The sequence below is a fragment of the Variovorax sp. dw_308 genome, assembly GCF_019207085.1.
Lineage (GTDB): Bacteria > Pseudomonadota > Gammaproteobacteria > Burkholderiales > Burkholderiaceae_C > Variovorax.
The window spans coordinates 1-55,092 of the sequence record NZ_JAATOM010000031.1; the positions used below are offsets into that span (position 1 = coordinate 1).

Annotated in this window: 48 protein-coding genes; 17 read left to right on the forward strand and 31 right to left on the reverse strand. The window is 65.4% G+C overall.

Annotated features, from left to right (window positions below; genetic code table 11):
- The 10 genes from HCU76_RS32630 to madL all read right to left on the reverse strand — a co-directional run.
- On the reverse strand, nucleotides 1-814 hold an 814-nt coding region (locus HCU76_RS32630), incomplete at its 3' end, for a zinc ribbon domain-containing protein (protein ID WP_218511577.1).
- A 206-nt stretch (nucleotides 815-1,020) separates the two neighbouring features.
- Entirely contained in the window at nucleotides 1,021-1,926 is a 906-nt protein-coding gene (locus tag HCU76_RS32635) for an acyltransferase domain-containing protein (protein WP_218511578.1), read from the reverse strand.
- The gene (locus HCU76_RS32640) at nucleotides 1,923-2,786 is read right to left on the reverse strand and encodes a triphosphoribosyl-dephospho-CoA synthase (RefSeq protein WP_218511579.1); all 864 of its coding nucleotides are present in this window, start codon (nucleotides 2,784-2,786) and stop codon (nucleotides 1,923-1,925) included. Before HCU76_RS32640 ends, HCU76_RS32635 begins: the two co-directional genes overlap by 4 nt.
- On the reverse strand, nucleotides 2,783-3,463 hold the full coding sequence (gene mdcG / locus HCU76_RS32645) for a malonate decarboxylase holo-[acyl-carrier-protein] synthase (RefSeq protein WP_218511580.1): 681 nt from the start codon (nucleotides 3,461-3,463) through the stop codon (nucleotides 2,783-2,785). Before mdcG ends, HCU76_RS32640 begins: the two co-directional genes overlap by 4 nt.
- 18 nt (nucleotides 3,464-3,481) lie before the next feature.
- Complete coding sequence (locus tag HCU76_RS32650; RefSeq protein ID WP_218511581.1) at nucleotides 3,482-4,183, reverse strand: biotin-independent malonate decarboxylase subunit gamma; 702 nt, start codon at nucleotides 4,181-4,183, stop codon at nucleotides 3,482-3,484.
- Nucleotides 4,184-4,197: 14 nt separating this feature from the next.
- Nucleotides 4,198-5,076 carry a biotin-independent malonate decarboxylase subunit beta gene (locus HCU76_RS32655; RefSeq protein ID WP_218511582.1) on the reverse strand — a complete coding sequence of 293 codons (879 nt, stop codon included), beginning with the start codon at nucleotides 5,074-5,076 and terminating at the stop codon, nucleotides 4,198-4,200.
- Complete coding sequence (gene mdcC, locus HCU76_RS32660) at nucleotides 5,073-5,408, reverse strand: malonate decarboxylase acyl carrier protein (RefSeq protein WP_218511583.1); 336 nt, start codon at nucleotides 5,406-5,408, stop codon at nucleotides 5,073-5,075. The genes HCU76_RS32655 and mdcC overlap by 4 nt, the downstream gene beginning before the upstream one ends.
- A 10-nt stretch (nucleotides 5,409-5,418) precedes the next feature.
- Nucleotides 5,419-7,101, reverse strand: a complete 1,683-nt coding sequence (gene mdcA / locus HCU76_RS32665; protein ID WP_218511584.1) for a malonate decarboxylase subunit alpha — start codon at nucleotides 7,099-7,101, stop codon at nucleotides 5,419-5,421.
- Between the two features lie 10 nt (nucleotides 7,102-7,111).
- Nucleotides 7,112-7,876, reverse strand: a complete 765-nt coding sequence (gene madM, locus HCU76_RS32670; protein ID WP_218511585.1) for a malonate transporter subunit MadM — start codon at nucleotides 7,874-7,876, stop codon at nucleotides 7,112-7,114.
- A gap of 5 nt (nucleotides 7,877-7,881) precedes the next feature.
- The gene (madL, locus tag HCU76_RS32675; protein ID WP_218511586.1) at nucleotides 7,882-8,298 is read right to left on the reverse strand and encodes a malonate transporter subunit MadL; all 417 of its coding nucleotides are present in this window, start codon (nucleotides 8,296-8,298) and stop codon (nucleotides 7,882-7,884) included.
- Nucleotides 8,299-8,674: 376 nt separating this feature from the next.
- On the opposite strand from madL, the gene HCU76_RS32680 reads away from it, so the two are divergent.
- Complete coding sequence (locus HCU76_RS32680; protein ID WP_218511587.1) at nucleotides 8,675-9,580, forward strand: hypothetical protein; 906 nt, start codon at nucleotides 8,675-8,677, stop codon at nucleotides 9,578-9,580.
- 292 nt (nucleotides 9,581-9,872) lie between these two features.
- Here the strand turns inward: HCU76_RS32680 and HCU76_RS32685 are convergent, their stop codons facing one another.
- Nucleotides 9,873-10,784, reverse strand: coding sequence for a LysR family transcriptional regulator (locus tag HCU76_RS32685; RefSeq protein WP_218511610.1), 912 nt, complete (start codon nucleotides 10,782-10,784; stop codon nucleotides 9,873-9,875).
- 135 nt (nucleotides 10,785-10,919) lie between these two features.
- Between HCU76_RS32685 and HCU76_RS32690 the strand changes: the two genes are divergently transcribed.
- On the forward strand, nucleotides 10,920-12,155 hold the full coding sequence (locus HCU76_RS32690) for an FAD-binding oxidoreductase (protein WP_218511588.1): 1,236 nt from the start codon (nucleotides 10,920-10,922) through the stop codon (nucleotides 12,153-12,155).
- Between the two features lie 136 nt (nucleotides 12,156-12,291).
- On the forward strand, nucleotides 12,292-13,392 hold the full coding sequence (locus tag HCU76_RS32695; RefSeq protein ID WP_256354644.1) for a zinc-binding dehydrogenase: 1,101 nt from the start codon (nucleotides 12,292-12,294) through the stop codon (nucleotides 13,390-13,392).
- A 3-nt stretch (nucleotides 13,393-13,395) separates the two neighbouring features.
- Here the strand turns inward: HCU76_RS32695 and ydiK are convergent, their stop codons facing one another.
- Nucleotides 13,396-14,535, reverse strand: a complete 1,140-nt coding sequence (gene ydiK / locus HCU76_RS32700) for an AI-2E family transporter YdiK (protein WP_213953850.1) — start codon at nucleotides 14,533-14,535, stop codon at nucleotides 13,396-13,398.
- Between the two features lie 119 nt (nucleotides 14,536-14,654).
- Nucleotides 14,655-15,137, reverse strand: coding sequence for a hemerythrin domain-containing protein (locus HCU76_RS32705; protein ID WP_213953849.1), 483 nt, complete (start codon nucleotides 15,135-15,137; stop codon nucleotides 14,655-14,657).
- Between the two features lie 326 nt (nucleotides 15,138-15,463).
- Between HCU76_RS32705 and HCU76_RS32710 the strand changes: the two genes are divergently transcribed.
- Nucleotides 15,464-16,096 carry a response regulator transcription factor gene (locus HCU76_RS32710; protein WP_213953848.1) on the forward strand — a complete coding sequence of 211 codons (633 nt, stop codon included), beginning with the start codon at nucleotides 15,464-15,466 and terminating at the stop codon, nucleotides 16,094-16,096.
- An 18-nt stretch (nucleotides 16,097-16,114) separates the two neighbouring features.
- Here the strand turns inward: HCU76_RS32710 and HCU76_RS32715 are convergent, their stop codons facing one another.
- Nucleotides 16,115-16,318: a hypothetical protein gene (locus HCU76_RS32715; protein ID WP_213953847.1), complete on the reverse strand. Its 204-nt coding sequence runs from the start codon at nucleotides 16,316-16,318 to the stop codon at nucleotides 16,115-16,117.
- Between the two features lie 208 nt (nucleotides 16,319-16,526).
- On the opposite strand from HCU76_RS32715, the gene HCU76_RS32720 reads away from it, so the two are divergent.
- Nucleotides 16,527-17,873 carry a 2-hydroxycarboxylate transporter family protein gene (locus HCU76_RS32720; protein ID WP_213953846.1) on the forward strand — a complete coding sequence of 449 codons (1,347 nt, stop codon included), beginning with the start codon at nucleotides 16,527-16,529 and terminating at the stop codon, nucleotides 17,871-17,873.
- Nucleotides 17,874-18,048: 175 nt separating this feature from the next.
- On the opposite strand, the gene HCU76_RS32725 is transcribed toward HCU76_RS32720, so the two are convergent.
- From HCU76_RS32725 to HCU76_RS32740, 4 genes are read right to left on the reverse strand one after another with little or no spacing between them, the layout of a single operon-like run.
- A complete protein-coding gene (locus HCU76_RS32725; RefSeq protein WP_218511590.1) occupies nucleotides 18,049-19,275 on the reverse strand; it encodes a Glu/Leu/Phe/Val dehydrogenase dimerization domain-containing protein in 1,227 nt (408 codons plus the stop codon).
- A gap of 29 nt (nucleotides 19,276-19,304) precedes the next feature.
- A complete protein-coding gene (locus HCU76_RS32730; RefSeq protein ID WP_218511591.1) occupies nucleotides 19,305-20,099 on the reverse strand; it encodes an ABC transporter ATP-binding protein in 795 nt (264 codons plus the stop codon).
- Nucleotides 20,099-21,028 (reverse strand): ABC transporter permease, encoded by a 930-nt coding sequence (locus tag HCU76_RS32735; protein WP_213953843.1) that lies wholly within the window; start codon nucleotides 21,026-21,028, stop codon nucleotides 20,099-20,101. Before HCU76_RS32735 ends, HCU76_RS32730 begins: the two co-directional genes overlap by 1 nt.
- Nucleotides 21,029-21,043: 15 nt before the next feature.
- On the reverse strand, nucleotides 21,044-22,018 hold the full coding sequence (locus HCU76_RS32740) for an ABC transporter substrate-binding protein (protein WP_218511592.1): 975 nt from the start codon (nucleotides 22,016-22,018) through the stop codon (nucleotides 21,044-21,046).
- 204 nt (nucleotides 22,019-22,222) lie between these two features.
- Between HCU76_RS32740 and HCU76_RS32745 the strand changes: the two genes are divergently transcribed.
- The 7 genes from HCU76_RS32745 (at nucleotide 22,223) to HCU76_RS32775 (ending at nucleotide 28,392) form a co-directional block, all read left to right on the forward strand.
- Nucleotides 22,223-22,696, forward strand: a complete 474-nt coding sequence (locus tag HCU76_RS32745) for an Lrp/AsnC family transcriptional regulator (RefSeq protein ID WP_213953841.1) — start codon at nucleotides 22,223-22,225, stop codon at nucleotides 22,694-22,696.
- Nucleotides 22,697-22,912: 216 nt separating this feature from the next.
- Nucleotides 22,913-23,152 carry a hypothetical protein gene (locus HCU76_RS32750; RefSeq protein WP_213953840.1) on the forward strand — a complete coding sequence of 80 codons (240 nt, stop codon included), beginning with the start codon at nucleotides 22,913-22,915 and terminating at the stop codon, nucleotides 23,150-23,152.
- Between the two features lie 31 nt (nucleotides 23,153-23,183).
- Entirely contained in the window at nucleotides 23,184-23,801 is a 618-nt protein-coding gene (locus tag HCU76_RS32755) for a cysteine hydrolase family protein (RefSeq protein WP_218511611.1), read from the forward strand.
- Between the two features lie 184 nt (nucleotides 23,802-23,985).
- Complete coding sequence (locus HCU76_RS32760) at nucleotides 23,986-24,477, forward strand: YidB family protein (protein WP_213953838.1); 492 nt, start codon at nucleotides 23,986-23,988, stop codon at nucleotides 24,475-24,477.
- A 21-nt stretch (nucleotides 24,478-24,498) separates the two neighbouring features.
- Nucleotides 24,499-25,167 (forward strand): glutathione S-transferase family protein, encoded by a 669-nt coding sequence (locus tag HCU76_RS32765; RefSeq protein ID WP_218511593.1) that lies wholly within the window; start codon nucleotides 24,499-24,501, stop codon nucleotides 25,165-25,167.
- Nucleotides 25,168-25,171: 4 nt separating this feature from the next.
- Nucleotides 25,172-27,229 carry an AsmA family protein gene (locus HCU76_RS32770; RefSeq protein ID WP_218511594.1) on the forward strand — a complete coding sequence of 686 codons (2,058 nt, stop codon included), beginning with the start codon at nucleotides 25,172-25,174 and terminating at the stop codon, nucleotides 27,227-27,229.
- Nucleotides 27,226-28,392, forward strand: a complete 1,167-nt coding sequence (locus HCU76_RS32775) for a YihY/virulence factor BrkB family protein (RefSeq protein ID WP_371319943.1) — start codon at nucleotides 27,226-27,228, stop codon at nucleotides 28,390-28,392. The genes HCU76_RS32770 and HCU76_RS32775 overlap by 4 nt, the downstream gene beginning before the upstream one ends.
- A gap of 33 nt (nucleotides 28,393-28,425) precedes the next feature.
- Here the strand turns inward: HCU76_RS32775 and HCU76_RS32780 are convergent, their stop codons facing one another.
- A complete protein-coding gene (locus HCU76_RS32780; RefSeq protein WP_218511595.1) occupies nucleotides 28,426-28,686 on the reverse strand; it encodes an ATP-binding protein in 261 nt (86 codons plus the stop codon).
- Nucleotides 28,687-28,833: 147 nt separating this feature from the next.
- Between HCU76_RS32780 and HCU76_RS32785 the strand changes: the two genes are divergently transcribed.
- Complete coding sequence (locus HCU76_RS32785) at nucleotides 28,834-29,472, forward strand: FABP family protein (protein WP_218511596.1); 639 nt, start codon at nucleotides 28,834-28,836, stop codon at nucleotides 29,470-29,472.
- Between the two features lie 60 nt (nucleotides 29,473-29,532).
- Here HCU76_RS32785 and HCU76_RS32790 read toward each other — a convergent pair whose 3' ends face one another.
- The 7 genes from HCU76_RS32790 to HCU76_RS32820 all read right to left on the reverse strand — a co-directional run bounded on the left by HCU76_RS32790 (nucleotide 29,533) and on the right by HCU76_RS32820 (nucleotide 39,178).
- A complete protein-coding gene (locus HCU76_RS32790) occupies nucleotides 29,533-30,438 on the reverse strand; it encodes an ornithine cyclodeaminase family protein (protein ID WP_218511597.1) in 906 nt (301 codons plus the stop codon).
- 93 nt (nucleotides 30,439-30,531) lie between these two features.
- Nucleotides 30,532-32,079, reverse strand: a complete 1,548-nt coding sequence (locus HCU76_RS32795) for a sugar ABC transporter ATP-binding protein (RefSeq protein ID WP_218511598.1) — start codon at nucleotides 32,077-32,079, stop codon at nucleotides 30,532-30,534.
- Nucleotides 32,076-33,176: a strictosidine synthase gene (locus tag HCU76_RS32800; protein ID WP_218511599.1), complete on the reverse strand. Its 1,101-nt coding sequence runs from the start codon at nucleotides 33,174-33,176 to the stop codon at nucleotides 32,076-32,078. Before HCU76_RS32800 ends, HCU76_RS32795 begins: the two co-directional genes overlap by 4 nt.
- The gene (locus HCU76_RS32805) at nucleotides 33,176-35,290 is read right to left on the reverse strand and encodes an SMP-30/gluconolactonase/LRE family protein (protein ID WP_218511600.1); all 2,115 of its coding nucleotides are present in this window, start codon (nucleotides 35,288-35,290) and stop codon (nucleotides 33,176-33,178) included. The genes HCU76_RS32800 and HCU76_RS32805 overlap by 1 nt, the downstream gene beginning before the upstream one ends.
- 7 nt (nucleotides 35,291-35,297) lie before the next feature.
- A complete protein-coding gene (locus HCU76_RS32810) occupies nucleotides 35,298-36,311 on the reverse strand; it encodes a sugar ABC transporter substrate-binding protein (protein ID WP_213953829.1) in 1,014 nt (337 codons plus the stop codon).
- Nucleotides 36,312-36,485: 174 nt separating this feature from the next.
- Nucleotides 36,486-37,457, reverse strand: coding sequence for an ABC transporter permease (locus HCU76_RS32815; protein WP_213953828.1), 972 nt, complete (start codon nucleotides 37,455-37,457; stop codon nucleotides 36,486-36,488).
- A gap of 164 nt (nucleotides 37,458-37,621) precedes the next feature.
- Complete coding sequence (locus HCU76_RS32820) at nucleotides 37,622-39,178, reverse strand: long-chain-fatty-acid--CoA ligase (protein ID WP_218511601.1); 1,557 nt, start codon at nucleotides 39,176-39,178, stop codon at nucleotides 37,622-37,624.
- 315 nt (nucleotides 39,179-39,493) lie between these two features.
- On the opposite strand from HCU76_RS32820, the gene HCU76_RS32825 reads away from it, so the two are divergent.
- The gene (locus tag HCU76_RS32825) at nucleotides 39,494-39,781 is read left to right on the forward strand and encodes a hypothetical protein (protein ID WP_218511602.1); all 288 of its coding nucleotides are present in this window, start codon (nucleotides 39,494-39,496) and stop codon (nucleotides 39,779-39,781) included.
- A 198-nt stretch (nucleotides 39,782-39,979) separates the two neighbouring features.
- Here HCU76_RS32825 and HCU76_RS32830 read toward each other — a convergent pair whose 3' ends face one another.
- Nucleotides 39,980-41,206 (reverse strand): PQQ-dependent sugar dehydrogenase, encoded by a 1,227-nt coding sequence (locus HCU76_RS32830; RefSeq protein ID WP_218511603.1) that lies wholly within the window; start codon nucleotides 41,204-41,206, stop codon nucleotides 39,980-39,982.
- A gap of 392 nt (nucleotides 41,207-41,598) precedes the next feature.
- On the opposite strand from HCU76_RS32830, the gene HCU76_RS32835 reads away from it, so the two are divergent.
- Complete coding sequence (locus HCU76_RS32835) at nucleotides 41,599-43,086, forward strand: DUF1254 domain-containing protein (protein ID WP_218511604.1); 1,488 nt, start codon at nucleotides 41,599-41,601, stop codon at nucleotides 43,084-43,086.
- 96 nt (nucleotides 43,087-43,182) lie between these two features.
- Here the strand turns inward: HCU76_RS32835 and HCU76_RS32840 are convergent, their stop codons facing one another.
- From HCU76_RS32840 to HCU76_RS32855, 4 genes are all read right to left on the reverse strand, one after another.
- Complete coding sequence (locus tag HCU76_RS32840; protein WP_218511605.1) at nucleotides 43,183-45,867, reverse strand: DUF1214 domain-containing protein; 2,685 nt, start codon at nucleotides 45,865-45,867, stop codon at nucleotides 43,183-43,185.
- Nucleotides 45,868-46,425: 558 nt separating this feature from the next.
- Nucleotides 46,426-49,437, reverse strand: coding sequence for an AAA family ATPase (locus tag HCU76_RS32845; protein ID WP_218511606.1), 3,012 nt, complete (start codon nucleotides 49,435-49,437; stop codon nucleotides 46,426-46,428).
- A gap of 210 nt (nucleotides 49,438-49,647) precedes the next feature.
- On the reverse strand, nucleotides 49,648-49,998 hold the full coding sequence (locus HCU76_RS32850) for a VOC family protein (RefSeq protein WP_213953820.1): 351 nt from the start codon (nucleotides 49,996-49,998) through the stop codon (nucleotides 49,648-49,650).
- A gap of 289 nt (nucleotides 49,999-50,287) precedes the next feature.
- Complete coding sequence (locus tag HCU76_RS32855; RefSeq protein WP_218511607.1) at nucleotides 50,288-50,443, reverse strand: hypothetical protein; 156 nt, start codon at nucleotides 50,441-50,443, stop codon at nucleotides 50,288-50,290.
- A gap of 271 nt (nucleotides 50,444-50,714) precedes the next feature.
- Between HCU76_RS32855 and HCU76_RS32860 the strand changes: the two genes are divergently transcribed.
- Both HCU76_RS32860 and HCU76_RS32865 read left to right on the forward strand, forming a co-directional pair.
- A complete protein-coding gene (locus HCU76_RS32860; protein WP_218511608.1) occupies nucleotides 50,715-53,423 on the forward strand; it encodes a type VI secretion system Vgr family protein in 2,709 nt (902 codons plus the stop codon).
- 14 nt (nucleotides 53,424-53,437) lie between these two features.
- The coding region (locus HCU76_RS32865) for a triacylglycerol lipase (protein ID WP_218511609.1) at nucleotides 53,438-55,092 on the forward strand (1,655 nt) is incomplete at its 3' end.

Here is a 55,092-nt window from a genome sequence, read left to right on the forward strand (position 1 = left end):
GCGGACGGGCGACAGTGGCCGCAGCCGGCGAGGCGGGCGCCACGTCAACGGGCGCTGGGGCCGGCTTCGGCGCCGGGGCCGCTTTCGGCGCTGCCGCTGTCCTTGCCGGCGCGGGCGCCGGCGCATCCGGCACCGCGTCCGGGGCGAGTTCGCGCCCGCCGGCCTGTCGTTGTTCCTGCAACTGGCGATCGAGCGCCTGCTGGAGGGCCTGCACTGTCGGGTTGTTGGCGTAGTCGACGTCCATCAGATCGAGCTTGCGTTCCGCGGCCACGAGGTCACCCTCCTTCAGGGCGCCGCGCACGGCTTCGACATTCGCCTTGAACTCGCGCAACTTGGCGGCATCCCGTTGCTTGTCGAGATAGAAATGGTCGTATGCGAAGGCGAATCCGAGCAAGGCCACCAGTGCGGCCCCGATGCCGAGGATCAGGCGATTGGGTGTGACGGGGCTGTCGGCCCAATCCACCCTGCCCTCGTCTGCCGGCGTGCCCTGCCGCCAGGGCACGCCGGGGCGCACGAAGCCCACGCTGGAGCCGACCTCCTCCATGATCGCGGTCGACGGGACGGGGTGGCTGCCGACCTCGTGCGGGTCCTGCGGGTCCATGAGCGGATAGTCGATCTCGTAGGGCGCCAGCGCCCGGCCGGTGCCGTGCTCGATGGCCACCTCGACATCGAACCTCGGATCGCGCGCGCCCTCTTCGCCGGTTCGATCGGTTCCGCAGAACGGGCAGAAGCGCTCCCGCTCCTGCAGCAGCTCTCCACAATGTTTGCAGGGCTCCAGAAACGATGTGTCGGAAAAATCGGCCAGATTCACCATGACTCGGATCGAAGGTCGTGCGCGGGTCGGGGCATGCTGGTTTCATTTTGGCTCTGAATTTGCATTTGCACCAACTCTGCCGGGCGGCTGACTTGACAGCCGGATCGGGCGTTTTCCCAATGAAGAAGCGCTGATCGGGAGTGCCTCGCGCAACGGGCCGGCCATGCAACCTATGGCGTTCGGCCAATGGCGCTGCACGAGCCTTTTCAGTCTTCGTGCGCCTGCAGCCAGGCTGCGATGGCGGCGGCGCTGCGGAAGTCGTCGCAGGCCCGCGCGGGGACGTCGGGATAGCGTTGATTCCACATGCGGGTGAGAGCCTGGCCCGGGCCGACCTCCAGCACGCAGCGCACCTGGCGCTCGGCGATGTTCTGCATGCATTCGTCCCAGCGAACGGTCCGCGCGATCTGGGCCGCAAGCGCCGTCCTTGCCGCCCCGGCATCGAGGATGCGATCGGCGGCATTGCTGGCCAGCACGATGCGTGGGGAGCGGAACGGCACATCGGCCAACACCTGCGAGAAGCGCTCCGCCGCCTCCTGCATCCACGGCGTGTGGGAGGCGACGTTGACGCGCAGGCGCGTGCACTGCGCGCCCTGCCCCGTCGCGATGTGTTGCGCCTGCTCGAGGGCTGCACCGGGGCCGCCGAGCACGACGCTCTCGATACCGTTGCGGATGGCCAGCGCGAGCCCCGTGACCGCGCGCAGTTGCACCAGCGCGGGTTCCGCCAGGCCGGTGACGGCGAGCAGCCCACCGGGATGGCGCGCGGCACTCTCGTCCATGGCCGCGGCGCGCAATGGCGCAAGGGAAGCCGCGACCTCGCTGTCGATCACGCCCGCCGCGCTGAAGGCCGCCAGTTCGCCGACGCTGTAGCCCGCGACGACCGAGGGCGACGAAACGTGCGGGGCCAACTGGCCCCACGCCGCGAGCGCGAGCGCCGTCAGCAGCGTCTGCGCATGCGCATTGTTCGCAGCCCAGTCCGGGTCTGCGAGGGCGGCGCGCCAATCGTCCACGCCGAGCCGGGTGCGCATCTGCTGGACCCGCCCATCATCTGCCAGCCAGGGCAGCATGGCAGGGTGCTGGTTGCCCTGGCCGGAGAAGATCAGCGCGAAGCTCATGGAGCGGCACAGATGCGCATGACCCAGCACGCGGCAGCCAGCGTGTCGGCCGCACCGCCGGGCGACAGGCGGCGTGCGACGAAGTCATCGGCGATGGCCTCGGCCTTCGCGAGCGCCCCGGGCCTGGCGCTGCCGCCTTGTTCGATGAATCCTTGCGCGGCGGCCTGTGCGTAGCGCAAGCCGGCGAAGCCGCCGCGATGCGCGAGGTTGCTGTCGTCCAGCACGGCCATCACGTGGAACAGCGTGTCGAGCCGTGCCAGCCGAGGCGACAGGCCCTTGGCGAGGCCTCGTAACAGCGTTGGCACCGCCGTCTCAAATAGCACCGGAAAGCCCATCGCCGCCTCCTGCGACGCACCGCGCAGGCCGAGCTTGCGCGCGGCGATGCCGCCGGGCAGTGTCGACGCGCGCAGGCTGCGTGCGGCGAGCGCATCGCCCCAGTGCAATTGCAGTGCGTCGCGCAGCGTCGTCGGTGTCATCACCGTGGCGCCGTCGCGCACAACGGCGCCGGCCGCTGCGCACAGCAGGCCCAGCATGAAGATCGCGCCGCGATGCGTGTTGATGCCCCTCGTCGCGGCCAGCATGCGCGCCTCGGCCTCGATGCCGCAGCGCTCGAGTTCGGGGAACGCCGCGCCGCAGCGGCCCGCGTCGGCGATCTGCACGAAGTAGCGGCGCAGCGCGAACAGGCTGCGCATGAAGGTGTGGGCATCCATGTCGTCGTGGCTGCCGTTGTCGACCAGCGTGACCAGGCCCGGCTTGGGCGCCAGCGCGAGTTCATCGTGCAGGGCCAGCGTGGCCGCATGGCCGATGGCCGTGGAGGTGAGCGGCCTGTCGGCGCGCAGTGGCAGGGTCGCGCGGTTCATGTCGCCAGCGCCGCATCGCGCGCGCCCTCGCACCAGTCGGCGTCGTAACGCAGCGCCGCGCCCGTGAGGCGCTTGACCATCACGCCGCGCGCGCGGCCTGCGCGCCAGTCGGACCATTCGCGCCAAGCCACCGCCGTGCCGTCGGCGAACATGAGTTCGCCATCGAGCCGCAGGCGCGACGAGGCGAAACGATCCAGGTGCCGGGCCACGTCGTCGGCGTGCGCCCTGCTGCGCACCGCCACCCACAGATCGAGGTCGGAACCGGGTCGCACGTGATCGAGCCCGCTCAACGCCTGCCAGCCATAGCTGCCATAGACGTGCGCCGTGGCACCGGATGACGCGAGCCCGGCCTGCAGGTCGCCGGCCGTGCGCTCCGAGAGCGGCAGCAAGTCCACGACCTCGGCCAGTTCGGGAAACTCCTCGAAGCGCGACACCGACGCCGGCGGTACATGCACCGCGAGCCGCCGTCGCGCCCAGCGGCCCGGTGCAGGCAGGCCCAGCGCGATCAGCTCGCAGTCTCCGGCATCGGCCGTCTGCCGCGTCACGACCAGCGGCAATCCATGTCGTGCCCAATGCGCCAGGCATTCGTGCGCCTGCGCATCCCACGGTCGGGCCAGCACACCCTGCCAGCCTTCGCTGGAGAGTCGGGCCAGTCGATGTCTGCGAAGCGTTTCCATGGCCGGGGCCCTCGCGCGTCAGGCCGCAGCCAGCACGCGCTCCACGACGGACGCAGAGAGCTTTCGCCCGCCGCGCGCCGCGCCGTCCTGCGCGCGTGTGTCCTTGACCGGCGTGTCCGCCAGGGCATCGCGCAACGCGGCCTGCAGGTCGCCCTGCCAGAGCGCGCGGACGCCACCCATCGCCACGTAGTTGCCCACGCCCGGCGCGAACACGGGGTTCGACTCCGACAGCGCCGTGAGCGTTTCCTCGGACAGCTTGGTGACCCGGGCCATCGCCGGTATGCGCATCACGCGGATCTCGGCTTCGGGCAGCGCGTAGCAGCCGTCCGCGATCAGGCCGGAGGTGATGAAGCCGCCCGACAGCGCCTGGTCGTACACCAGCCCGATCACCTGGTGGCCGCGTCGGCGCGCCAGGTCAATGCACATGCCCAGGTGCGCCATGGCGCGGTTGATGCCGAGGGTCTCATCGCGGCGGCGCAACTGCTGGCCCTGCGTGTCGATGAACAGCAGGATGGGCCGCGCGGGGTGCCGCGCGATGGTGTCGAGGATCACGCGGGCCTGCGCCAGCGCGAGCGCCACACCGATCGGCGCGTGGTTCGTGGTGCCGACGACCGTGATCGGCCGGCCGTAGAACACCACGTCGCCGTGCAGGAAGTCATCGTCGGCGTGGATGCCGTGGGAGGACCCGAAGAGCTGGGTCGCGAGCTGGTTCCATTGCATGCTGGTTCTCCTGTTCATGCCACGCGCAGTGCGCGCACATCGTCCACATCCAGGTCGGGCACGCGCTCGGCCTTGTCGATACCGAGTTCGCGCCACAGGCGCGTGGCCTGGTCGCTTCCATCGTTTTCCAGCGGCAGCATCGCCAGCCGCGCACCGAGCATCGTGTGCTCCGCCTCCAGGGCTTCCAGCGTCACTGGCCGCGACACCTTCATCGCCGCGATGGCAGCGGCGCGGAACGCCGACACGTCGTCCTCCACCAGCGCGTCGCAATCGCCGGTCAGCCAGCGATGCTTGCCGCCACTCGTGCGCCACACCAGCGCCCGGTCGCGCGAGTCGTATTCCTCCACGCCGTGCGAGGCTTCGATGACCTCGGGGCCCGACATCGCCAGCCGGCCGACATCGCTCATCACGATGAAGTCCGCGCAGCGCGCGACGATGCCCATGCCGCCGAAGCAACCATTGGCTCCGCCGATGAGAAAGACCACCGGAATGCCGGCCGCGCGCACGTCGAGCACGGCGCGCATCACCTCCGACACGGCGATGAGCCCGGCGTTGGCTTCATGCAGCCGCACGCCGCCGGATTCGGCCAGCACCACCACCGCGGCAGGCTTGTCGCGCAGGGCACGTTGCAGCATGCCGACCAGCTTGGCGCCGTGCACCTCACCGACGCCGCCACCCATGAACTCGCCTTCCTGTGCGGCAACGAACACCGTGTGCCCGTCGAGCTTCGCGCGCCCGATGGCCACGCCGTCATCGAAGGCCGAGGGCACGCCGAGCTGTGCAAGGTGCGGACTGGTCAGGCGCTCGGCCGGCGGAATCCATTCATGAAAACTGCCCTTGTCGAACAACAGGGCGATGCGCTCGCGAGCGGAGCATTCGGCGAAGCTGATCATGCGCGGCCTCCTTGGGGCAGTTCGGCCACGGCCTGGTCCAGGCGCAGGCTCACCACGGCGGGCGTCGCCCCCATGTCGTTGATGGAAACGCGCAAGCCGCCGATCGGATGGCGCGCGAAGAAGTCGTCCGCAACGGCCTGCCAGATCGGCCCGAAGCCGCGCGCCGAAGTCTCCACGCGCACGGCGCAGCCGTCACCGGCGGCAGCCTCGAGCATCACTTCGAGATTGCCCGAGCCGACCACGCCGACCAGCACCGGTGCGAAGCCGCCGACGGGCCGGCCGCCAGCGAAAGAAAAGTCCAGGGTCTCGATGCCCACGGGGATGTCGCTCATGTCCATTCCTTCACCAGTTGCGGAAGCGCTTGGGCGGCTGATACAGCCCACCGGATGCGCGCACCAGGTCGCGCATGCTGCGCGCGGCCAGCAGGTTGCGGGTGGCGTCGCGCGGGTCGATGCCGAGGTCCTGGGGACGCCTGATCACGCCGCGGTCGCGCAGGTTCTCCACCGCGCGCTTGTCGCGGCCCAGCCCCACCGCCGTGTAGCCGGCCACGCCACGGATCGCCTGCTCGCGCTCTTCGTCGCTGCGGCACAGCAGCAGGTTGGCAATGCCCTCCTCGGTGAGCACATGCGTCACATCGTCGCCATAGATCATGATTGGCGGCAGTTCCATGCCGGCCTGCTCCTGCAGCGTCCAGGCATCGAGCCGGTCGACGAAGGCGGGCTGCATGTGCTCGCGGAAGGTCTCGACCATCTGCACGACCAGCTTCTGTCCGCGTGGCGTCCCCGCCGCGCCGCTGCGGCCTGCGCGCGCCTCGCGGCCGGCCTTGAGCCATGCCGGGCTCGAGTGGCGCCGGCCGCGCGCATCGGCGCCCATGTTCGGCGCGCCGCCGAAGCCGGCGATGCGGCCCAGCGTCGCAGTCGAGCTGTTGCCGTCGAGGTCCATCTGCAAGGTCGAGCCGATGAACAGGTCGCAGGCGTAGTGCCCCGCCGCCTGGCAGAAGGCCCGGTTGCTGCGCAGGCTGCCGTCGGGGCCGGTGAAGAACACGTCGGAGCGCGCCCGGATGTAGTCCTCCATGCCCAACTCGGAGCCGAAGGAATGTACCGACTCGACCCAGCCCGCCTCGATGGCCGGGATCAGCGCCGGATGCGGGTTCAGTGCCCAGTGCTTGGCGATCTTGCCCTTGAGCCCCAGCGATTCGGCATAGGTCGGCAGCAGCAGTTCGATGGCCGCCGTGTCGAAGCCGATGCCGTGGTTCAGGCGCTGCACGCCGTACTCGGCATAGATGCCCTTGATCGCCATCATCGCCATCAGCACCTGGATCTCGCTGATCTGCGCCGGGTCGCGCGTGAACAGCGGCTCGATGAAGTTGGGCTTGGGCGCCTTCACCACGAAGCTGACCCAGTCGGCCGGGATGTCGATGCGCGGGAGCGAGGTGGTCTTGCCATCCACCAGCTCATTGACCTGTGCGATGACGATGCCGCCGGAGAAGGCCGTGGCCTCGACGATGGCCGGCGTGTCCTCGGTGTTGGGGCCGGTGTAGAGGTTGCCCTCGGCATCGGCCGCCTGCGCCGCCACCAGCGCCACCTTGGGCGTGAGGTCGACGAAGTAGCGCGCGAACAGCTCCAGGTAGGTATGAATCGCGCCGATCTCGATGCGCCCGGCCGATACCAGTTTGGCCAGCCTGGCGCCCTGCGGCCCCGAGAAGCTGAAGTCCAGCCGCGAGGCCACGCCGTTCTCGAAGATGTCCAGGTGCTCCGGCAGCGCCAGCACCGACTGCACCATGTGCAGGTGATGCACGCGCTGCGGATCGACCTGCACCAGCGCCTTGGCCAGGAAGTCGGCCTGCTTCTGGTTGTTGCCCTCGAGGCAGACGCGGTCGCCGGGTTCGATCGCGGCTTCGAGCAGCTTGCCGATGGCCTCCGTTGCCACGACCTTGCCGACGCGCTGCGCGCCGAGTGCTTGCGAGACACGCGCCAGCCGCGCCGTGCGGTTGGCTGTCTTGGTGTTCCAGTTCATGCGATCCATGGTGTTGACCTCAATGCACGATGGCCTTGACGGCGAAGAAGAGCAGCGACGGGCCAAGCAGGCAACCGAGGCCGGTGTGGAAGGTCGCGACCAGTGCGCCGTAGGGCACCAGCTTGCGGTCGGTGGCGGCAAGGCCCGCCGACACGCCGCTCACCGTGCCCGCCAGCCCGCCGAAGACCATCGCCGAGCGCGGTGTCTTCAGCACGAGGAACTTCGCCGCGATCGGCGTGCCGACCATCACGATGATGGCCTTGACGAGGCCGGTGGCAATGCTCAGCGCCATCACGTCCGGGCTGGCGCCGATCGCCGCGCCGGTCACCGGGCCGACGATGTAGGTCACCGCGCCCGCGCCAATGGTGGTCATGCTGACCGCATCCGAATAGCCGAAGCTCCAGGCGATCGACGCTCCGACGACGAAGGGAATCAGCGTGCCCAGCAGGAGCGCGACGACGCCGATCAACCCTGCCTTCTTGGCCTCGGTGGCCTGCACTTCGAAGGCCGTCGCGACGATGGCGAAATCCCGCAGCATCGCGCCGCCCATGAGCCCGATGCCGCCGAAGAGCGACATGTCGGCCAGGCCCTTGTGGCCGCCGGTCTGCAGGCCGCCCCAGTAGGCCAGCGCCAGTCCGATCACGATGGCAATGGCCGAGCCATGCACGCGGCCGAAGGTCAGGCGCTTCGAGATCTGTCCCGAGATCAGGACGACGAAGCCGACGATGGCAAAGGCGGTGACGAGCCCGTTCAATGCGGCGGCTTTTTCAAGGATTTCGAGCATGGCGTTCACTCCGCTTCGGCGAGCAAGGGGTTGTCGTGCAGCGTCGGGGCGGCGTCCGCCTCTGGCGTCGGTCGCTCGGTGCGATTGATCAGCGAGATGACGATGGCGCAGGCGCCCGCTGCGGCGAAGGCCGACAGCAGCGCCACCGGGCCACCGCGCAGCGCGGAGACCATGTCCTGCTGGGCGGCCATCGCAACGACCACCGGGATGTACATCGCGCCCCAGTACTCCACGCCCAGCTCGGTGAGCTTGGGCAGCATGTCCTTCTTCTGCATGTAGAGCCGGGCGAAGATGAGCAGCAGCATCGCGATACCGACTCCGCCCACGTTGGTCTTGACGCCCAGGGCCTGCCCGAGCAGGTCACCGATGAAGATGCCGAGCAAGTGGCAGAGGGCCAATAGCGCGGTGCCGTAGATGATCATGGTTTGTCTCCTGGGTTTGCGCCGGGCGACTTGCCCGATGCGGAGGAACTTGGCGCCTTGACTGGATTGCAGGTACGGCGCGGTTCCCTGGAGACGAAAGGTAGCGGTGGGGGCGGATTCGATCAATTAACCACTCGCGCGGCAAAACGCGTGCAGTGAAACGATCGAGGGTTAACCCCGATCATTCGAAACGGGCAGTGCATTTCAGATTTCCGAGACGCTGTGCCGGGGCGCGTGCCGAGCACACTGGGTATCCCCCTCCGCGAATGTCCCCCGGCCTGCGGCCTCCTCCCTTATTTCGCTGCGGGGGACACCCGGCGCCCTCGGCACGTGGAACGGTCTGTGGTGCCGGCCGTTTGGCGTCAACATCCAAGCCGTGTCACTGCTCGGCACTCACGTCCCTCTGTATCAGCCGGGCGCAACCCCATCTCGTGCATTTTTAGGTTTGCCTAAAAATCGCCCGCAAATCAAACTAGGAGTGAGGATGGCAACATCGCCGTGGACGTACGTCATTGGCCCCTTTTTCGGCACGCTGCTGGCCTTCGCTTTGGCACGCATGTACGACGCCAACCGCCACTTCTACGAACGCATTACAGCGGCGAACTTGGCACTACTGACGTTGAAGAATCAGTACAACGACTTCGCGCTATTTCGCCTCAGCTTCGCGGAGGACTGCAAACGAATAGGCCTAAGCGGTCAGGCACCCATTTGGGCACTTGTACGCCCGAACTTCATGCGCTATGGCGACTATGAGTTTGACTACAAGGAGGTTGCTTTTCTGTTCGAACACGGTGGTCGTCCGCCTGCCTTCGACGACGTCGAGCACGCGCAAATGGCCCATCACGATCTCATCAAGATGGACGCGCATCGAACAGCGACTGCGCGGGAGACGCAACGAATGGTGGCGAAGGAAGGCAAGGTAGGTGACAGCCTAGACGTGGCCGAGGGGATTATTGGGAAGGCATTGGTAGCCGAACTGGACATGCTTGCTGCCGGCCTTGCGTGGAGGGCTACGGTCAACGAACAGGTTTACCTGGATGCCTTCAATTCACTTCGCAGTGCCCTACGTGAGCACATCATGCAGACTTGGCGCTATCGTGTTGGCTACCTCTGGAGGATGAGGCACGACGCCACGGTTGAGGACATGCTCTTGCAGCTGCGACCAAGGCTTCAGCCAGGCTACAACGCTGACGAGTTGCCAGCGTTCCCGGAAAAGCTGCAAGCAACAGTGGACAAAACTCTAACTGAACGCAGAGCGCATAAGGCGCGGACTAACAATTAACAGTCGCTGCCGACATAGCAAGGCTTATTCACCGCCCACGCCTTCGTTTTGGGTTGATACCAGCGCGTTAAGCCTTCCTTTGCTCCCGGTGCATCGGCAGTCACGGCTGATCCGTTGCCTATCTTGTTTTCAAGTAGCAAGCGCCTAACCTCGCGGTCGAGCCGACCGCCTACTGCGTCGGCTCACCTCCTTCGTCAACGACGGCGCACCAGATCAACCCCTGACCCGTGGCGAGCCCAGCGAAATCCTTTGGAAATGCGCGCCCACGGCGTGTGCGCACAGAGGGCGTGACTCAAAGCTCCGCTCTCGCTTTGCGGCAGACCGCCAGCAATGCCAACAGGTTCGGATCCCGCTCCCGCGTCCGCAAAAAGCTGACCCCGATCTTCTGGCACATCAGGTACCGCTTCTGCAGCGGAATCAGCTGCACGCGCTCCGGCATCACGCTGCGCACGCGTCCCGGCAGCAGCGTGAAGCCGATGCCGCCGCTCACCAGGTTCATGAGGGAAAAGATGTCGCCGGTCTCCATGACGACGTTGGGCGTGAAGCCGGCGATGCGAAACGACTCCTGGAAGCCGGTGAAGGTCACGAAGCCTTCGCCCAGGCTCACGAAGTGCTCGTCGGCGCAGGTGCTCAGGTCGATTTCCGCCAACCCGGCATAGCGGGAGCCGGTCGGTGCGGCGAAGAAGATGTCGTCCTCGAACAGCAGCTCCGACTCGACATCGGCCGCGCCTTCGGGCCGGCCGATCAGCGCGGCATCGACGGTGCCGTCGCGCAGGCGCTGCAGCAGGTCGGCATTGGAGCCGAGCACCAGTTCCAGTTGCAGTTCAGGCTTGCGAACCTTCATGCCCATCACGATCGCCGGCACCGTGCGGCTGGTCAGCGAAAAAAGCGAACCAATCCGGATGCGGTCCGCCGAATAGCCGGCCACTTCGCGCGTCGAGCGGATGCCGTCGGACATGGTCCGCAACACCTCCCGCGCCACTTCAGCGAGTTCGCGCGCGGCGTCGGTGGGCAGCAGGTTGCGGCCTTCATGGCGGAACAGCGCGCATCGAACGCCAGTCTCCAGCGAATGCAGCGCACGGTGGACGCTCACCGTGCTGACGTCGAGCCGCTCGGCCGCCCGCGCGAGGTTGCCGGTCTCCATGAAGGCCAGCAGTATCTCGAGCTTGCGAAAGGTGATTTCCTCGTCGATGCGGATGAGCATGTGCGGGCTTCGTGGATGGGTTTCCGGGTGAGGCGGATTATTGGAGCGTTTGGAGTGTCCCGCAGCGAACAGTCCACGCGAACCCACTCCCATAATCAGGCGCTTCACAGGAAGCCAGGAAAGCGGCAAGACGAAATGCCCACCGACGTATTGGTCCTCGGCGCCGGAATGGTCGGCGCCTGCACCGCCCTTCAGCTCGCGCGCCGCGGGCATTCGGTCGCGCTGGTCGACCGGCAGGCGCCGGGCCGCGAGACCTCCTATGGCAACGCCGGCATCATCCAGCGCGAAGCGGTCGAGCCCTACGCCTTCCCGCGCGAGTGGGCGACCGTGCTCGACGTCGCCTTGAAGCGCAGCGTCGATGCCACCTATCACCTCGACGCATTGCCGTCCGTCGTGCCGCAGCTGATGCGTTATTGGCACGAATCAGCGCCGGGCCGTTACGCCGCCATTGCCCGCGACTACAGCCGCCTGATCGAGCACTGCCTCAGCGAGCACGATGCGCTCATCGCCGAATCGAACGCGGCCCAGCTGGTGCGCAAGGAGGGCTATCGCGTCGGCTTTCGCACCCGGGCCGCGATGGACGCGGCCGCGACGAACGCGGCCGACTTGCGGGATCGCTACGGCGTTCGCTTCGAACTGCTCGATGGCGATGCGCTGGCCCGTGCCGAGCCCGGACTGCATGCCCGGCTGCCGGGCGCCCTGCATTGGCTGGACCCGTGGTCCGTCAGCGACCCGGGCGCGCTGGTCGACCGCTACGTGCAGCGCTTCATCGACCTGGGTGGCCGCCTTGTCCAGGGCGATGCCGCCAGCCTGCAGCCCGAGGCGCAAGGTTGGCAGGTCCGGACGACGGACGGCCCGCTGCAGGCGCGCCATGCGGTGATCGCGCTGGGTCCGTGGGCCGGCGAGTTGACCGCCACGCTCGGCTACCGGCTGCCGCTGTTCGTCAAGCGCGGTTACCACCGTCACTACCGCGGCGGTCCCGGCCTGCGCGTGCCGCTGCTGGATGCGGAGCGCGGCCTGGTCATCGCGCCGATGGCGGCCGGCCTGCGCGTCACCACCGGCGCCGAATTCGCCCGCATCGGCGCGCCTTCGACGCCGGTGCAACTGGGCCAGGCCGAAATCGCAGCGCGCGAACTGATCGACCTGCCAGAGCCGGTGGAATCCGTGCCATGGCTGGGCAACCGCCCCTGCACGGTCGACATGAAGCCGATCATGGGCCCGGCGCCCAGGCACCCGGGGCTGTGGTTCAACTTCGGCCACTCGCACCAGGGCTTCACGCTCGGGCCTGTCAGCGGACGGCTGCTGGCGGAGATGATCGAAGGCTCGCAACCCCTGGTCGATCCGGCGCCCTACTCGCCGACACGGTTCTGATTCGACAGCGCTGGGCCGGCGCAGCGGAGGCGCCCCATGCGCGTCGGGGCCGGGTCCGATTCACCGGCAGAATGGACGACGGGAGTATTCCCTCCCGCCACACAACAACGACAACTGGAGACAAGCACCCGTGCAAATGCAATCCAAGGCCGTGGTCTTCCGCGGTGAAAACCTGACCGTCCATGTCGAAGACATCCTGGTCGATCCGCCCGGCCCGGGTGAGGTGATGATCAAGATGGCAGCCTGCGGGGTCTGCCACAGCGACCTCTCGGTCACCAACGGCACCCTGCCCCTGCCGCCGCCCATCATCCTCGGGCACGAGGGTGCGGGCGTGATCGCGCAGGTCGGGCCCGGCGTGACCGACTTCCAGGTCGGCGACCACGTGATCAGCAGCTTCGTCAACACCTGCGGCAAGTGCCGCTACTGCGTGACCGGCCGCCCCAACCTCTGCAGCGTGGCCATCACCACGCCAGGCACGTTGCTCGGCGGCCACCTCCGCACCCGCGACGCCAGCGGCCAGCCGCTCAACGTGATGGCCGGCTGCGGCGTCATGGCCGAGTACGCGACGCTGCACGAGAACAGCGTGGTCAAGATCGAGCCGGGCGCGCCGCTCGACCGCTGCGCGCTGATCGGCTGCGGCGTGATGACCGGCTGGGGCGCGGTCTGCAACACGGCCAAGGTCGAGGCGGGCTCGGTCTGCGTGGTGTTCGGCGCCGGCGGGGTCGGGTTGAGCGCCATCCAGGGCTGCGTGGCTGCCGGCGCGACCATGATCGTGGCGGTGGACATGCTGGCCAACAAGCTCGAGATGGCCAGGACCTTCGGCGCCACGCACGTCGTCGACGCATCGAAGTCCGCCAACCTCGTGAAGGACTTGAGAAAGCTCACCGACGGCGGCGCCGACTATGCCTTCGAATGCGTGGGACATGGCGACATCGTGGCGCAGGCCTATGCCACCGTGCGCAAGGGCGGCACGGCCATCGTCGTGGGCGTTGCGCGCCCGGACAACACCACCACCATCCGCACCGCCAGCCTCGCCTTCGAGGAGAAGACGCTCAAGGGAAGCTACTACGGCTCGACCCGGCCGCGCCATGACTTCCCGCGCCTGGTGTCGCTCTACCAGGCCGGCAAGCTCAAGCTCGACGAACTGATCACGCAGCGCTACTCGATCGACCAGGCGCCGCAGGCCTTCGACGACCTGGCGCAGGGCCGCAACGCCCGCGGCGTGATCATCTTCTAGAAATCAGGCGGGCGGGCGCGTCGTTTCCAACGGCGCAGGCGGCACGATCGGCACCGCGACCGCCACCGCGACGGGCTGCACCACCGGCCCGTCCGCTTCCTTGTCGTCCAGCCACGCGTCGATCAGCGTGTAGGCCACCGCCAGCATCACCGGGCCGACGAAGATGCCGACCAGGCCGAAGCCCAGCAAGCCGCCGATCACGCCCGCGAAGATCAGCAGCAGCGGCAGGTCGGCGCCGCGCTTGATGAGCATGGGGCGGATGAAGTTGTCCATGGTGCCGACGACGAGGGTCCACACGGCCAGGAAGATGCCCCACCCCGTGGAGCCGTTCCAGAACAACCAGACCGTGGCCGGCGCCAGCACCAGCGTCGGGCCGATCTGCACGATGCACAGCATGAACATCACGGCGGTCAGCAGGCTCGCGAACGGGATGCCCGCGATGGCCAGGCCGATCCCGCCGATCACCGCCTGCAGGATGGCCGTGACGCCGACGCCCATGGCCACGCCACGGATCGCCTTGCCGGCCAGGATCACGGCATCCTCGCCGCGCGAGCCGCCGAGGCGGCGGCCAAAGCGGCGCATGTACTGGGCGGCATCCTCGCCGTTGGCGTACATCACGCCGGCAATGGCCACGGTCAGCACGAACTGCACCGACAGCGCCCCCACCACGCCCAGCTGCGACACCAGCCAGCTCGTCACCTGCCGGGCATAGGGCGTGACCTTGGCCTCCACACCCGACATGCCCGAGGCCACCAATTCATTCCATGCGGTCGCGAGCTTCGGCCCGGCCAGGGGCAACTGCGCGACCCAGTCAGGAAGCAGCAGCGGGCCATCGCGCGTGAGCGACTTGACCCAGACGATGACGTCATCGGCATTGGCGGCGATGGTCGAGATCGCCATCGTGAGCGGCAGTACGAACAGCAGCAGCAGGATCAGCACCATGACCAGCACCGCCGGGCCGCGCCGTCTCCAGAGGCGCGCCTCGAACCACAGCAGCGCCGGCCAGGTGGCCACCACCAGCATGGCGGCCCAGATCGTCGCGCCCAGGAAGGGTCGCAGGATCCACAACGACGAAAGGATCAGCAGGACGATCGTCAAGACGCCAAACGTGAGCTTGGCCAGGTCGACACGGGGCTCGGGCATGATGCGCACCTCCTATTGCGGCAATGCCCGGAGTGTGCGCGACGCGGGGCCAGGAGGTGTCGTGTAGGTGCCACAAGTGGGGGAAATGCAAAAGGTCATTTCCCCGGGCCGCCGAGGGGTCAGGCCGCGGCTTCCACCTGTGCCATGAGTTCCTGCTTGCGCGCCGCCAGTTGTTCCTTGAGTTCGACCAGGTCCATCCCGGAGGCGCGGGCCTTGGGGAACATTTCCTCGCGTTCTTCCTTGACGTGGTGGTCGATCTGCTCGCCCAGCACGACGACCTTCGCATCGAACAGCGGCTCGTCGGCGCCCATGGCCTCGATCTGCGCGATCAGTTCCTTGGCGCTCGCATGCTCGACGGTTGCCTCGTCCATCATCGGCTCGTCATGCACTTCCGCGCGGGCCGCGGGATAGAAGATCTCTTCCTCGATGGTGGTGTGCACCGTCAGCGAGCGGCAGATCTCGTCCGCAAGCGCCTTGCGCTTGGCCGCGGGGGCCTTGGCTTCGGCGAGCTTGCCGAATTCCTGGAACAGCTTCTTGACCGCGATGTGGTCGGCATCGAGGAAGTCGACCGCATCATTCTTTTTCGGGGGAGCCTTGCTCATGGTGATTCCTTGGGTTGTGTCGTGGGGTGGATCGCCGCGCGTGGCAGCAATTGGCAAACATATAGACGGCGATGCGCGGCCCTGTGAGGCGGCGCACCCCGTGGCTGTAGGACGCGGGCAGCGGAGCCGTGCCAGGCATCCCGAAACCATGCCCTCGGCAAGGGCACGGCGCGCTCACGCAGGATGCTTTCCGACCGCCGTGAAGGACAAGCGCTCTTCCTCACGCAGTACAGCGACGGGAACCCCCAAATGGCCGATTCGGTTCACCGATGATTGACACTTCACCGGCACAGGTCGCCGGTGGTTTTTCAATGAGGAGAATTTCCATGATCAAGATCGGCATCGTCGACGACCACGCCATCGTCCGCAACGGACTGCGCGACTACTTTGCGAACCATGTCGATCTCCGGGTGGTCGGCGAGGCCGCGAGCGGCCGGGAAGCCATCGACCTGGTGCGCAACAACGAGATCGACGTCCTGGTGATGGACCTGCTGATGCCCGGGCAAAGCGGCATCGACGCCATTGCCATGATCCGCGCCAAGGCGCCGGAAGTCGGCATCCTCATCCTGAGCGGCTATCCCGAAGAGCACTATGCGATGAACATGATCCGCCAGGGCGCCTCGGGCTACCTGAACAAGGACTGCGATCCGGCAGAGATCGTGAAGGCCATCCATGTGGTCGCCCTGGGCCGGCGCTACATCACGCCGGCCGTGGCCGACCTGCTGGCGCGCCAACTGGACCGCAAGGACAACGCGCCCGTGCATGAGCACCTGTCGGAGCGCGAGTTCCAGGTGTTCCTGAAGCTGGCAAAGGGCGAGACAATCGGAGCGATCGGCGAGGCACTGTCGCTTTCGGTGAAGACCGTGAGCACCTATCGCACGCGGCTGATGGAGAAGATGAACCTGGCCAGCAACAGCGACCTCACCTACTACGCGCTGAAGTCTCAACTGATCGATTGATGGCGGGACGGCCGGTGGTCAGGCGCAACGCCGGACCGCCGGCCACGAAACCTGCAACCCCCTGAGGGCGCGCGCATAGAGGTAGTTGAGCCGGGCCTTTTCGCTCAGCGAATCCATGTCGACGTTGCCGAGCGCATCGCACGGGAACGCATAGAGCTGGTTGCCGTCCTGCAAACGGCAAAAACAAAGTACAAATCCACTGGGTGCTTGCGATGCGGTCATCTTGAATCTCCTGCCGTCAACTCATGGACTCAGTGTGGACCGCAGGGCACTGGATGGATGTCAGCAGGCAGGCCCGCGCCGCACGCGCACGCAAGCTGTGTGAAGGTAGGACGCGAGCCGCCTCGCGCGCAGTCTCCGCGGTACGCAGATTCTTCCCATTGCTCTTTCTCCGGCGAACAACCACACTGCCAAGTCACGGAGAAAAGCCATGAAGACACCTGACGCAGCGCTCCCGGCATCTGTCGAATCGACACCGCAAGGCTTCTGGCCCCACGGCTGGTGGAAGGTGATGGAGTTCCGCATCGGCATCATCCCGCTGCCGGTCTACGTGCTGGCCGGCGCGCTCATCGCGGGGCTCGTATACACAGGCAAGCTGCCCAACGAGATCTCGCTGGCGATCGTGATGTTCGCCTTCTTCGGCTTCACGCTGGCCGAGATCGGCAAGCGGATTCCGATCATCCGCAACATCGGCGCCGCGGCCATCTTCGCGACCTTCATTCCGTCGGCGTTGGTCTACTACCACCTGCTGCCGGAGCAGATCGTCAAGGTCACGACCGACTTCACCAAGGTGTCGAACTTCCTCTACCTGTTCATCGCGTCGATCATCGTCGGCAGCATCCTGAGCATGGACCGGCAGGTGTTGATCAAGGGCTTCCTGAAGATCTTCGTGCCGCTGGCGGCGGGCACGGTCGCGGCAGGCGCGGTGGGCACGCTCGTCGGCACGCTGCTCGGGCTGGGCGCGTACCACACCTTCTTCTTCATCGTGGTGCCGATCATGGCGGGCGGCGTCGGCGAAGGCGCGATCCCGCTGTCGATCGGCTATGCCGACATCCTGCACCAGGACCAGGGCGCGCTGTTCGCGACGGTGCTGCCGCCGGTGATGCTCGGCAGCCTGACGGCCATCATCCTGGCCGGCACCTTGAATTACGTCGGCAAGCGCTACCCGCACCTGACCGGCGAGGGCCGGCTGCAGCCCGGCGAGCATGACGACATGGACCCGGCGAAGGAAGAGATCACCGGCCACATGGACGTGACCCACATCGCAGCCGCGGGCATCACCGCGCTGACGCTGTACCTCGTGGGCATCATGTGCCAGCGCCTGTTCGGCCTGCCGGCGCCGGTCGCAATGCTCTTCATCGCCGTCATCGTGAAGCTCACGCAAGCGGTGTCGCCGCAACTGCAGGAAGGCGCGTTCGTGGTCTACAAGTTCTTCTCGACCGCCGTGACCTATCCGCTGCTGTTCGCCATCGGCGTTTCGCTCACGCCATGGGACAAGCTGGTGGCCGCCTTCAACCTGCCGACCATCATCACCATCGTGTGCACCGTCATGACGCTGATGGGTGTGGGTGCATTCGTCGGCAAGCTGCTGAAGATGTACCCGATCGAAGCGGCCATCGTGAATGCGTGCCACAGCGGCCAGGGCGGCACCGGCGACGTCGCGATCCTGACGGCCGCCAACCGCATGACGCTGATGCCTTTCGCGCAGATCGCGACACGCATCGGCGGCGCGATCACGGTGACGGTGGTGTTGATCGTGCTGACGCGGATCAGTTGACGCGCCTTCGCGGGGGCGGGCGGCGGGGATCGGGATCGGACAGCCGAACGCAGAGGTCGCAAAGGTTTCGCAGAGGTCGCAAAGAAGAAGACCAAAAATTTCTTGTTGGATTTTTTGCGACTTTTGCGTTCCCTCGCGATCTCCGCGTTGGGTCAAGTCCGCACTTGCGACAACCTCAAACGAGTTGCGTCAGAGCATTCTCAAACGCGGTCTTCGCGATGCCCGTGTGCGCCTTCGAGCGGCCGTGGCAAGCCTCCAGCGCCGTGGCGATCGTGGCCGACACGTCGCGGAAGATGGCGTCGTCCGAGATCTCCGCATCGCCCTGCATCATGAACGCGAACGCGCGTGCCATGCCGCAGTTCGCGATGAAGTCGGGGATCACGGCGACCTTGTGGTCGGCATGCTCGTAGATCGGGCCGTAGAAGATTTCCTTGTCGGCGAAGGGCACGTTGGCGCCGCTGGCCACCACTTCGAGGCCGCCGTCGATCAGTTGCTCGACTTGCTCCTGCGTGACCAGGCGCGAGCCGGCGCAGGGCAGGAAGACCTCGGCGCCCACGTTCCACACCAGCTTGTTGATCTCGTCGAAGGAGAGCATGTCCTCGGTGCTCAACTGGTTGCCCTTCTTGTTGAGGAACATCGTGCGGATCTGGGCGAAGCTGAAGCCCTCTGCATTGAGCACGCCGCCCTGGCGGTCGATGATGCCGACCACCTTGGCGCCGGCCTGCGCGAGGTAGTAGGCCGCAGCCGCGCCGACATTGCCCCAGCCCTGCACCACCACGCGCTTGCCGAGGATCTTGCCGCCGTAGAGGCTGTAGTAATGCAGCACCGATTCGGCCACGCCCCAGCCGGTGATCAGGTCCGCCACCACGTACTTGCGGCCGCTGATCGGCGTGTAGCGCGGGTCCTCGACGACCTTGGCCACGCCCATGCGCAACTGGCCGACCTTCTGGATGCGCTCGCTGTCGGTCGGCTGGTAGTGGCCGTTGACCACGCCTTCCTGCGGATGCCACAAACCGTAGCTCTCGGTGATCGGGATCACCTCGTGCACTTCGTCGACGTTGAGGTCGCCGCCCGTGCCGTAGTAGGTCTTGAGCAGCGGCGTCACGGCCTTGTACCAGCGTTGCAGCACGCCTACCTTGCGCGGGTCGGCTGGGTCGAAGTCGATGCCCGACTTGGCGCCGCCGATGGCCGGGCCGGAGACGCTGAACTTGACTTCCATCGTCTTGGCCAGCGACACCACTTCGCGCCGGTCGAGACCGGGGCGCATGCGCGTGCCGCCACCGGCCGCGCCGCCGCGCAAGGAGTTGATGACCACCCAGCCCTTGGCGGGCGTCTCGGCGTCATGCCATTCGAAGACGATCTCGGGAGACTTGTTCTCGAAGCGGTTCAGGAGTTCTTTCATTTCGATCTTTCGGAATTGGGTGTGAGGTATCAAGCGAGCAGGAGCTTGTCGTCGTCCAGCTTCTCGCCGCGGGTCTTCTCGAACATGTGCAGCAGGTCGGGCACGTCCATGCCCGCGCGTTCCTCGCCTTCGACGTCGAGGATCACGCGGCCTTCATGCAGCATCACGGTGCGTGTGCCGTAGTCCAGCGCCTGGCGCATGCTGTGCGTGACCATCATGGCGGTCAGCTTGCTGCCTTCGACGATCTTCGCGGTGAGTTCGAGCACGAACGCCGCCGTCTTGGGGTCGAGCGCCGCGGTGTGCTCGTCGAGCAGCAGGATGCGCGACGGTTGCAGCGACGCCATCAGCAAGCTCACGGCCTGGCGCTGGCCGCCGGAGAGCAAGCCCATGCGGTCCGCGAGCCGGTTTTCCAGCCCGAGGTTGAGCATGCTGAGCTTCTCGCGGAAGAACTCGCGCAGGCTGCGCTTCACGGCAAAGCCGAAGCTGCGCCGCGCGCCGCGCTTGAACGCGAGCGCCATGTTCTCCTCGATGGTCAGCGCTTCGCAGGTGCCGGCCATCGGGTCTTGGAACACGCGGGCCACCAGGTCGGAGCGCTGCCATGCGGCAAGGCGCGTGACGTCTGCATCGTCGATCCGGATGCTGCCGCTGTCGACCATCAGGTCGCCGCTGACGGCGTTGAGGAAGGTCGACTTGCCGGCGCCGTTGGAACCGATGACGGTGACGAACTGGCCCGTCGGAATGGTGAGGTTCAACCCGCGCAGCACGCGGTTCTCGATCGGCGTACCGGCGTTGAACGTGATCTCGAGTCCTTTTGCGCGCAACATTACTTGGCCTCCTTGACTGCAGCGACGTGGGTGTTGCGCGCGCCGGCAAACATGCCCGCGAGCTTGCGGCGGAAGTTGGGAACCAGCAGCGCGAGCGCCACCAGCACGGCCGTGACGAGGTTCAGGTCCTGTGCCTTCAACCCGATGAAATCGCTGTTCAGCGCCAGCGCGATGAAGAAGCGATACAGCACTGCCCCCAGCACGCAGGCCAGCGTCGTGATGACGAGGCTGCGGGCCGGCAGGATGGTCTCGCCGATGATCACCGCGGCCAGGCCGACGACGATGGTGCCGATGCCCATCGAGATGTCCGCCCCGCCCTGCGACTGCACGAACAGTGCACCGGCCAGCGCGACCAGCGCGTTGGAAATCGCAAGGCCCCAGACCGTCTGGCGATCCGTCGAGATGCCCTGCGCCCGCGCCATGCGCGGATTGCCACCAGTGGCGCGCATCGCCAGGCCGATCTCCGAAGCGAAGAACAGGTCGATCAGCACCTTGGCCACCACCACGATCACCAGCAGCACGATGGGCTTGAGCCAGTAGTCGGGCATGCCGCCGAAGTCGAGCATGCTGAACACCGTCGCATCGTTGATCAGCGCGACATTGGGCTTGCCCATGATGCGCAGGTTCACCGAGTAGAGCCCGATCATCACGAGGATGCTGGCGAGCAGTTGCATGATGCGCAGCCGCACGTTGAGCCAGGCCGTGAGGTAGCCCGACATGGCGCCGGCCACGATGGCTGCGGCCGTGGCGGCAAACGGATTCCAGCCAGCGACGATCAGCGTCGCCGCCACGGCGCCGCCGAGCGGGAAGCTGCCGTCGACCGTCAGGTCCGGAAAGTTGATGATGCGGAAGGAGAGGAAGACACCCAGCGCGACCAACCCGAATATCAGGCCGATCTCGATGGCGCCAAGCGAGGCGATGAGCGACATGTTCTGCGGCCCTGCTTACTTGACGACGACCTGGGCCGACTTGATGAGTGCTTCGGACAGCTTCACGCCCTGCTTTTCCGCAGCCGCCGGGTTCACGTGCAGTTCGAAGGTGTTGCTGGTCTGCGAGGCGATCGTGCCCGGCGCCTTGCCCTGGAGGATGCTGACGACGATCTTGCCGGTCTGGTGGCCGATGTCGTAGTAGTTCAGGCCCAGAGCCGCGACGGCGCCGCGCTTGACGGCGTCGGTGTCGGCCGCCACCACCGGGATCTTGGCTTGCTGCGCGACCTTGACGATGCCTTCGAAGGCGGACATCACGTTGTTGTCGGTCGGCGCATAGATCACGTCGACCTTGCCGACCAGGCTCTGTGCCGCGCTCGCCACGTCGACCGTGCGTGCAGCGGAGGCTTCCACCAGCGTCATGCCCGAGGCCGGCATGGCCTTCTTCAGCGCCTCGACGATGGCCACCGAGTTGGCTTCACCCGGGCTGTAGATCACGCCCACGCGCTTGGCATTCGGCACCACGCGCTTGATCAGGTCCAGGTGCTTTTCCAGCGGCGACAGGTCCGACACGCCGGTCACGTTGGTGCCCGATGCATCCCAGCTCTTGACCAGCTTGGCCGCGACCGGGTCGGTCACGGCGCTGTAGACGACCGGGATGTCCTTGCTCGCGGCCACCACGGCCTGCGCCGATGGCGTGGCAATGGCCACGATCACGTCCGGACGCTCGCCGACGTACTTGCGGGCGATCTGCGCGGCCGTGCCGGTGTTGCCTTGCGCGCTCTGGAACTCGTACTTCAGGTTCTTGCCGGGCTCGAAGCCGGCGGCCTTCAACTCGTCTCGGACGCCATCGCGCACGGCGTCGAGCGCCTTGTGCTCGACGATCGAGGTGACGGCGACCGACTTCTCGGCGGCAAAGGAAGGCGCAGTGGCAACGCCGGCGAGGGCAACGGCGAGCAGCGACAGGGGGGTGCGCAGGAAAGAATATTTCACGGTGAGGTCCAAAAATGAAGAGGAGCGGATGGCCCGAATTCGAAAAACCGTCCGAGTGAGGAAGCTTGTGATTCCCGTCGCTGAACTGCTTTCGAGGAGGAGAAGTGTGAACTTATGCACAAACAATCTGCTTTCATCCCAAGCTAGGGCGAACCCTCACCGGCGCAATATGATTGCGCGTTTTGTTCACATTAGGAGACGATATTGCATGACCTTGAATTCGACCGGATCGACCGCAAGATCCTGGCTTTTTTGCAGGACCACGGACGCGCGTCGAACCTCGAATTGGCCGAGGCCGCGGGGCTGTCTCCGGCGCAGTGCCACCGCCGGCACAAGCGGCTGGAGGAAGCTGGCTTCATCGCGCGCTACGAGACGCGCCTGACCGCCGCCAAGCTGGACCTGCACGTCGTCGCCTTCATCCACGTGGCGATGGAAAAGGGCCACATCCGCGAGATGTCCAAGTTCACCGACGTCGTGGTGGACCTGCCCGAAGTGCTGGAGTGCTACTCCACCACCGGCGACTACGACTTCATGATCAAGGTGATCGCCCGCGACCTGAAGTCGCTGTCCCAGTTCCTCATCGACAAGCTGATGCGCCTGCCGGGCGTGGATGCCGTGCGATCGAGCGTGTGCCTGGACGAGTTCAAGTGCACGAGTGCGTTGCCGCTGCCGGAGTGACCGGTTCAGCCAGCTTCAAGTCCGGCGCTTCCGGAGCGTAGCGCCTCCCGCGCCTACAACCCATCCCACTCTTTGCCGACGAAACGCGCGCCGCCCGGGCATTACCGTCCGTGGGCCACGTCGGCAAGATGGAGTTCCAGCATGCTCGCAGTTGCGGTTCCCGCTCACAACGAAGCGGAGTTCATCCCTTCCGTGTTGCCCACAACCTGATGGGCCATGGCGGAGGTTCTCGACCTGATCCAGTGGCCTGCCTTCGCGACCTCGGTGGCTGCGGCGTACCTGGTCGGATCGAACGCCAGGGGCCGTCGCAACCTCGGGTTCTGGATCTTCCTGCTCAGCAACGTCCTGTGGGTTGGCTGGGGTCTCCATACCGGCGCGTGGGCACTGATCGCGCTGCAGCTGTGCCTGGCCGCGCTCAACATCCGCGGCCTGTTCAAGACGGAGCCGGCCGGATGACCGGGTTCGCCGATCTCTTTGGTTGACCATCATGGCGACAGCTCGCGGCAATGCGTTGGCTTCGGAAGTCGCCGCGGGCGGTGAAGCGCTTCTCATCATCGACATGATCAGCTGCTGGGACTTCCCGGATGCCGGGAAGCTGCGCCCCGGCGCCCTGGCGATCGCGCCGGCGATCGCAGCGTTCAAGAAGCGGTGTGGCCGCGCCGGTGTGCCAACGATCTACGCGAACGACAACCTCGGCCGCTGGCGATCGGACTGGAAGGCGCTGGTCGAGAGCTCGATCGCGTGCGGGGGCGACGCGGCGACGGTGACCACTCTCCTGCTGCCAGGCCCGGAGGACTACTTCGTGCTGAAGCCCAAGCACTCCGCGTTCCACGCCACGCCCCTGACGCTGCTCCTCCATCACCTCCGCGTGCGCAAGATCTACGTCGCCGGCGTCTCCAGCGATCAGTGCGTCATGACCACCGTGGCCGAGGCGCGGATGCGCGATCTCGAGGTGGCAGTGCCACGCGACCTGGTTGCCACGCAAAGCAGCGCTCGCAACGAGGCGGTCCTCCTGCAGTACGAGAGGACCCATGGGCTGAACACGGCGGCCGCCCCACGGATTCGGCTTGCCGCGGGCAAGTCCCGATCCGGGCGGCTGCGATAGGACTGGCGACACCGACGGCATCGCGATGCGATCCGAGACACGCTTGTGCTGCCGCGTTGCGCCGTCGACGAGGAATGGTTGTGAGGCGGCGTAGGTCCCGGCTGCCTCGATTTGCCGAAGTGCGCCTTCATCGTGTCCCGGCGCGGCGCGCAAACTTCTCTTTTCAACCTGCTGGAGGTGACTCATGGGCATGCTTTCCGAGATAGTCGGCGGATTCGTCCACAGTGCACTCGGCACACGCGGGGCCGCGCGGCCCGGCGGCGGCGTGCGAGGTCCATTGCTGATGGCGTTGCTTCCCATACTTCTGAGCATGCTGAGCCGGCAGGGCGCCCAGGACGGTGGCGCCTACAACGGGGCGACAGCGAGCGCAGGCGGGCTCGGAGGCTTGGGCGATCTGCTGGGCCGGCTCACTCAGAAAGGCTATGGGCGACAAGCCGCTTCCTGGGTAGGCGACAGCGACAACGAGCCGTTGCCGCCCGGCGCGATCGATGAAATATTCGATGCCAACGAACTGCAACATGTGGCCGACCAGGCTGGCATCAGCAGTGACGAGGCGCGAGCAGGGATCTCCGAACTGCTGCCCGATGTCGTCGACCACCTGACGCCGCAGGGCATCGTGCCGGAGGACACCGCGCTGACGGACAGCGTCGATACCTATCTGAGACGGTTGGCCTGAGCGCTGCCGGGTCAGCGGGGCATGAACTCATCTTCTTTCGTCCTCTACGGCGCACCGGGTTCCGGCGCGACGCCGATCCATGCAGCCCTGACGCTGCTCGGCGCGCCGGTGGAGGTGATCGACGTTGCGCCGTGGTGCGGCGACGGCGAGCGGGACAAGCTCAGCGAAGTCAACCCGATGCGACAAGTTCCGGTGCTCGTTCTCCCTTCGGGCGAAGTGATGACCGAAAGCGCAGCGATCCTGATCTGGCTGGGCGACCGTTATCCCTCAGCCCGCCTGGCACCCACCGTCGACGACCCGAGGCGCGCGCAGTACCTGCGGTGGATGAGCTTCGTATCGGCGTCGATCTATGCGCTCTACTGGGTGCGTGACAAACCGTCGCGACTCGCCCTCGACAGTGCCGCCGCGACCGTGATCGAGGAGCGCAGCGCAGAACGGATCGCTGCCTGCTGGCGCGTGATGGACGCCCAGATGCAAAGGGACTCACGCTACCTCCTGGGTGAGGACATCAGCGTTCTCGACCTGTACGTCACGGTGATCTCGCGCTGGCAACCGCGCCGGCTGCGGTTCTACCGCGAGGCGCCGCGGATGGCCGACATCGTGCGCCGCGTCGACGCCGAGCCGCGACTGTCGCAATCCTGGGCGGCGCGATACCCCTTCACGAGCGATTGGGAAAGCCACGGGCCGTGACACCATGAAGCAACCCGTGCTTGCACCGCTGCGCCGCCATCCGGCGTTGACCACGATCGGAGTGCTGGCACTGCTGTTGGTCGCGTTCGTCATCCTGTTCGACTGGAACTGGGTGCGTCCACCGCTCGAGCGCTATATCTCCAGGAAGACCGAGCGCGAATTCCGGATCTCCGACCTGCACGTCAAGCTCGGGCTGACGCCGACGATTCGCATGCGCGACGTCTACTTCGGCAACGCCAAGTGGTCGAAGGACGAACCCGCCATGGCGAAGATCGAAGCGCTCGAGTTCTCGGTTGCACTGCGGGACCTGCCAGAAAAAATCCTCGTTCCGCGCGTGGCGCTCACACGTCCTGAACTGGTCTTCGAACGGCTGCCGGACAACCGCAAGAACTGGATCCTCTCGGACCCATCGGACACGTCGCCGAGCAAGTTGCGAATCAGCACGCTCTCGGTGGACCACGGCCACCTGCGCTACATCGACCATGGCGAGCCCTTCGTGCTCGATGTCCTCGGCAGCACCTTCGATCCCGCGAGCCAGGAAAAGGTGAAGGACGCCGATGCCAAGCCGTCCAACAATCGCTATACGACGCAGTACGACTTCAAGGGTACTTACCACGACGCAGGGTTTTCCGGCCGCGCGCTGACCGGTGATGTGCTGAGCTTCCAGGAGTCCGGCGTGCCCTTCCCGCTCAAGGGCCAACTCAACGCAGGGACCACCAAACTTGCCGTGGAAGGGACGATCGCCGACGCGGCGAACATCTCCGCCATCGACACGCAACTGCGCATCGAGGGCCAGACGCTGGCCAACCTCTATCCGTTCCTGCTGCTGCCGCTGCCCGCGTCCCCGCCTTACCAACTGCAGGGCCACCTGGTCCTGAAGGGCAACCGCTACACGATGGACGACCTGGCGGGCAGGATCGGCTCCAGCGATGTCACCGGCAAGGGCGCCTATGTCGACCAGAAGCCGCGGCCGCTGCTGAGCGCCGACCTGCACAGCAAGCTGCTTGACATCGCCGACCTGGGCCCCCTCGTCGGCGTCCAGACCCGGCAGAGCGGCGGCAAGCCAGCGATGTCCCAAAGCGAAACCAGCAACCGCCCCGTTGCCAAGGCCAAGGAAAAGGCGATCGATCCCGACCACGTGCTGCCGGCGGGCACCTTCGAAGGGAGCCGATTGCAGAAGATCGATGCCGACGTCGATTTCGTCGCCACCAAGCTCGTCGTGCCGGACGCGCTGCCGCTGCAAAGCCTGAAGGCCTCGCTGCACCTGCACGACGCGATCCTGAAAGTCGAGCCGCTCGATTTCGGCTTCGCGGGCGGGACCATCGCGTCGCGGGTGTCGCTCGATGCGAGGGAACCCACGCTCAAGTCGGATGTCCAGGTCGATCTGCAACGCGTGCGTGTCGACCAGCTCGTCCCCGACAACGAGACCATCGCGAAGGGTGCGGGCCGGGTCGGCGCGACCCTCCACCTCAAGGGCACCGGCAATTCGATTGCCGACGCGGCCGCGAAGGCGGACGGGCGCATCGCCGCGACCGTGGTCAATGGACGCATCTCCAACCTGCTCGATGCGGCGAGCGGATTGAACGGCGGCAAGGTGCTCGCGCTGCTGGCGGAAGGGGACAAGGACATTGTCATCCGTTGCGGCGGCGTGGCCTTCGACGTTGCGGGCGGGCGCGGCAAGTCGACGCTGTTCGTGCTCGACACCGAGCAGACGCAGGTGCTGGGCAGCGGCTGGTTCGACCTGGAGCACGAACGCTTCGACATGACTGTCGCACCGAAGCCGAAGCAGGTCGGCCTGCTCTCCCTTCGAACCCCGGTGCGCGTGCATGGCAGCTTCAAGAAGCCGGACTACGAGGTCGTGAAGGGCCCCCTCCTCCTTCGCGCAGGCGGCGTGGTGGCGCTGGCGACCATCAACCCGATCGCGGCACTGCTGCCCCTGATCGAGACCGGACCCGGCGAGGAAACGAACTGCGCGAACGTACAGCGCACGGTGGGAGGCGCCGTGAAGCAAGCCGGCGGCGCCAGCAAGCCCGCCGCGGCCGGGAAAGGAAGGACACCGTGAGCCCCAAGCACCTTTTCGATCTCTGCCGCAAGGCGGTGATGGCCTGGATCGACGACTTCGCGCCGAGCATGGGCGCCGCGATCTCCTACTACACCATCTTTTCGCTTGCGCCGCTGCTGGTGATCGTCATCGCTGTCGCAGGAGCGATCTTCGGTCGGGATGCGGCCCAGGACCAGATCGTTGCGCAGATCGGCGGACTGGTCGGCCAGGATGGCGCGACCGCCGTGGAAGCCATGCTGCGTGCCGCGTCCGACACCGACAAGGGCCTGGTGGCCGGCATCATCAGTCTCGTGGTGCTGCTGGTGGGTGCGACGACGGTTTTCGCCGAGCTGCAGAGCGCGCTCGACAGGATCTGGCATGTCCCGGAAAAAGAGAAGCCGAGTGGCGTGTGGGCCGTGCTGCGTGCGCGGGTGCTGTCGTTCGGGCTCATCCTGGGCGTGGCCTTCCTGCTCATCGTTTCGTTGATGGTGAGCGCCGGACTGGCTGCCTTCGACACCTGGTTCGGCGGACTGATGCCGGGTTGGGAGGCGTTGATGCAGTCGCTCAACCTGCTCATCTCGTTTGGCATCGTCACCCTGCTCTTCGCCATGATCTTCAAGCTGATGCCGACCGCGAGGATTGCCTGGCGCGACGTGTGGATCGGCGCGGGCGTGACGGCGCTGCTGTTCGAGCTGGGCAAGCTGGGGATCGGCTTGTACCTGGGCAAGAGCGGCGTCACCGAGTCCTTCGCGGCCGCCGGATCGCTGGTGGTGTTGGTCGCCTGGGTCTACTACGCTGCGCAGATCTTCCTGCTCGGTGCGGAGTTCACCAAGGTCTATGCCGATGCCCATGGCTCTCTCGCCGGAGAGAAAGCCGTGGACGCGACCAAGGTCGCGGCCGATGTCCAGGCTGCCGGCACATCGAAGACCGAGCTTGCGCACGCAACGGGCCAGGGAGCAACGGGCCTGGGAGCAACGGGTCGGGGAGCAACTGCGGCCGTTGCCGCGGACGTTCCCGACTATGCCGGGCTTGCACGTGTCGCAGCGACCCAGCGCGAGGTGGACGCCCGCGTAGCCCTCGGCACGCGCATGCTGACGCGCCAGCTCGCCCTGCTCGTCGCCGTCACGCTTGGCAACGCGCTTGCTCGCAAGCAAATTCGCCGGCAGAAGAAGAGAGCGAAGTGAGGAGCGGGCGTACGGGACACTGCTGTCCGGCGCTCACCCCTTCCTCATCGCAATCACACGAAACGGGCACACCACCGCGCAATCGCTGCAGCCCGTGCACCGCTCGGCGTCGTGCAGCACCGAAGTCTTTCGCCATTGCACGACTTCCAGGCTCAACAGGTGCAGGTCGCACGCGGCCACGCACCAGCCGCAGCCCGTGCAACGCGCGGCGTCGACGACGGGCAGCCAGCCCGGGCGGGCCGGCCTGAGGCGCCTCTCTGGCGCTGGGGTGGATTCGGTGGACGGGGTGGTCATGGGCCGCAACCCGCATTCAGGCCGGGTTTTGATCAGTCTTGAGTCATCATAGCCACCGAATTTCCGGCGCTCGCTGCCCGCCCCGCAAGGCCTTTTTTGCAGTGGGTCGGCAAAAATTCGTCCTATCCACTCCCAAGCCCGATGCCCATGCCCACGTTTCCAGCCGACATCTATACCGAGCCCTCCGACCTGGACGGCCAGACCCTCGCCAACCTCGGCCCCTTGCGCCGCATGGCCGGCCTGTGGCGCGGCGAGAAGGGCGTGGACGTGAAGCCCAAGGCCCAGGGCCCGAAGACGCAGACCTACGTCGAACACTACGAGTTGCAACCGATCGACCCGCAGACCAACGGCCCGCAGGTGCTCTATGGCTTGCGCTATCACACCTTCATCCACAAGACCGGCTTCACCAAGATGTACCACGACCAGGTCGGCTACTGGCTGTGGGAGCCGGCCACGGAAACGGTCATGCTCACGTTGGCCATTCCGCGCGGCCAGATCGCCATGGCCAGCGGCAAGGTGAGCGCGGACGCGGACAGCTTCGAACTCGTGGCCACGCATGGCAGCCTGGTGAACGGCATCGTGTCCAACCCCTTCATCGAGCACGCGTTCACCACGCTGGAGTGGCGCATCAAGGTCGCGTTCCAGCCGGAGGGCACCTGGTCTTACGACCAGGACACCGTGATGCAGATCCAGGGCCTCGCCGAGCCCTTTCATCACACCGACCGCAACACGCTCGCCAAGGTCGGCGAGCCCTCCCCGAACCCGCTCGCCTTGCAGGCGCGGTGATACGCGCCGGCAGCGAGCCTCCCAGCGGCCCGCTGCGCCGACCCGGAGGCCAGGACGTCCCTATTGCGCTTGCGCAGCGTCCATCGACGCCCGATACACCAGTCCGGCGGCCGCGATGTCTTCCACCGCCACCCCCACCGACTTGAAAAGGGTGATGTCGTCGGCATGCTGCCGCCCCGGACGGCTTCCATCGATGACCTCGCCCAGCTCCGCGAAGATGTGACCGGCCGCGATGACATCGCCCGACTCGCGCGACGCGGCCTCGCGCGCCTCGACGTACAGCCGGCAACGGCCCAGCGCTTCGTCGTCCAGCTCGCGCCAGTCGGGCCGGGGCGCGCCGACCGTGTTGATGTGGACGCCCGGCGACAGCCAGCTGCCCTGGAGCACCGGCGTGCGTGACGTGGTGGCGACCACGATGACGTCGGCGCCCAGCACCGCATCCTCCGCCGAGGCGGCCGCGCGCACGCCGTGTTCGCGCGCAAAGGCCTCGCCGTGGTTCGGGCTCCACACGCTGACTTGCTCGAACGGACGAACCAGCCGCAGCGCCTCCAGGTGGCTGCGCGCCTGCACGCCAGAGCCCAGGATCGCCAGCGAGCGCGCGTCCTTGCGGGCCAGCAGCCGCGTGGCCACTGCCGATACGGCGGCGGTGCGCATCTCGGTGATGAGCCGCCCGTCCATCACCGCCAGCGGCTCGCCGGTCTCCTGCCGGAACAGCATGATCAGCGCGTGGTGCGTGTGCACGCCCTTGTTCTCGGGATAGAAGGTCACGAGCTTGGCGCCGAGCTGGCCCGAGACGCTCGCCGGCATCGTGAAGAAGAAGCCGCCTTGTCCCGGCACGGACAGCACGTTGCGCAAGGGCTGGACGGCCCCGCCGGAGGACAGTGCGTGCAGCGCCTCTTCCATGGCGGGAATCAAGGCGTCCATGTGCAGGAACCGGCGGACCGCATGCTCGTCGAGGAATTTCATGAGACTGGTTTTGTCAGGCGAATCTCATGCCAGTATCCATGTCGCTGCGTGAGCCGCCTCCCCCGCAGGGGGGAGCGCAGCTTCGGGGGTGAGTCAATGAATTGCCGCGTACATGATCTTCTCCTGCGTCGCCTCCAGCGCAGAGAACTCGACCACCACCTTTCCCTGCTTCGCCACCAGGATCCGGTCGGACAGCGACATCACCTCCGGCAGGTAGGACGAGATCACGACCACGGCCTTGCCGGCGTCGGCCAGGCGGTTGATCTCGGCATGGATCTCGGCGATGGCGCCCACGTCCACGCCGCGCGTGGGCTCGTCGAAGATGATCACGTCCGGGTCCTGCACCAGCGACCTGGCGATCACCACCTTCTGCTGGTTGCCGCCGGAAAGCTCGATCACCTTCACGTCCTTGCTGATCGCGCGCACGTTGAGCAGCCTGGTCCAGTGCTCGCCGACCGCCCTCGCCTTCGCGCCCGACACCAGCCCGAAGGCGCTGCCCACGCGGCCCAGCAGGCCCATGTAGATGTTCTGCTGGATCGACATGGTCTCGAAGAAGCCCTCGATCTTTCGGTCCTCGGTGATGTAGGCGATGCCGTCGCGCACCGCCGAGCGCGCCACCTTGTAGCGCACCGGCTTGCCGCGCAGGAGCACCTCGCCGCCGTGGAAGAAGTCGCGCTTGATGAGGCCGGCCACCACCTTGAAAGTCTCGGTCCGCCCCGCTCCCACCAGCCCGAACACGCCGGTCACCTGCCCCGCGAACACCGACAGCGAGTTGTTCTTGACCATCGACGCCATGCGCAGGTTGCGCACCGCCAGCAGGCATTCGCCCTGCGGCCGCACGGTGGTCTTCTTCTGGCCATACAGGGTCTGCGACAGGTCGCGCCCCACCATGGCCTTGACGATGCGGGCGCGGTCGAAGTTGGCCTTGTCATCGGTCACCACATGCCGGCCGTCGCGCAGCACCGTGATGCGGTCGGCCAGCAGCAGCGCCTCCTCCAGCGCATGCGAGATGAAGATGATCGACACGCCGCGCGCCTTCAGGTTGAAGATGAGGTCGAAGAAGTACTTCTTCTCCTCCGGCGTGAGGCTGGCCGTGGGCTCGTCGAAGATGATGATGCGGGCCTTGTGCAGCACCGCGCGCGCGATCTCCACCATCTGCTTCTTGGCCGCGCCCAGCATGCCCACGGTGGCCGTCGGGTCCACGTCGAAGTTGAGCGACTGCATGAACTGCTGCGCCGCGATGTAGACGCCGCGCAGCCGGTTGAAGAAGGCCTCCTGCCCGAGGTAGAGGTTCTGCGCGACGGTCATGGTCGGCACCAGGCTGGTTTCCTGGAACACCATCGCGATGCCCTTGTGGCGGGCCTCCAGCGGCGTGCGCAGGTCGACCGGCTGCCCTTCGACGAGCATCTGCCCGCCGGAGAGCGACACCACGCCGGCCATCACCTTGGTCAGCGTCGACTTGCCCGCCCCGTTCTCGCCGACCAGCGCATGGATCTCGCCGCGGCGCAGCGTGAAGTCGACCTCCTCGATGGCCGGGACGCCGGCGTATTTCTTGGTGGCGGCGCGCAATTCGAGCACGTTGTCGAAGACGGCGCCTGTCGCAGTGGCGCCCGCGATCGCATCGGTGGCCATGTCCGTCATGCCGCGTCCTCCATGGCGTCGAACGGGACACGCAGCAAGCGCCCGGCGCCCTTCGAGGCGGCATACAGCGCACCGTGGTACTCGGCCACGGCCGTGATGCCGTGGTGCTTGCCATCGACCTGGCTGTGCAGCGAGCGCGTCGTGCGGCCGGCGGCGTCGACGTGCAGCACCAGCCCATAGGACCGCGGCGGCGCCCAGGGCTTGAGCACGCCCATCTGCTTGACGCCCGCGCCCTGCAGCGGCTCCAGGAAACTCGCCCCCGAGCGCAGCGCGGGCGCGACCCACAGGCTCGGCTCGATCTCCTGCAGCATGCGCTTGCGATAGGCGTCCTCGCGCAGGACGAATTCCACGAGCTGCGTCCGGCAGACGAAGCAGGTCAGCCAGAACCCACCCTCCGCCGCGTGCGCCATGCGCGAGGGATAGCCCGGCAGGTCCGACAGCACGGGCCCAGGCTTCGCGCCGCCCGCGCGCATGACACGATGCCGCCAACTCTCGCTGAAGATGACCTCGCCATCGAGTGGCAACACGCCGAAGGCATGCTCCAGGCCGCTGACCAGCAACTCGGCCTGGCCGCCGCTGCCCCAGCGCACGACCCGCCCGCTGTGGCCCTTCTCCATGAGGTCGCGGCACCAGTCGGCCGGCGCATGCTCGGCCGAGCCGTCGCTCAGCAGGATGTTCTCGCCGGACTCGTCGAAACAAAGCGCATTGACACCCCGCAACGGCACGCCCGAGACCTGCTCCAGCCTGGCCCGCTCGCCCCATCCCGTGCGTCCCCGCGACATCACGCGCATACCCTTGCCGCCCACCGCCAGCGCCACCGCGCCGTTCTCGTGCACGGCCAGCGCGGTGATCTCCGCCTCCATCCGAAGCATCTCGACCAGGCTGCCGCCCTCCAGGCCGTAGAGCACCGGGCCGGCCGTCGCATACAGCCTGAAGCCGTCGGTTGCCAGATCGTCGATGCCCTCCAGTTCCGCCACCACCTGCGCGTTGTCGAGCACGCGGTTGGGCTTGAGCGCACCGTCCATCACCGGCACCGTGATCGCCGCACTGCCGCGCCCCAGCACGCGATCGACAAAGCCGCCCAGCGCGCCCCGCATCAGGCGGCCCTCCAGCGGCGTTCGTACTGCGAGAAGGTGGCGTCCGCGCCGGGCAGCTTGTACACGCCGATGCGGTTGTTGGAAATGCCGCCCAGGTAGAGGTGGCCCTTGTGCTCGCGCATCGAGGTGATCATCGGATGGTTCTCTCCGCCCAGGTCCCACAGCGTCTCCAGCACCTCGCCCGCTTCGTTGAACTTGAGCACGCAGCCGGTGTTGATGTTCGGGAACAGCCACTCGTCCAGCGGCAGGCGCTGGGCCATGCGCTTGCGGAAGCCCGGCATGCGCATCGCCAGGTCGTACGAGGGCGAGCGCATGCCGACCATCGCCAGCCAGTAGTTGCCATCCGATGCGAGGTTGATGTTGTCTGGGTAGCCCGGCAGGTTGTCGATCACGCTCTCGACCCGGCCCTTCTTCGGCCCGTCGAACCAGTAGCGCTTCACGCAGCAGCCCCAGGTCTCCGCGAACAGGATCGACTGGCCGTCGCTCGCGATGCAGATGCCGTTCGGGAACTTGAGGTCGCGCAGCACGGTGCGCGTCGAGTTGTCGCGTGGGTCCCAGCAGACGATACGGCCATTGCCGCGCGCCTCCAGCCCGTCGACCGGCCACTCGTCCATCTCGTAGCGCACCGTCGCCTCGCTGAAGAAGATGCGGCCGTCGTCGGCGATGTCGAGGTCGTCGGCCAGGCGCAGGCGGCTGTCGTCGTTGATGGAGCGCCAGCTCCGGTTGGTTTCATCGGTCACACGCTCGACCGTCTTGTCGGGCTTGATGCGGTACAGCCCCATGCCACCGATGCAGACGTACAGGTTGTGCTCGCGGTCGAAAGCCATGCCCAGCGGCTGCCCGCCGATGTGCGCGAAGACTTCCATGCGCTCGTAGTCCGGCGCGAAGAAGCGGATGATGTCGCCGTGCCGCGATCCGGCGTAGAGGTTGTCATCGCGGTCGAGGATCACGTCCTCCGGGGACTCGATGCGGCCCAGGCCGATCAGCTTCACGTCGCGCAGCTTGTTGTTGAGCGCGAAGGCGCCGCCACCGCCCATGCTGCAATCCGGCGCGGTGCCCAGCCGGTGATAGGTCGGGCTCACATAGACCTTGCTGATGATGCGCTGCCGGTTCTTGAGCCAGCGCACGTCGATGACCGCCGCCAGGATCAGGATGCCCGCCAGCACCATGCGGATCACGCCGCCCGAGGCCGACATCGACGTGAGCCCGTTGGTGATGAGCAGCACCAGCAGCGTGCCCACCATCGCCTTGGTGACCGAGCCGCGCCCTCCCCCCAGGCTGATGCCGCCGATCACCGCCGCGGTGAGCACCAGCACTTCCATGCCGATGCCGATGTCCGCCCCGGCCGTCGCCAGCCGCGAGGCGAAGAAGCAGCCCGCCGCGCCGGAGAGCACGCCGCAGCCCACATAGCAGAGAAAAACCGTGCGACGCACCGCGATGCCGCCGTTGTAGGCCGAGCGCCGCGAGCCGCCGATGGCCATGATGTGCCAGCCCAGCCGCAGCCGCGTCAGCATGATGTGTCCAGCGACGGCCACGACGGCATAGGACCACGCCACCGTCGGCAGCCCCAGGAAAGCCCCGCTGCCGATGAAGTCCCACACCTCGGAATCCGGCAGGTTGCCCGCGATCGCCGTCGAATACTGCCCGCTCAGGATCTCGTACACCGAGCGGAAGATGATCAGCGTGATGAGCGTCGTGAGGAAGGCGCGCAGCCGCAGGTAGCCGATCAGGTAGCCGTTGACCGCGCCCAGCACCGCGCCACACAGCAAGGTCGCGGGCACCGCCAGCAGCACAGGCCACTTCAGCACGTGGATGAACAGCAGCGCGAAGAAATTCGTCAGCGCGAACATCGACCCCACCGAGAGGTCGATGCCGCCGACGATCATCACCAGCCCCATGCCCAGCACGATGAGGCCGATCTCGCCGGCCTGCCGCAAGGTGTCGGCCAGCGCGCCGGCCGTGTAGAAGTTGCCGATCAGCCGCCCCGAGACGAAGACGACGACGGCCAGCAACAGCACCGGGATGGCGGTCTCCGTCCAGCGCTTGGACAGGATCTCGCCGACCCAGTGGTCGGGCCAGTAGCGGTAGCGCAGCCGCGTGAGGGTTTCGGTCACCCGGGGTTCACTTGCTGGCGGTCAGCTTCCAGCAGGTGCCGTCGGCGCTGGCGTTGTCCTTGGTGATCGGGATCAGCGTGGTGTAGATGTTCTGCTTGGCCACGCCCGGCTTCATGCCGCCTTGCACCAGCCACTTGATCATCGCGGCCATGTTGCTGGCCTGCGTGGGCACGTCATAGCTCAGGTCGTAGTCGATGGCGCCGGCCTTCACCTGGTCGCAGGCGCCCTTCTGCTCGCCGCCGCCCGAGGTGGCCAGGAACACCTTGCCGGTCAGGCCCGCCTCCTTGATGGCCGCGGCCGTGCCGATGTCCATGCCGTCCCAGAAGCCGACGATGCCGCAGAGGTCCGGGTTCTGCTTGAGCACCGTTTGCGTGAGCGCCTTGGCCTTGGCCGCGTCCCAGTCCGCAGCCTGGTTGGACACCACCTTGACGTCGGCATTCTTGGCCAGCACGTTCTCCACGCCCTTGAGCGTGTACGCGCTCGCAGCGGCGGTCGGCGCGCCCTGCACGATCGCGATCTTGTTCGACTTGCCCTTGCAGGCATTGACCACCGCCGTGGTGGTGCGCTCGCCGATGTCGACCCAGTCGGCCCCGACGAAGGCGGTCGACGCCTGCGCCGAGCGCATGTTGATCTGCACCACGTAGATGCCCTCGGACTCGGCCTTGGAGATCAGCTTGGCGTAGGTGGCGACGTCGGGGTTGTGGATGACGATGACGGCCGGCTTCTCCGCGATGAGCGCGGTGAAGGCCTGCGCGCCGGCGTTGGTGTTCCAGTTCGGGTCGCGCACGACCACCTTCATGCCCGAAGGCTCCAGTTCCTTCTTCAGCCCGTTGAACCAGCCCTGCGACAGGTCGAAGCCCATGGCCACCGGAATGAAGCCGACCGTCTTGCCGTCGAGGGCCTTCTTGTAGCCCTCGCGGAACGGCTCGTCCAGGCCCTTGCCCTGCGCCAACGCCTGCTGCGCGCCCGCCAGGCCCAGTGTCAGAAAGGCTGCGATAGCCAAGCTCTTGCCGAGATACATGAGAGTCTCCTTCGTTCGTCTACTTGGCGCCAATGGAGGCCTGGCGTGTGGCACTGAAAAACAATCCCGGTCCAGTCCAACGAAGCCTGTTCGTGGGCACCCGCGGAACCGGCTTTGCCGGGCCGCTGGGTGCGCCCCCTTGAGGGGGAGCGCCGCAGGCGCATTCGGGGGTGGTCATATGTCGCCCTGTTGGGCGGTCTCCTCGTTGCGCGGATTGAAGACCGAGTCCACGAGGATCGCGACGAGCAGCACCACGCCCTTGACGATGTTCTGCACCGAATACGACACGTCCAGAATGGTCATGCCATTGAGCATGGTGCCGATGAGCAGCGTGCCGATGATCACGTTGAGCACGCCGCCGCGCCCGCCACTGAGCCCGATGCCGCCCAGCACCACCACCAGCACCACGTCGTAGATCATGGTCGAGTTGAAGATGCGCGTGGGCATGCTGTTGACCGACGCGGCCATCACGATGCCGGCGAACACGCCGATCAGCGCCGCCATCACGTACTGCAGCACCATGATCGGCCGCGTGGGCAGTCCGGCCGCGCGCGCACCGAAGGGGTTGTCGCCGATGGCGTAGATGAAGGCGCCCGCGCGCAGCCGTTTCAGGAACAGCGCCAGCGCCGCGGCGGCGATGCCGAACATCACCACCGGCATCGGCACGCCGGCGAAGGTGCCGCGGCCCATCCAGGCGATCCCGTCGAGTTCGGCCGGCCACTGCACCACTTCGAGCTGGAAGAAGAAGGCCTGGCCGCAGCCCGCCAGGAAGAGCCCGGAGGCCAGCGTGGTGAACAGCGAGGGCACTTCCGCATACGCGATGAGCCAGCCGTTGACCAGCCCGAACAGCAGCGACAGCCCGATGGCCACCGCGCAGGCCGCCGCCATCGGCATGCCGTTCTGCACCAGTTGCAGCAGCAGGCCCGAGGGCACCGCCAGCGCCGCGATCATCGAGATGTCGATGCCGCGCCCGATCACCACCACCGACATGCCGAGCCCGAGGATGCCGAGGATGGCCACGTTCTGCAGCAGCGTGAGCAGGTTGTCCAGCTGCGCAAAGCCCCGCAGGAACAGCGCAAAGCCGGCGAACATGATCACGAACAGGACGAAGACGATGCCCTGTTGCGAGACGTGGAACTTCTTCAATCTCTGCATCCTGTTCGGGCCGTCATCGCGTGCAGTGCATGGCGCACGCTGCGCGGCATTGCCTCGCCTTGCCTACCGCAGCGAGTCTCAGTCCTCACAGGCGCGGGCTGCATCCTGATTTGCCCTTAGGGGAGCCACTGCACCGCGAAAGGGCGATGCGTGGGCTACGCCACCTGGCGCGAACGCCCTTCCCAATAGGGCTTGCGCAAGTCCTTCTTCAGCACCTTGCCGGTCGGGTTGCGCGGCAGTGCGTCGACGACGTCGAAGGACTTGGGGCACTTGAAGGACGCCAGCCGTTCGCGGCACCAGGCCATCATCTGTTCCGTGTCGATGGTGGCGCCGGCCCGCGCGACGATGACGGCCTTGGGCACCTCGCCCCACTTCTCGTCCGGCACGCCGATCACGGCCACGTCTTCGATCAAGGGGTGCTCCACCATGACCCGCTCGATCTCCGCGGGATAGATGTTCTCGCCGCCGCTGATGATCATGTCCTTGATGCGGTCGGTGACGTAGATGTAGCCGTCCGCATCGAAGTGGCCGCCGTCGCCCGAGCGCAGCCAGCCATCCGGCGTGATCGCCGCGGCGGTGGCCTCGGGCTTGCCCCAGTAGCCGCCCATGACCTGTTCGCTGCGCACCCAGATCTCGCCCGGCTCACCCGCAGGCACCGGCTCGCCGGTGACCGGATCGCAGACCTTGATCTCGACGCCGTGGATCGGCTTGCCCGCCGATACCAGCCGATGCGCCACCGCCGGGTCCGCATGGTCCGGCGCGCCGAGCACGCTCACGACGCCGCATTGCTCGGTCATGCCGTAGACCTGCTGCATCACGCCGGGGAAGATCTCGAGGGTCGCGCGCATCACCGGCAGCGGCATGGGAGAAGCGCCATAGGACAAGGTCTTGAGGGCGGAGTAGTCACGCCCGGCAGCGCCCGGCACCTTGACCATCATGGCCAGCAGCGCAGGCACGAGGAAGGTGTGCGTGATCTTCTCGCGCTCCAGCATCTCCAGCACCGCCGCCGGGTCCGGCATGCGCACCATGAAGATGTGCGCGCCCTGGCTCAGTGCCGCGAGCGAATAGCTGGTGCCGCCCACATGGAACAGCGGCATCGCGACCTGCACGGCCGAATCGGGGTTGATCGACTGGTCGACGCAGACGTTGTGCGCGTGCGCGACCATCCCGCGGTGGGTGAGCATCGCACCCTTGGGAAAGCCGGTGGTGCCCGACGTATAGAGCTGGACGAAGCAGTCGCCGGGCGCCGACGGGTGGACCGCGGCATCGGGCGCCTGCGCCGCCAGCCACGCCTCGTACTCGTCGCCGGGGCCGCCGATGCGGATCACGCGCTCGACGCTCGGCAGCTTGTCGCGCAACTGCTCGACGGCGGCGGCGAACTCCGGCCCGACGAAGAGGATGCGCGCCCGCGCGTCGTTGATCACGTAGGCGATCTCGGGCGGCGCCAGCCGGAAGTTGACGACGGCATTGGCCGTGCCGATCTGGGCGCAGGCCAGCGTGAGTTCGAGGCACGAGGGATGGTTGAGATCCAGCACGGCGATGCGGTCCCCGGGCACGAGGCCGGCGGCGCGCTGGGCCGCCGCATTGCGCCGAACGCGCGTGGCCAGTTCGGCCCATGTCCAACTCGATGCGCCGAAGGTGATGGCCGCGGTATCGGGTTGCTCTGCCTCCCATTTGGCGAGGATGGCTGTGAAGTCTGTCGGCTTGGACATGGTGGTTCCGGTCTCCTGGATATTGATTTGATTGTTCTGGCGCGAAGCCTGCGCCGCCTGGAATCGTAGGGCTTGTTCCAGCCCCGGCAACGCGACCGCGCTACTGGAGCCGCTGCCCCCCATGCCCGGCACCCACGCGACCAGCGCGAGCTTCAGCAGCACGCGTCCATCGCGGTCTGGGCCGTGGTCACGATGTTGCGCAAGCGCGCTGCCCACGCTCGAGAGTGCCAGTGTGGCGGAGATCAGACGGGTTGCCCCTGAAATTCGCGCGTTGCGCTGACATCAACAACGACCGGCAAGGCGCAAGGTCGATTGATGAAGCAAACAGATGATTCCCCAGCGGACCTCGAGACACTGACAGACAAGGACCTCATTGCGTCAACCCGACACTGGCAGGCCCGGCGATGCGAGCGAACGCCCGATGCCGAGCGGATGGTCTGGCTGTACGAGGACGAAATGAACAGACGTTTCGGTGGCGTCACGACGGTCAAATCGCCTCTGAGCAGCGATGAGCAACGCGAGGCCAGGCCTTGGTGGCGCTTTTGGCAAACATCTCATCAGGTTGCTTCGATCGAGACAGCAGATGAAAAACACGAGCTTTGAACACCATGGGCATCAGGTCATAACTGACGCGTGGCAAAGCGGAGATCGGTGGAGCTGGTCGTATCGGATCGACGACCGGGAGCCCGTCAACCTTGCGGAGTCGGGCTCGCGGTCCAGGCGACAGGCGTTTCACGAGGCAAGGCATGAAGCCATCGCCGCAATCACGGCGCTGCACGCCGGGCTGTAGCTACATACGGGTCATTTCGGCGTGAGCCGATACAAGCCGCCGTCGTGGTCATCCTCGATCAACCACAGCGCGCCATCCGGCGCCTGCTCGACGTCGCGGACGCGGAAGCCGACCATCCAGTGCTCAGCCGGTGTCGCGATCGCGCCGTGCACCTCGATCCGGTGCAGGGCACGGCTGACGAGGCCGGGCGCGAACGCTGAGCCCTTCCACTGCGGAAACATCGCGCCGCTGTAGAACATCAGGTTGCCGGGCGCGAGGACGGGCGTCCAGTAGATCGCGGGCTTGGCGAGGTCGGGGCGCGTGTCGGGGTTCGCAATGGGCACGCCGTCGTAGTTCACTGCATAGGAGACGAGCGGCCAACCGTAGTTCTTGCCCGGCTCGATCAGGTTGAGTTCGTCGCCGCCGCGCGGCCCATGCTCGAGTTCCCAAAGGCGGCCATCCGGCGCGAACGCGAGGCCGTAGGGCGTGCGATGCCCCGAGCTCCATGTTTCGGACGGCGTCAGATTGGGGCCGTCGAAAACATGGGTGCGCACGACGGGCGCAGTCTTGGCGGCCTCCGTGTCTCGTGGCGGATCGATCACCGGGACCGATGGTGCGCCAGTCTTGCCCTCCATGGGGTTGCCTCGTGCGGGCTTGCCGTCCAGGGTCAGTCGCAGGATCTTGCCGGCCGGTTGGTTCGGGTCTTGGGCGGGGGTGAATCGCTGCCGATCGCCAGCCGTGAGGAAGAGAAATTTCTGGTCAGGCGAAAAGGCCACTGCAGCGCCGACCTGGCCCCCCTTGCCCTTGATCGGGTCGTGCCAGACGACCTTCAGGTCTTCCAGCGAGGCGTTGCCGGCGCTGATCTTGAGCGTCGCGCGGGCGAGCGCCAGGCTCGAGGTGCCCGGGTCCTGTCCGGGCTCCGAATAGGTCAGGTAGATCGCCCCGTCGCTCGAATAGGACGGGGCCAGGTAGACGCCGAGCAGGCCGTTCTGCCTTTCGTACAGCACCGGCGGCACGCCGGTGACTTCGAGCTTCTGCCCGGATTGGGTCGCCAGGAAGAGCTTGCCGATCTTCTCGGTGACCAGCATGCGTCCGTCCGGCAGGAAGGCGATGCGCCATGGCAGATCGAACTGCGCGACCTTCGTGAGCTTGAACGGAGGCGATGGGTCGGGGGGCAGAGTTCCGGCGTTGATCTGCGCAACCACTGGCGTGGCACCGAGGAGCAACCAGGGGATGAGTCCGAACTTCGGGAGTTGCATGCTTCGCTCGTCAGTGGGTGGTCCGAACAGTATCCGGCGACAGTGAAAGCAGTGCCTGGCGCCGGGCCATCGGCACCACGAGCGCCGAGCCTCGCTTTCCAATCAAAGCCGCGCTCCTCGACCCCGCCCTCCGGCATTCGAGCGTAGTGCCGAGTCCCTCGATGCGGCGAGTCGTGGACACGACTCGGGCTTCGATCCTGCTGGCTTGATCCACCTTTGCAATGCGTCGCGCGTCACTTGCGTCATCTCGAACTGCACTGCGGTGGGTCCTTCGCCCTTGGAGCGTTCACATCGCTTCATCCGTTGGCCGTTGATCCGCTTGCCTGCACCAATGGGCAATGCCCACGCCCAAGTGATCTGTCTACAGTGGAATCTTGAGCGGAGGTACTGTCATGCCCACTCGGAAGTCTTCTGTCCTGCTCGCTGCCGCCTCACTTGCTGGCGGCGTGGCTGATTCGACATCGGTCGGCGGCCAGCAAGTCGAGCCTCATGGCTGGCTCGGCACGGAGACTTTGAAGAGCCGATCCGGGAATTTCGAGTTCAAGAACGGCTACCCCGAGGGCGATACCGCCCAGCGCCTCCTTGACCTGCAGACCCTCAATCGGGCCACCGAGGTTTACCTCACCCAATTGATGCCGGTCAGCGAAGTGGCCTTGCGAGAAGGGCTTCGTGCCTTCGGCGCGACAAAGCCGGCGCAGGTGGTCGTTTGGGAAAAGCTCATGGGGCCACAGACAGTCCTCCTGACCGCCAACACCGAGACCGTCTACGGCATCTCCCACCTCGCACTCGGGGCGGATGGGCCCACGGTGGTAGAGGCGCCTGCGCACATGCTCGGCTTCCTGCAGGATGGGCTACAGCGGTATCTCGCGGACATTGGACCGCTGGGGCCGGATAAGGGGAAAGGCGGCAAGTTTCTTGTCCTGCCGCCGGGTTTCAAGGGAGCTGTGCCAAAGGGCTATTTCGTCGTCCGTTCGCCCACCTACTCGGTGACGTTCGCGGTACGCGGCTTCCAGGCAGAAGGCAAGACGGATCAAGCCGTCAGCCTCATGAAGCAGATCAAGGTGTATCCGCTCGCGGCTGCGAAGACCCCTCCCGAGATGGAATTCCTGAATGGCTCCGGCAGGGACATCGACACCTTGTTTCCCGATAACTTCCGCTTCTTTGAGTTGCTCTCCGTGATCGTGAACGAGGAACCACTCGAGAGCTTCGGCCCGCTGGAACGCTCCATGATGCAGTCCATCGGCATCGAGAAGGGGAAGCCTTTCAAGCCCGACGACAGGATGAAGGCGCTCCTGTCCGAAGCTGCGCGGCTGGGTGGCGCCATGGCCCGGGCCAATACGTATGCAACCGGCTCACCGTACTACCCCGACCGCAAGTGGCAAGGCATCCCGGACGGCATGACCTACACGTTCTCGCGTGATGGAGCGCCGCAGATCGAAGCGAGGAACAACGTTTACTACATGGCCGCTGGCAACTCGCCCGCCATGATGGAAAAGAATGTCGGCCAAGGTTCGCAGTACCTCTGGACATACCGGGATGCAGACGGACGCTTCCTCGATGGCGCCAAGAGTTATCAGCTTCATGTCCTACCCAGGATTCCAGCCGGCAATTTCTGGTCGGTCGTTGTGTACGACTCACTGAGCAGGTCGGAATTGCAGAACGGAGAGCCACTCCCTTCGGTCAGCAGCTATACCAGGCCCGAAGTCAATCCTGACGGCTCCATCGACATCTACTTCGGGCCGAGCGCGCCCACGAAGGCGAAGAACTGGATCAAGACTGTTGCCGGCAAGGGATGGTTTCCGATCTTCCGCTTCTATGGGCCATCTCAAGCCTATTTCGACAAGACGTGGAAGCTGGAGGACATCGTGGCAACCCCGTAGCCAACGAACAGCCGCTTCGAGCCCTGAACTGCCCTACCCATCGGCGACATTTGCGCCTCCGAGCAGTCACTCGCGCCATGTCCCGACGCAATCAAATCAAGCTTGCTTCATGATCGGCGGAAGACGATAGGACCCATCCAGCACCGACGTCCTGGGCCCGTAGAGGCGCATGGTGACATTGAACGGGCCTGCAGGGGCCGGGAGCCAGTTGGACGTGTCATCGGGCTTCGCGCTCTGAATGACGATGCTCAAGGAACCGTCGGCCGCCTGCTTCAGCCCATCGGTCGTGCTGCCGATGCTGCAGCGCCCGAATTCGTTCTCGACGAACAACATGTCGGCGCCGTACATCGCCAGGTTCCAGAAGACCGACACAGGGGGCTGCTGCCCCTTTCCGAAGTGCAGTACATAACTGTTCGCGCCATCCAGAGGGGCGCCATGCGCATCGACGGCGCAATTCGGGTAGATGACCTGGTCCGACAACTGCGCGCCAAGTTCGTACCTGGCGAGCGCCGCCCGAAGCGCGAGGTCATGCCCGGCGCGGCCGCCGGAGAATGTGTACTTCCAGCCATTCGTCGTCTCCCCCGTCGAGGCCCACGCCGCATCCACGATCTGCTCGCCCGAACTGACCGCTCGCGCAAGGCCCCGCTTCACCGGCTCGCCGAGCTCGGCCCATTCAAAGCCACGCGAGGTGCTCAGTCCGATTTTCTGAAAGCTGTTGACCAGGGTATCGCTGTTGCCCGTTGTCGCGGGCAGCCAGGACTTCATCCAGTGTCCGAGCTGCTCGAAGAAGCGAAGACCCTCCGGTGCATCAGCGGAGGGAAGCTGGGGCAATGCGTAGATGGAACTCTCCTGCGGCCGAAAGGCGAGGCCTTGCTTCAGGTACGCCGACAAGGGCATCAGCTGGAAGCCCTTCTGGGCCTCGACGGCCGCTGGCAAGTCTGCGTCGCCGTTCACGAAGACGCGCAGCCCGGCGGCGGCCCAGCGGGTGCGTGAGCGCAATTGCGTCATCTCTCCCGGGATTGCGCCACTGAAGTCCGGCCCCGTCACCAGATACACGCCAGGCTGCTGCCCCTTGATGCCGCCGATGTTGTGGAAGATCTCGTCGTAGTGGTCGCCGAGCTGCACGATGTACCAGCGATCATCTGCCAGCCTGGGTACGAAGATGACCGCGGGCTCGTCGCGCAGATCGCACACCCCGTAACCGTCGATCGTGACGTTGTTCGGCGTCACGATGAAGCGGTCTTTGGCGGTCTTCAGCGCCGGATATTTGTGAAAGCTGTTCAGTGCGACAGCTCGGGCCTTCACACCGCCGACCGAGGTCTTCCCGTACTCCACGAAGGGCACGCCCCACAGGTAAGCCTGAACGCCAAGCGTGTACGCGGCCTCTTCGGTCGCCCAGTCCGCAGGCTTTCCGGTCTTCGTGGCGGTGGTCGTCTGTTTCATGATTTTTCCGCTCCTGTGAAATTGCGTCCGTCCGACCGATTCAATCGATCTTTTCGATGTCCGGCAGCACCCAGGTCTTGTCGAACAGCGGCTTCCCGGGCCGTAGAAGCGGAAGAGCGCCTCGAAACGGCCGTTGGCATCGGTCGGAATCCAGTTCGATACCTTGCCTTCGGGGGCCTTCGGCGAGAAGTACACATCGACCGAGCCATCGGGATGGGTCTGCAAACCAGGTGACTGCGAGGAACGGCTGGCGCAGGGCATGTCGCGAATGAGCGCGTGCGTTGCGAAGTCATAGAGGACTGCAGACCAGTATTGGCGCACGGGAGGATCGGGCGGCACACGCAGACGGTAGGTGCTGCCGCCATCGAGCGGATTGCCATCGCTGTCGCGGCTGACGAACAGGTAGAACTGTCCCGCACCCAGGTGCTTGACCATGCTGTACGCAAAGTAAAAGAGCGTTCCCCGGCCATCCGTCGGATAGACATCGGCTTTGGTGAATCCGGTCTGCACGGAATCCATCAGCGTCTTGTCGGCGGGCAGGAACCATCGCTTGCCCTCGTTGTGCGGCTCGTAGGTGGTCTCGTAGCGCAGGTCGAACAGCGCCAGCGCCTCCTGTGCGGCGGATTCGAGCAGTCCGGTCGTGGCCGCATCGGGCTTGAACGGCTTGCCCTGTTCGATGCCGAGCGACCTCAGCGGATCGATCATGGCGCGATCGCGCTCGATCCACGGCTCAGCCTGGACCATGCGATGCAGAGACTCGAAGAACCGCGTGTCGTACGGAATGACCCCGGAGACCACGACGTCGATGGCGTCGATGAGCGCGGTCTCGGGAGGGCGTGATGCAGCAGAAAGCGGATAGAGCCTGATGCGTTTGCCGTAGGCGACCGCCTTGGCAACATCTTCGTCCGTGCGGCTCTTCAGTATCGAGCGCAGGAGGGCGTAGCCCTGGAAGGTGGCCGACGCCAGGAGCAGGAAGCCCACAGGAACCGGCTCCTTGTATCCCGGCGGCAAGATCAGGTACTTGCCGCCCTTGCCGGCATCCAGACCGGCTGGGCCGACGTCTTCAAGGGCGACCTGCCAGCTGTCCATGATCGTGCCGGTGATCGAACCGTCATCACCCGCGGGCGGGATCTCGAGCACCATCGGACCCGTGCCCTTGGTACTGAAAAAGGGCATGAAGTAGATCGTGTCGGGGTTGGGCGTCAGGAACTGGTTCTTCCAGTCCGCCAGCCGCGACCAGTACAGGATCTGGTTCACCGCGCCCTTGGCATCGCGGACCATCGACTGGAACATCAAGTCGTAGTTCACCGCAGGAATGCCCCAGATGACGGCCTCCATTGCGCGGCGATGGATCGTGCGGTGCTTCAACTCCGCTGGACCGATGGGGCTGCCTGCGCCAGGTTGAACACTCATTCGAAGTTGCTCCTACGCTGATGCGAACGCCCACGCTCGTGGCGTCCGATCTTCAGGCCGGCCATCTCGTGGCGTCAAGCCGTGCGTCTTCGGCGGCGAAAGCGCGGATCGGACCCAAGAACCGACACCGCAACCCAAAGCACCCGCCCGCGCCCGCCATGCGTCGATGCAAGCCAGCATCAACGTCGTATCCGCCGGCTTGACGAAGTGCTTATCAAAACCCGCATCGACCGCGGCTTGCCGGTCGCTGAGTTGGCCGTAGCCGGTCAGCGCGAATGAGCAGGGTGTTCTTGCCCTCCGGCCGCAGCCGGATGCGCCGCGCCACCTCGTAACCCTCAAGTACCGGCAGCCCGATGTCGAGGATGACGACGTGTGGCTTGAGCCACCCGTAAATGCGCCACGGACAAGATCCGTGCAACGAATAGCCCAACTGACCCAGTCGACCGAAAGCCGCGCCCTCAAAACTACAGGACAACGGTCGCGTTACCTTGGAGAGGCGGCCGGCACTGGAAGCGTTGGAGCAACCGCGGGTGCCGCAGCTTCAGACCGAGCACCGGTCAGGGCTGACGGGCCGGGAGCCGCACCAGCGGCGGTTGGCACGCTCGTTTGACCCCCATTTCCATTCGCCGCGGGATTTCGGATACCGTCACTTATCCCGAAGGTTTCTTTTGCCCTTTGATAATATTTCGATAAACCATCAAGTCGAAGGAGTCCTCCACTGACTCGCCTCTGAATTGTTGAAATATCACCAACATCTGCAAATTTATTCAACCCTTTCTCTTCCCAGAAATCTGCGCCAATCAGAATAGCCACCTCGGGCGTGCTCATTAATTCCGGATTCGAAATAAAGTCCATGTCCAGAAGTTTTCCGAAGCGCGCATAGTTGTAGCGCCCCGTAATCAATACGACGCCTCTGCCTTTGAATCGCTGACCGTCACCCGGCTGTGTGTTACCCAAGGATTTATTCATCTCGTATTTCAGCTGGAAGGCATTCGGCCCCCAAATCTCCTCCAGGACTCGCAGCTCCGCCGATTCGTGGGCAATGATCGCGAGAAATGCGGCCTGGCGCAGTGGCGTATTGATTCCGAATTCGTGCATCACAACCTGCAGGTATGGAAGATATACCTCCGCCTTCTGCGCTGGCAGCCCCGGCATGATATGTCGCAGATTCTCCAATCGGAGCTCGCGGAATTCGTGGCCTTGATCTTCCTTCCGGGCGCGGATGAGGGAGCCTTTCCCCACCAGTAGCAGAACGGCCTGGAGTCTTTCCGTTTTTGCAAGCGCATCTTGTCGTGCCTGGATCGCCCAGAAAGCCGTAGCACTTGCCGCAACGGCGAGCATGGCAAAAATCACCACGACGGCGAGCAGCTGACGGCGCTGACGGCGCGCCTGGGCCCGTGCCGCAATGGTGGACGCCTCGATGTAGCCGACGACCGTCCCGTCCAATTCATCCCGGCGCCGTTGCAGCAGATCCTCGGCTTCGGCCAGCGGCAAGCCGGTGGGCAGCAAACGGCTGGTGCGGTCGGCTCCCTGCGCGTTCTGCCATAGTGACGCGGCCTCCTTCAGGCGATCCCGCGTCTGCAGATCGGCACGATCGTGCAGGAGTTGTTCCTTCGCGCGATTCCAATGCGTCAGCAGTGCCTCATGCGTCACCCGCAGCTGCTGTCCTTCCTCCTCGTCGCCCCAGACCAACAGCAGCCGCGCCTTGGGCGCCAGAAAGGCGTCCACCAACTGCCGCGGCGGGCTGCCGGGGACGAAATCCTTCAGCGGAACAACCCGCGCCGTCACTGCGCCCCGGGAGCCCTGGCCCGTTGTCGCCAGTGCCCGCAGGACCTGCGGCAGAGCGGACTGGACCTCGGCCGGAAGCTGGGCAAATTCTTCTTCAGCGCGGCGGCCCAGGGCACCCTCCAGGCCGCCCATTTCATCGTAAGCGGCGAAGGTCAGCTCGTCCCTCTCGGTGCGGCGTTGCCAAAGCTGGTCCAGGGTGAATTCGAGCAGGGGAAGGGCCGACGGCGCCCGGGCCGCTGCCTGGCAGAGTTCGTCGTCGAGGCCCAGGCCGCGTGCCCGATCGAACTCGAAGCGCAACCCGGCTTCACGAGCCGGCTGGCGGACGATCTGGCCAATTTCCGCGGGCGTTGGGAGCGTCAAGAGATAACGCGCCTCGCCGGCGGCGAGTTGGGCCAGGGCCGGCACACTGTCCAACCGGTCGAAGAAGTCGCTGCGCATGGTCGCCACGACCCAGACCAGGCCCGATTTCGCCAGCCCCTCAAGCGCCGCAACAAAGGCAATCTTGTCCAGAGGGGGCAGCCCGTCCAGCGTGAACAGTTCCTCCAGCTGGTCGATCACGAGCAGCAGTCGCGCCTCAGCGCGCTCGGTGAGTCGCTCTGTTTTCCCGACGGCCGTCAGGCCCTGCAGGATAGGCTGCCTCGCCTGGTTGGGGGCTTCCCGCAGCAGCTTCGCCAGCGCGGCCGGGTCGTACTGCAGGTCCGCCAGTTCGGGCAGGGCAGTAGCGCTGAGGATCGCAGTGGCGAGATGGCCTAGCAAGTCGCCCCGGGCATCGGCCGGACGCAACACTGCGTGGCGGCACACGGCGACCTGGCCAATCATGCCGGGCAGTTTGAGGTCAGGCAGCAATCCCGCCTTGACCAGGGACGACTTGCCGCTGCCGCTGGCGCCAAAAACCAGGACGAAGGCGCAACCGGCATCCGCCTGGCGTGCCAGGCGTTCTCGTATTTCGTTGCGCGCCCGGGTCCGGCCGAAGAACACCTGGGCATGCTCCAGCTCGAAGGACTCCAGGCCCCGGTAGGGACTGCCCTGATGCCATCGAATGCCGCCCTCCACCGACGCACCTTCGGCCAGGTTCAGCCGCCTTTCCAGGAGCTCCCGCAAATGCGTCTCCAGGGTTTCCTCGAAGTCGGCCGTGTCGACGAAACTGCTGTAGGCAAGCTTGAAGGATTTGGAAGCCGCGTCCACGAACCATCGCTGGATGAAATCCAGGACCCGCTTCTTCTGGTCGAGCTGTTGGAGCAATGCGGTTTCGTCCTCCAGCGAACCCTTGACCTCGGCGGTTTTCAGGTAGAACAGCAGTTCGGGTTCGCCGCCCTGCCGTGCTGCCGCGAAGGCATCCTCGAACTCCCATTCGGTCCCGGTGACGGGGCGGCCGGTGATGGCCCCCAGGAACTTGTCGGTCGGCAACGGCACGCCGAGCCGGGACCACAGAATCACGACCACGATGTTCGTCTCGCGAGGCGGCGTAATCGAGTCCTGGAAATGTCCTGTGGCTACGAGCGGCTCCCATTCCCAGAGCACCGGCTCCACCCGGAAGTGATGCCCGAACTCGCGATCCAGCTTTTCGATCAGGCGTTTCGTGTTCAGCCGCTCCGGGCGAACGTCGCTGGGGGAGGATATGAAAATCCTGATATTTCGCCGTGCGATACCGGCTTGCTCGCTGGCGGGAACGTCGGAGCCGGGCTTCGCATCGGGGTCGGGGGACATGCTGTTCAGGTGTCGGTCAATCGATACCGAAGATGGAATTTCGTGGGCATTCTCGAAACTCAAGCCGAACCGTCGTTTGCAAACAGTTTCTCCACGCTGTTAGTCATAGTCAATGGATTTCGTGTCGAGTGCCCTGGGAACCGCATCACGTTCAGTGTCTGCGCCTGGGCCGAATCTCGTCGGGGAGGGATGCCTCCGGACGGCGCTCAATCAGGTGTGCGCAAGGATATTGACCAGCTTCCCGAATGGGTCGCGAACGAAGAACCGGCGGACTCCCCAGGGTTCGTCAGCAGGTCCGTATTCGATGGAGAAGCCGGCAGCCCTCATGCGTTCGAGCGCAGCGTTCACATCATCCACTTCAATCGACAGGTCCGGCACCGGAGTGCCGGAGCCACCTTCCGCGGCGAAGCTCACCTGAACGGCCATCTCGGTCGGAGAGCCATAGGTCTGAATCCAGCCGTGGTCCATCAAAAGCTCGAGGCCAAGGACGTCCTGATAGAACGCCCGGGCCCGGGAGGGGTCATGCGCCTCGAAATTGGCGACTATCCGTTTGACTTGCAACTTGCTTCCTTTCGCGCTTGTGGACAGCGCTGCTGCGCTTGAACCGGACGATGGGCTCAATTGACCGATTGTGCGAGAGCGGTAGGCGCTCTCAGGAATCCCAGGAACCAACAGCGCGTCAACATGGGATCGCCGGACGGCTGCACACCTCCTCAACCCGAAGCACCCGCCCGCGCCCGCCATGCGTCGATGCAAGCCAGCATCAACGTCGTATCCGCCGGCTTGACGAAGTGCTTGTCGAATCCCGCATCGACCGCGGCTTGCCGGTCGCTGAGCTGGCCGTAGCCGGTCAGCGCGATGAGCAGGATGCCTCGGCCCTCGGCCAGCAGCCGGATGCGCCGCGCAACTCATAACATTCGAGCACCGGCAGCCCGATGTCGAGGATGACGACGTGCGGCTTGAACGCGGCCAGTTCGGCCAGCGCCTGCTGGCCGTCGCGCGCCACGCGCACCTCGTGCCCGTCCAGCTTGGCGCGATGGCAACGGCCGCGTCAAGCGTAGAACAAGGCGGCGCGCCGCAGACAGTGCTGTAGCACGGCAAGGCGATCCAACGCAGTTATGCGTTTGATCGCGAAGTCGTATTCGGCCGCGGCCTGGACGTCGGCGCGCGACTGCAGCAAAAGTCACTATTCATGCCAGGTAGCCGCGCGCGCGAACTGACTGGCATCGCTTAGACTCGCCCTGTTTTTCACAACAAAGAAGCACAGGGAGTAGCCCATGAATCGCTCGATTCAGGCGGAGTTGCGCGAGCTCATCGCGGCCGAAGCGTTGTCCCAATCACGGCGCGCCTTGCGGCTGAAGGTGGGCCGCAACAACATCATTGGTGCCGACCTGCTGCTGCAGCGCATCGATGTGCAGGAAGCCCTCAACGACGGCATCGCGGCGCGGCTGACCTGCCTCAGTGTCAATGCCAACCTGCCTCTGAAATCCTTCATCGGCCAATCGGTTGAAGTCCAGATCGTCACCGACCAGGGTGCTCTCCGGCGCATCTGCGCGATCGTCACCCACGCCAAGGCAGGCCAGTCGGATGGCAGTTTGACCGTCTACGAACTCGAAGCACGCGACGCGCTCAGCGTGCTGGAACGACGAATCAACAGCCGCATTTTTCGGGACAAGAGCGATCTCGACATCGTCGAAGTCCTGCTCGGCGAATGGCGCCAGCGCAGCTCCGCCTTGGCCGCATGCTTCAACCATGTCACCCGCGTCTCCCGGCCAGAAGACTACCCGCCTCGCGCGTTCGTCCATCAGTTCAACGAGTCCGATGCGGCCTTCCTGCGGCGCCTGCTCAAGCGCTCCGGCATCTCCTGGTTCTTCCGCGCCGGCGCCGATGACGGCCAGATCCCGCAGCACGAGATGGTGCTCTTCGACCACACCTCCCGCCTCGAATCGTACGCGGGCGGGCCGTTGCGCTACCACGGCGACCGCGCCACCGAACGCCGCGACGCCATCACCCGCATCGTGCATGAGCAGACGCTGGTCGCTGGTGCCGTCGAGCGCCTGACAAGGGACTACAAGGCAGCACGCATCGACCTGTCGAGCGACCGCAATGGCGTCGACCAAGGCGACGAAGGCGCCGCACTCGCAGCCCTCCTGCTCGACGTCCAGGTCGACACCCCGCATGCAGGCGACGACTGGGCGGACATGGGTCGCCGCACCCGCCGGCGCATGGGCCACCACGAATTCGAAGCACAGTGCCTGCGCGGAGAAAGCGGCGTGCGCGATCTCGCCGTGGGCGAATGCATCCAGCTCATCGGCCACCCCCGCATCGACACGCTGCCGGACCATGAGCGCGAATTCGTCGTGCTGGAAGTGACGCACCGCGCCGAGAACAACCTGCCAAAGGAACTCGACGCCCAGGTCCACCTGCTGACGGGCCACGGCGAACACACCCTCGACGACGACAAGCGCTACAAGAACGCCTTCAGGCTCGTGCGACGCGACACGCCGATCGCGCCCAAGTGGAACCCGGCGCTCGATCTGCCGCGGGTTCACCCGCTGACCGCCATCGTCGTCGGGCCGGAAGGCGAAGAGGTCTTCACCGACGAACTTGGCCGCGTGAAGATCCAGTTCCAGGGCTACAAACCGCAAGACCACGAACACGCCCAAGGCGCTGGCACCAACGGCAATGGCAGCGACAGCGCGTGGGTGCGCTTCGTCATGGCGCTGGCGGGGAATCGATTCGGCGCCAACTTCATTCCGCGCATCGGCATGGAGGCGTACATCGACTTCGAGGGCGGGGACCCCGACAAGCCCGTCGTCGTCGGCATCGTCCACAACGGCCGCAACATGCCTGCGGAATGGAGCAACGCGGGCGAGTTGCCGAGCAACCGCTATCTCTCAGGCATCAAGACGCGCGAGATTCGAGGCTCGGGCTACAACCAACTGCGATACGACGACACGCCGGGGCAGATCAGCATCCAGTGGAGCTCGTCGTACGCCGCCACGCAGCTCAACGGCGGTTGGCTGACGCAGCCCCGCAGCGATGGGAAGGGCGAGCCGCGTGGCGAAGGGCTGGAAGCGCGCAGCGATGCGCAGGTGGCGGTTCGCGGTGGCAAAGGCGTTTATGTCACCGCGCAACCGCAATCCCGCGCTGGCGGCAACATGCTGGAGCGGCAGGCGTTGCTCGGCCTGGCGGAGCACCTACAGGGCATCGTCAAGACCTTGGGCGAACTGTCCAGCACCCATCACGCCGATGACACCGACACGGCGCGCATCGAGAAGATCGTCACGCAACTGAAGAACTGGGACGGCGGCAGCAACGTCAACGAGCAAGGCCGGGGCGGCGGCGCGCCGATGGTGGCAATCGACGCGCCGGCAGGCATCGCGGTGACCAGCCAGGATGCCTTGCTGCTTGGCGCGCAGAGCCACATCGATACGGTCAGTGCGGGCAACACGCAGGTCAGCGCCGGCCGCAAGCTGTTGATGCGCGCAGCCGACATCTTCAGCGCTTTCGCGCACAAGGGAATGAAGCTTGTGACGGCGGAAGGCGACCTGCAGATCGAGGCGCACAAGGACGATGTGAAGGTCATCGCGGCCAAGCGAATCATGCTCATCGCGGGCGAGGAATTCATCGTCCAGTCGCCCAGGATCACCCATGTCGCTCAGGGCGTGCAAGTCGACTACGCCAGCGGCCGCATCGTGGAGCAAAGCCAGAGCCTGCACCACATCATGTCGCCGGACTTCAGCATCGGTGGGGCGGGCGGAGGCAATCCGCAGCGCAAGGTTCCGACGTCGAAGCGCGAATTCGATCAGCAAGTAGTGATGCGCTGGCAGGGCTCCAACGAGCCGATGAAAAACCAGCGCTACCGCATCACGACTGAAGACGGCAAGGTCATAGAGGGTCTGACCGACTCGCATGGGAGGACAGAGCGCTTTGACAGCAACGTCGCCTACGGCCGCTACACCATTGAACCCCTGAACGATTGAATTGGGAACAACGCATGCAAGAAGGCTTCAAGCTGGCCACGGATCTCCGCACACACCCTCAACAAAAGGCCGAGGGCTTTGCAACACCGGCACAGGATCGCGCACCACAGATCGCCAATTTCGCCCCAAAGCGCGTGTTGCCGATCATCTTTTTGCCTGGAATCATGGGCTCGAACCTCAAGATTACCGACAAGAAGCGAATAAGCAAGATCGGGCAAAAAGACAACAAGGCATGGCGCCCTGACGACATTGGCGGATCCAATGCCAGAGAATTGGCCAACACCTCACCGCGCGACCGGCAGTTGCGACTTGATCCAGCAACGACGGACGTGGACCGCTACGACCCCACCGGCGAGTCGAACGTGAGTGGCGACGAGAGGCACGCCAAAGTGAAATTAACTGACGGCTTCAACTCACCCGATTTGACGGACGATCCTCCAACCAAGAGGGACAGCCTCACCGCGGCCCAAAAAGCACGTCTCAGGGGGTGGGGCGAGGTCTACTTCGGGAGCTATGGACAGTTGCTGGAACTTCTTGAATCTCGCCTCAACAACATCTATGTCGATGGCACGCTGCGTGCCGAGTGGCGTGACGTCGTAGGAGTAGACCCCTCAATTTGGATGGCGGATCGAACGCTGCCGCAAAACCATCTTACGGAACAAGAATTGAAAAAGGCAGTGACAGGGTGCATTTTTCCAGTATATGCAATGGGCTACAACTGGCTGAAGCCGTGCGCAACAAACGCGGATGAAATTTCACGCAGAATTTCTGATTTGATTAAAAAATATGATCACGACGGATTTGAATGCAATAAAGTCATCCTGGTCACACACAGTATGGGAGGCTTGCTGGCCCGAGCACTAATCCATCCAAAATATGGTGGCTTAGAGTCGAGCGTTCTTGGTATTGTGCATGGAGTTCAACCCGCAATAGGAGCGGCGGCCGCCTACAAGCGCATTCGCGCGGGCTTTGAAGATCCGGGAATGGCTCACACCGACCCAAAGCAAATAGAGGCGAGCGTCGCCTCAAAGATCATAGGAAATTTTGGCGATGAAGTCACTGCTTTTCTCGCGAATTCACCCGGAGGGCTTGAACTTTTACCAAATCAAGAATATGGCAATGGATGGCTAAAAGTCACACACCAGGATCGGTCGCACCCATTGGCAAGTTGGCCGCGCAACAATGATCCTTATTCGGAAATATACAGTGTCAAAGGAAAGTGGTATTCACTGCTACGTGAAGAATGGATCAATCCAGCCGATCTTGATGCAAAAATGGGAGGCGGAAGTTTTAGCAGAACAATTCGATATCTGAATGAAGTAAAGACCTTCCGTGCGGAAATAACCAACATATATCATCCCATTAGCTACGCGCACTACGGTGCTGACGAGCAACGCGTGGCCTATGGAAACGTTGTTTGGCAGATAAGTCGAAACTGCGTCAATACGGCGGGTTGGGAGTCATGGCCAATCACCGACGACACACGTCAAGGCACATTGGATTTGCTTCGGTGGGCCGAGGGTTCCGAGGCCAATAAAGCTTTCCCGGCAAGAAAGGTCAGCGGCGTCGCGCCACGACCGATTCAAGCGCGCATCGGGCCGCCGACGGAACCCGGCGACCAGACCGTCCCGATGAGATCAGCTGATCATCAACTGAAAAGCGGTCGCTT

What these genes read in the sequence shown, in the direction of transcription:
- HCU76_RS32635 (WP_218511578.1), bottom strand. Translation starts at nt 1,926, where the DNA reads ATGAGCTTCGCGCTGATCTTCTCCGGCCAGGGCAACCAGCACCCTGCC.
- HCU76_RS32640 (WP_218511579.1), bottom strand. Translation starts at nt 2,786, where the DNA reads ATGAACCGCGCGACCCTGCCACTGCGCGCCGACAGGCCGCTCACCTCC.
- mdcG (WP_218511580.1), bottom strand. Translation starts at nt 3,463, where the DNA reads ATGGAAACGCTTCGCAGACATCGACTGGCCCGACTCTCCAGCGAAGGC.
- HCU76_RS32650 (WP_218511581.1), bottom strand. Translation starts at nt 4,183, where the DNA reads ATGCAATGGAACCAGCTCGCGACCCAGCTCTTCGGGTCCTCCCACGGC.
- HCU76_RS32655 (WP_218511582.1), bottom strand. Translation starts at nt 5,076, where the DNA reads ATGATCAGCTTCGCCGAATGCTCCGCTCGCGAGCGCATCGCCCTGTTG.
- mdcC (WP_218511583.1), bottom strand. Translation starts at nt 5,408, where the DNA reads ATGAGCGACATCCCCGTGGGCATCGAGACCCTGGACTTTTCTTTCGCT.
- mdcA (WP_218511584.1), bottom strand. Translation starts at nt 7,101, where the DNA reads ATGGATCGCATGAACTGGAACACCAAGACAGCCAACCGCACGGCGCGG.
- madM (WP_218511585.1), bottom strand. Translation starts at nt 7,876, where the DNA reads ATGCTCGAAATCCTTGAAAAAGCCGCCGCATTGAACGGGCTCGTCACC.
- madL (WP_218511586.1), bottom strand. Translation starts at nt 8,298, where the DNA reads ATGATCATCTACGGCACCGCGCTATTGGCCCTCTGCCACTTGCTCGGC.
- HCU76_RS32685 (WP_218511610.1), bottom strand. Translation starts at nt 10,784, where the DNA reads ATGCTCATCCGCATCGACGAGGAAATCACCTTTCGCAAGCTCGAGATA.
- HCU76_RS32690 (WP_218511588.1), top strand. Translation starts at nt 10,920, where the DNA reads ATGCCCACCGACGTATTGGTCCTCGGCGCCGGAATGGTCGGCGCCTGC.
- HCU76_RS32695 (WP_256354644.1), top strand. Translation starts at nt 12,292, where the DNA reads ATGCAATCCAAGGCCGTGGTCTTCCGCGGTGAAAACCTGACCGTCCAT.
- ydiK (WP_213953850.1), bottom strand. Translation starts at nt 14,535, where the DNA reads ATGCCCGAGCCCCGTGTCGACCTGGCCAAGCTCACGTTTGGCGTCTTG.
- HCU76_RS32705 (WP_213953849.1), bottom strand. Translation starts at nt 15,137, where the DNA reads ATGAGCAAGGCTCCCCCGAAAAAGAATGATGCGGTCGACTTCCTCGAT.
- HCU76_RS32710 (WP_213953848.1), top strand. Translation starts at nt 15,464, where the DNA reads ATGATCAAGATCGGCATCGTCGACGACCACGCCATCGTCCGCAACGGA.
- HCU76_RS32715 (WP_213953847.1), bottom strand. Translation starts at nt 16,318, where the DNA reads ATGACCGCATCGCAAGCACCCAGTGGATTTGTACTTTGTTTTTGCCGT.
- HCU76_RS32720 (WP_213953846.1), top strand. Translation starts at nt 16,527, where the DNA reads ATGAAGACACCTGACGCAGCGCTCCCGGCATCTGTCGAATCGACACCG.
- HCU76_RS32725 (WP_218511590.1), bottom strand. Translation starts at nt 19,275, where the DNA reads ATGAAAGAACTCCTGAACCGCTTCGAGAACAAGTCTCCCGAGATCGTC.
- HCU76_RS32730 (WP_218511591.1), bottom strand. Translation starts at nt 20,099, where the DNA reads ATGTTGCGCGCAAAAGGACTCGAGATCACGTTCAACGCCGGTACGCCG.
- HCU76_RS32735 (WP_213953843.1), bottom strand. Translation starts at nt 21,028, where the DNA reads ATGTCGCTCATCGCCTCGCTTGGCGCCATCGAGATCGGCCTGATATTC.
- HCU76_RS32750 (WP_213953840.1), top strand. Translation starts at nt 22,913, where the DNA reads ATGGCGGAGGTTCTCGACCTGATCCAGTGGCCTGCCTTCGCGACCTCG.
- HCU76_RS32755 (WP_218511611.1), top strand. Translation starts at nt 23,184, where the DNA reads ATGGCGACAGCTCGCGGCAATGCGTTGGCTTCGGAAGTCGCCGCGGGC.
- HCU76_RS32760 (WP_213953838.1), top strand. Translation starts at nt 23,986, where the DNA reads ATGGGCATGCTTTCCGAGATAGTCGGCGGATTCGTCCACAGTGCACTC.
- HCU76_RS32765 (WP_218511593.1), top strand. Translation starts at nt 24,499, where the DNA reads ATGAACTCATCTTCTTTCGTCCTCTACGGCGCACCGGGTTCCGGCGCG.
- HCU76_RS32770 (WP_218511594.1), top strand. Translation starts at nt 25,172, where the DNA reads ATGAAGCAACCCGTGCTTGCACCGCTGCGCCGCCATCCGGCGTTGACC.
- HCU76_RS32780 (WP_218511595.1), bottom strand. Translation starts at nt 28,686, where the DNA reads ATGACCACCCCGTCCACCGAATCCACCCCAGCGCCAGAGAGGCGCCTC.
- HCU76_RS32785 (WP_218511596.1), top strand. Translation starts at nt 28,834, where the DNA reads ATGCCCACGTTTCCAGCCGACATCTATACCGAGCCCTCCGACCTGGAC.
- HCU76_RS32790 (WP_218511597.1), bottom strand. Translation starts at nt 30,438, where the DNA reads ATGAAATTCCTCGACGAGCATGCGGTCCGCCGGTTCCTGCACATGGAC.
- HCU76_RS32795 (WP_218511598.1), bottom strand. Translation starts at nt 32,079, where the DNA reads ATGACGGACATGGCCACCGATGCGATCGCGGGCGCCACTGCGACAGGC.
- HCU76_RS32800 (WP_218511599.1), bottom strand. Translation starts at nt 33,176, where the DNA reads ATGCGGGGCGCGCTGGGCGGCTTTGTCGATCGCGTGCTGGGGCGCGGC.
- HCU76_RS32810 (WP_213953829.1), bottom strand. Translation starts at nt 36,311, where the DNA reads ATGTATCTCGGCAAGAGCTTGGCTATCGCAGCCTTTCTGACACTGGGC.
- HCU76_RS32820 (WP_218511601.1), bottom strand. Translation starts at nt 39,178, where the DNA reads ATGTCCAAGCCGACAGACTTCACAGCCATCCTCGCCAAATGGGAGGCA.
- HCU76_RS32825 (WP_218511602.1), top strand. Translation starts at nt 39,494, where the DNA reads ATGAAGCAAACAGATGATTCCCCAGCGGACCTCGAGACACTGACAGAC.
- HCU76_RS32830 (WP_218511603.1), bottom strand. Translation starts at nt 41,206, where the DNA reads ATGCAACTCCCGAAGTTCGGACTCATCCCCTGGTTGCTCCTCGGTGCC.
- HCU76_RS32835 (WP_218511604.1), top strand. Translation starts at nt 41,599, where the DNA reads ATGCCCACTCGGAAGTCTTCTGTCCTGCTCGCTGCCGCCTCACTTGCT.
- HCU76_RS32840 (WP_218511605.1), bottom strand. Translation starts at nt 45,867, where the DNA reads ATGGAGGCCGTCATCTGGGGCATTCCTGCGGTGAACTACGACTTGATG.
- HCU76_RS32845 (WP_218511606.1), bottom strand. Translation starts at nt 49,437, where the DNA reads ATGTCCCCCGACCCCGATGCGAAGCCCGGCTCCGACGTTCCCGCCAGC.
- HCU76_RS32860 (WP_218511608.1), top strand. Translation starts at nt 50,715, where the DNA reads ATGAATCGCTCGATTCAGGCGGAGTTGCGCGAGCTCATCGCGGCCGAA.